This window comes from Colwellia sp. MB3u-4, from assembly GCF_014077065.1.
Taxonomy (GTDB): Bacteria; Pseudomonadota; Gammaproteobacteria; order Enterobacterales; family Alteromonadaceae; genus Cognaticolwellia.
In genome coordinates this window covers 230,687-288,357 of record NZ_JACGVE010000075.1, presented here as the reverse complement: position 1 = coordinate 288,357, position 57,671 = coordinate 230,687, and the positions used below count along the sequence as shown (strand labels likewise).

The 57,671-nt window shown below is 39.7% G+C and carries 42 protein-coding genes and 3 riboswitches (2 of these 45 running past the window's edge); of the genes, 23 read left to right on the top strand and 19 right to left on the bottom strand.

The window, feature by feature from the left end; translation table 11 throughout:
- Together H4J61_RS07445 and H4J61_RS07440 are read left to right on the top strand one after the other, a co-directional pair.
- Positions 1-1,263, top strand: the 3' portion of a protein-coding gene (locus tag H4J61_RS07445; protein ID WP_182184558.1) for a cryptochrome/photolyase family protein. 288 nt of this gene lie to the left of the window's left edge; the window shows 1,263 of its 1,551 coding nt (coding positions 289-1,551); the start codon falls outside the window, past its left edge; its stop codon occupies positions 1,261-1,263.
- Between the two features lie 854 nt (positions 1,264-2,117).
- Entirely contained in the window at positions 2,118-2,369 is a 252-nt protein-coding gene (locus tag H4J61_RS07440) for a TIGR03643 family protein (RefSeq protein ID WP_146879395.1), read from the top strand.
- Between the two features lie 206 nt (positions 2,370-2,575).
- Here H4J61_RS07440 and H4J61_RS07435 read toward each other — a convergent pair whose 3' ends face one another.
- Complete coding sequence (locus H4J61_RS07435) at positions 2,576-3,412, bottom strand: GGDEF domain-containing protein (RefSeq protein WP_182184557.1); 837 nt, start codon at positions 3,410-3,412, stop codon at positions 2,576-2,578.
- Positions 3,413-4,332: 920 nt separating this feature from the next.
- Here H4J61_RS07435 and H4J61_RS07430 point away from each other — a divergent pair.
- Together H4J61_RS07430 and H4J61_RS07425 are read left to right on the top strand one after the other, a co-directional pair.
- Positions 4,333-4,617 (top strand): hypothetical protein, encoded by a 285-nt coding sequence (locus tag H4J61_RS07430; RefSeq protein ID WP_182184556.1) that lies wholly within the window; start codon positions 4,333-4,335, stop codon positions 4,615-4,617.
- Between the two features lie 572 nt (positions 4,618-5,189).
- Entirely contained in the window at positions 5,190-6,881 is a 1,692-nt protein-coding gene (locus tag H4J61_RS07425) for an RluA family pseudouridine synthase (RefSeq protein WP_182184555.1), read from the top strand.
- A gap of 316 nt (positions 6,882-7,197) precedes the next feature.
- Here H4J61_RS07425 and H4J61_RS07420 read toward each other — a convergent pair whose 3' ends face one another.
- From H4J61_RS07420 to H4J61_RS07410, 3 genes are all read right to left on the bottom strand, one after another.
- Positions 7,198-7,665 (bottom strand): 2TM domain-containing protein, encoded by a 468-nt coding sequence (locus H4J61_RS07420; RefSeq protein WP_182184554.1) that lies wholly within the window; start codon positions 7,663-7,665, stop codon positions 7,198-7,200.
- 143 nt (positions 7,666-7,808) lie between these two features.
- Positions 7,809-13,466, bottom strand: a complete 5,658-nt coding sequence (locus tag H4J61_RS07415; protein ID WP_182184553.1) for an ABC transporter substrate-binding protein — start codon at positions 13,464-13,466, stop codon at positions 7,809-7,811.
- Position 13,467: 1 nt separating this feature from the next.
- Complete coding sequence (locus H4J61_RS07410) at positions 13,468-14,277, bottom strand: cobalamin-binding protein (RefSeq protein ID WP_182184552.1); 810 nt, start codon at positions 14,275-14,277, stop codon at positions 13,468-13,470.
- Positions 14,278-14,769: 492 nt separating this feature from the next.
- A riboswitch (cobalamin riboswitch) is annotated at positions 14,770-14,965 on the top strand.
- Between H4J61_RS07410 and H4J61_RS07405 the strand changes: the two genes are divergently transcribed.
- The 3 genes from H4J61_RS07405 to H4J61_RS07395 all read left to right on the top strand — a co-directional run bounded on the left by H4J61_RS07405 (position 14,952) and on the right by H4J61_RS07395 (position 17,652).
- On the top strand, positions 14,952-15,134 hold the full coding sequence (locus H4J61_RS07405; RefSeq protein ID WP_182184551.1) for a hypothetical protein: 183 nt from the start codon (positions 14,952-14,954) through the stop codon (positions 15,132-15,134). Its footprint overlaps the riboswitch before it by 14 nt.
- Positions 15,127-15,546 carry a hypothetical protein gene (locus tag H4J61_RS07400; RefSeq protein ID WP_182184550.1) on the top strand — a complete coding sequence of 140 codons (420 nt, stop codon included), beginning with the start codon at positions 15,127-15,129 and terminating at the stop codon, positions 15,544-15,546. The genes H4J61_RS07405 and H4J61_RS07400 overlap by 8 nt, the downstream gene beginning before the upstream one ends.
- A 22-nt stretch (positions 15,547-15,568) precedes the next feature.
- Positions 15,569-15,743, top strand: a riboswitch (cobalamin riboswitch).
- 55 nt (positions 15,744-15,798) lie between these two features.
- Complete coding sequence (locus H4J61_RS07395; protein ID WP_182184549.1) at positions 15,799-17,652, top strand: TonB-dependent receptor domain-containing protein; 1,854 nt, start codon at positions 15,799-15,801, stop codon at positions 17,650-17,652.
- Positions 17,653-17,787: 135 nt separating this feature from the next.
- Here H4J61_RS07395 and H4J61_RS07390 read toward each other — a convergent pair whose 3' ends face one another.
- Positions 17,788-18,912, bottom strand: a complete 1,125-nt coding sequence (locus tag H4J61_RS07390) for a phosphotransferase enzyme family protein (RefSeq protein ID WP_182184548.1) — start codon at positions 18,910-18,912, stop codon at positions 17,788-17,790.
- A gap of 295 nt (positions 18,913-19,207) precedes the next feature.
- Complete coding sequence (locus tag H4J61_RS07385; protein WP_182184547.1) at positions 19,208-20,038, bottom strand: LysR family transcriptional regulator; 831 nt, start codon at positions 20,036-20,038, stop codon at positions 19,208-19,210.
- A gap of 233 nt (positions 20,039-20,271) precedes the next feature.
- Here H4J61_RS07385 and H4J61_RS07380 point away from each other — a divergent pair, with 233 nt between their 5' ends.
- The 3 genes from H4J61_RS07380 (at position 20,272) to argR (ending at position 24,168) form a co-directional block, all read left to right on the top strand.
- Complete coding sequence (locus tag H4J61_RS07380) at positions 20,272-22,476, top strand: alpha-ketoacid dehydrogenase subunit alpha/beta (RefSeq protein WP_182184546.1); 2,205 nt, start codon at positions 20,272-20,274, stop codon at positions 22,474-22,476.
- The gene (locus H4J61_RS07375; protein ID WP_182184545.1) at positions 22,473-23,564 is read left to right on the top strand and encodes an ACP S-malonyltransferase; all 1,092 of its coding nucleotides are present in this window, start codon (positions 22,473-22,475) and stop codon (positions 23,562-23,564) included. The genes H4J61_RS07380 and H4J61_RS07375 overlap by 4 nt, the downstream gene beginning before the upstream one ends.
- Positions 23,565-23,688: 124 nt before the next feature.
- Positions 23,689-24,168 (top strand): transcriptional regulator ArgR, encoded by a 480-nt coding sequence (gene argR, locus H4J61_RS07370; RefSeq protein WP_220460973.1) that lies wholly within the window; start codon positions 23,689-23,691, stop codon positions 24,166-24,168.
- Positions 24,169-24,709: 541 nt separating this feature from the next.
- On the opposite strand, the gene H4J61_RS07365 is transcribed toward argR, so the two are convergent.
- Complete coding sequence (locus tag H4J61_RS07365; RefSeq protein WP_182184544.1) at positions 24,710-25,798, bottom strand: aldose epimerase family protein; 1,089 nt, start codon at positions 25,796-25,798, stop codon at positions 24,710-24,712.
- A gap of 139 nt (positions 25,799-25,937) precedes the next feature.
- Positions 25,938-26,909: an octaprenyl diphosphate synthase gene (gene ispB / locus H4J61_RS07360; RefSeq protein ID WP_182184543.1), complete on the bottom strand. Its 972-nt coding sequence runs from the start codon at positions 26,907-26,909 to the stop codon at positions 25,938-25,940.
- 241 nt (positions 26,910-27,150) lie between these two features.
- On the opposite strand from ispB, the gene rplU reads away from it, so the two are divergent.
- From rplU to cgtA, 3 genes are all read left to right on the top strand, one after another.
- Positions 27,151-27,462: a 50S ribosomal protein L21 gene (gene rplU / locus H4J61_RS07355; protein ID WP_077285540.1), complete on the top strand. Its 312-nt coding sequence runs from the start codon at positions 27,151-27,153 to the stop codon at positions 27,460-27,462.
- A gap of 16 nt (positions 27,463-27,478) precedes the next feature.
- On the top strand, positions 27,479-27,736 hold the full coding sequence (gene rpmA, locus H4J61_RS07350; RefSeq protein ID WP_182130220.1) for a 50S ribosomal protein L27: 258 nt from the start codon (positions 27,479-27,481) through the stop codon (positions 27,734-27,736).
- A 168-nt stretch (positions 27,737-27,904) separates the two neighbouring features.
- Complete coding sequence (cgtA, locus tag H4J61_RS07345; protein WP_182184542.1) at positions 27,905-29,065, top strand: Obg family GTPase CgtA; 1,161 nt, start codon at positions 27,905-27,907, stop codon at positions 29,063-29,065.
- Between the two features lie 174 nt (positions 29,066-29,239).
- On the opposite strand, the gene H4J61_RS07340 is transcribed toward cgtA, so the two are convergent.
- The 7 genes from H4J61_RS07340 to moaA all read right to left on the bottom strand — a co-directional run bounded on the left by H4J61_RS07340 (position 29,240) and on the right by moaA (position 34,924).
- On the bottom strand, positions 29,240-29,986 hold the full coding sequence (locus H4J61_RS07340) for a HesA/MoeB/ThiF family protein (protein WP_182184541.1): 747 nt from the start codon (positions 29,984-29,986) through the stop codon (positions 29,240-29,242).
- Positions 29,979-31,193 carry a molybdenum ABC transporter ATP-binding protein gene (gene modC, locus H4J61_RS07335; protein ID WP_182184540.1) on the bottom strand — a complete coding sequence of 405 codons (1,215 nt, stop codon included), beginning with the start codon at positions 31,191-31,193 and terminating at the stop codon, positions 29,979-29,981. Before modC ends, H4J61_RS07340 begins: the two co-directional genes overlap by 8 nt.
- Positions 31,190-31,888, bottom strand: a complete 699-nt coding sequence (gene modB / locus H4J61_RS07330) for a molybdate ABC transporter permease subunit (protein ID WP_182138232.1) — start codon at positions 31,886-31,888, stop codon at positions 31,190-31,192. Before modB ends, modC begins: the two co-directional genes overlap by 4 nt.
- Positions 31,881-32,708, bottom strand: coding sequence for a molybdate ABC transporter substrate-binding protein (gene modA, locus H4J61_RS07325; RefSeq protein ID WP_182184539.1), 828 nt, complete (start codon positions 32,706-32,708; stop codon positions 31,881-31,883). Before modA ends, modB begins: the two co-directional genes overlap by 8 nt.
- Positions 32,709-32,743: 35 nt before the next feature.
- Positions 32,744-33,274 carry a molybdenum cofactor biosynthesis protein B gene (moaB, locus tag H4J61_RS07320; protein ID WP_182184538.1) on the bottom strand — a complete coding sequence of 177 codons (531 nt, stop codon included), beginning with the start codon at positions 33,272-33,274 and terminating at the stop codon, positions 32,744-32,746.
- Positions 33,267-33,953, bottom strand: coding sequence for a molybdenum cofactor guanylyltransferase (locus H4J61_RS07315; RefSeq protein WP_182184537.1), 687 nt, complete (start codon positions 33,951-33,953; stop codon positions 33,267-33,269). Before H4J61_RS07315 ends, moaB begins: the two co-directional genes overlap by 8 nt.
- The gene (gene moaA / locus H4J61_RS07310) at positions 33,953-34,924 is read right to left on the bottom strand and encodes a GTP 3',8-cyclase MoaA (protein ID WP_182138236.1); all 972 of its coding nucleotides are present in this window, start codon (positions 34,922-34,924) and stop codon (positions 33,953-33,955) included. Before moaA ends, H4J61_RS07315 begins: the two co-directional genes overlap by 1 nt.
- A riboswitch (molybdenum cofactor riboswitch) is annotated at positions 34,911-35,072 on the bottom strand. (Overlaps the previous gene by 14 nt.)
- A 253-nt stretch (positions 35,073-35,325) precedes the next feature.
- Between moaA and moeA the strand changes: the two genes are divergently transcribed.
- The 8 genes from moeA to thrC all read left to right on the top strand — a co-directional run bounded on the left by moeA (position 35,326) and on the right by thrC (position 45,956).
- Positions 35,326-36,564 (top strand): molybdopterin molybdotransferase MoeA, encoded by a 1,239-nt coding sequence (moeA, locus tag H4J61_RS07305; RefSeq protein ID WP_182184536.1) that lies wholly within the window; start codon positions 35,326-35,328, stop codon positions 36,562-36,564.
- Positions 36,565-36,606: 42 nt separating this feature from the next.
- Positions 36,607-37,332, top strand: a complete 726-nt coding sequence (locus H4J61_RS07300; protein WP_182184535.1) for an alpha/beta fold hydrolase — start codon at positions 36,607-36,609, stop codon at positions 37,330-37,332.
- A 113-nt stretch (positions 37,333-37,445) separates the two neighbouring features.
- On the top strand, positions 37,446-38,831 hold the full coding sequence (gene dbpA / locus H4J61_RS07295; protein ID WP_182184534.1) for an ATP-dependent RNA helicase DbpA: 1,386 nt from the start codon (positions 37,446-37,448) through the stop codon (positions 38,829-38,831).
- A gap of 413 nt (positions 38,832-39,244) precedes the next feature.
- Positions 39,245-39,649: a YebG family protein gene (locus H4J61_RS07290; protein WP_182184533.1), complete on the top strand. Its 405-nt coding sequence runs from the start codon at positions 39,245-39,247 to the stop codon at positions 39,647-39,649.
- A 194-nt stretch (positions 39,650-39,843) separates the two neighbouring features.
- A complete protein-coding gene (locus H4J61_RS07285; RefSeq protein WP_182184532.1) occupies positions 39,844-40,572 on the top strand; it encodes a M48 family metallopeptidase in 729 nt (242 codons plus the stop codon).
- A 608-nt stretch (positions 40,573-41,180) separates the two neighbouring features.
- Positions 41,181-43,637: a bifunctional aspartate kinase/homoserine dehydrogenase I gene (gene thrA, locus H4J61_RS07280; RefSeq protein WP_182184531.1), complete on the top strand. Its 2,457-nt coding sequence runs from the start codon at positions 41,181-41,183 to the stop codon at positions 43,635-43,637.
- The gene (gene thrB, locus H4J61_RS07275; protein WP_182184530.1) at positions 43,637-44,611 is read left to right on the top strand and encodes a homoserine kinase; all 975 of its coding nucleotides are present in this window, start codon (positions 43,637-43,639) and stop codon (positions 44,609-44,611) included. The genes thrA and thrB overlap by 1 nt, the downstream gene beginning before the upstream one ends.
- 58 nt (positions 44,612-44,669) lie before the next feature.
- Positions 44,670-45,956, top strand: a complete 1,287-nt coding sequence (gene thrC / locus H4J61_RS07270) for a threonine synthase (protein ID WP_182184529.1) — start codon at positions 44,670-44,672, stop codon at positions 45,954-45,956.
- A 272-nt stretch (positions 45,957-46,228) separates the two neighbouring features.
- Here the strand turns inward: thrC and serA are convergent, their stop codons facing one another.
- From serA to H4J61_RS07250, 4 genes are all read right to left on the bottom strand, one after another.
- Positions 46,229-47,458, bottom strand: coding sequence for a phosphoglycerate dehydrogenase (gene serA / locus H4J61_RS07265; RefSeq protein ID WP_182138245.1), 1,230 nt, complete (start codon positions 47,456-47,458; stop codon positions 46,229-46,231).
- A 109-nt stretch (positions 47,459-47,567) separates the two neighbouring features.
- Positions 47,568-48,224 carry a ribose-5-phosphate isomerase RpiA gene (gene rpiA / locus H4J61_RS07260; protein ID WP_182184528.1) on the bottom strand — a complete coding sequence of 219 codons (657 nt, stop codon included), beginning with the start codon at positions 48,222-48,224 and terminating at the stop codon, positions 47,568-47,570.
- 382 nt (positions 48,225-48,606) lie between these two features.
- On the bottom strand, positions 48,607-49,245 hold the full coding sequence (locus H4J61_RS07255) for a 5-formyltetrahydrofolate cyclo-ligase (protein ID WP_310650042.1): 639 nt from the start codon (positions 49,243-49,245) through the stop codon (positions 48,607-48,609).
- Positions 49,246-50,202: 957 nt separating this feature from the next.
- Positions 50,203-51,735, bottom strand: coding sequence for a peptide MFS transporter (locus tag H4J61_RS07250; protein WP_182138247.1), 1,533 nt, complete (start codon positions 51,733-51,735; stop codon positions 50,203-50,205).
- Positions 51,736-53,264: 1,529 nt separating this feature from the next.
- Here H4J61_RS07250 and H4J61_RS07245 point away from each other — a divergent pair.
- Both H4J61_RS07245 and tviB read left to right on the top strand, forming a co-directional pair.
- Positions 53,265-55,985: an SLBB domain-containing protein gene (locus H4J61_RS07245; RefSeq protein ID WP_182184527.1), complete on the top strand. Its 2,721-nt coding sequence runs from the start codon at positions 53,265-53,267 to the stop codon at positions 55,983-55,985.
- An 842-nt stretch (positions 55,986-56,827) separates the two neighbouring features.
- On the top strand, positions 56,828-57,671 hold the 5' portion of the coding sequence (tviB, locus tag H4J61_RS07240) for a Vi polysaccharide biosynthesis UDP-N-acetylglucosamine C-6 dehydrogenase TviB (RefSeq protein WP_220461205.1). 437 nt of this gene lie beyond the right edge of the window; 844 of the gene's 1,281 nt are visible here — the first part of the coding sequence; the start codon lies at positions 56,828-56,830; its stop codon lies off the right edge, out of view.

The following is a 57,671-nucleotide window of genomic DNA, read 5'->3' as shown; positions in this document are numbered from 1 at the left end:
TGTCAAAGCTTTAGCTTTCAACGGCCTGACGAATACCGTTTACGGGCGCAATTAGCTGGCATGTCAGCGCAGTTAGCTTTACCTGTGGTTGAAGTTGACAGTGAACATTTTTTACTGCCCTTTGATGAGTTACCTAGTCATTTTAAAGCGGCAACGCACGTAAGAATGGAGAACTTTTATCGCCTGATGCGTAAGCGTTTTTCTATTTTGATGGCGGGCTTAAAGCCAGCAGGTGGTGCATGGAATTTTGACGCTAATAATCGTCAATCATTTAAGCAAGCTGATCTCAAACTTATCCCCAAGCCTTTGGTATTTGACAACTCAGCAGAGGAATACCTACAGCGTATAAAACAGCATAATATTAATACCATAGGGCATGAGTCGGCCAATGTGGCTTACCCCATTAATCGGCAACAGTCCTTAGTGTTACTGGATTATTTTTGTCAACATCAGCTGGCTAATTTTGGCAATTTTCAGGATGCAATGACGGTAGCTTCGCCCTACGCTTGGAGTTTATATCACTCGCGGCTAAGCTTTTCACTTAACTGTAAAATGCTCAGCCCCATGGAGGTAATTAACACCGCGCTTATCGCTTATCAAGACTCTGAGGGTAAGATCACGCTGGCGCAAATTGAAGGTTTTGTTCGGCAAATTCTAGGCTGGCGCGAATATGTCAGAGGCATGTATTGGGTTAATATGCCGAACTACGCAGAGCAGAATTTTTTAGGTGCTAAGCGCAACTTACCTGCTTTTTTCTGGAATGCGGACACTAAAATGCAGTGTTTAAAAAGCGCGATATCACAATCACTGGAGCATGCTTATGCCCACCATATTCAACGCTTAATGATCACAGGGAATTTTGCTTTGTTAGCCGGCATATCACCTAGCCAAGTTGATGACTGGTATTTAGGCATCTACATAGACGCGATTGAATGGGTAGAGCTACCCAATACTCGCAGTATGGCGCTTTTTGCTGACGGTGGTTGGATAGCAACAAAACCTTATGCGGCAAGCGGTAATTATGTCAATAAAATGAGTGACTATTGTAAAAACTGTCATTATAAAGTGAAAGAAAAAGTCAGCTCAAATGCTTGCCCATTAAATAGTTTATATTGGAACTTTATCGACCAAAACTATGACAAGTTTGCCGCAAACCATCGCATGAGCTTCCCTATTCGTAACTGGGATAAAGTTGATCCAGCGCAAAAAATTGCCATCAGAGAAAAAGCGGCCGAGTTACTAAATGATTTAGACAAGTTATAGATATACTTAGTAGCGGTGTTTTTCAAGGCAGTTGTAGCGTAAATTAAACGCTTTTTTCCACAACACCGTTTGACGATCTTTGTAGGTCGGACTTTAGTCCGTCAACCGTTAAACGGGCAATTAACGTGATGGAACACAATTTTTTTGTAGGTCGGACTTTAGTCCGTCAACCGTTAAGCGGGCAATTAACGCAATGGAACATAATTTCTTTGTAGGTCGGACTTTAGTCCGTCAACCGTTAAGCGGGCAATTAACGCAATGGAGCACAATTTTTTTGTAGGTCGGACTTTAGTCCGTCAACCGTTAAGCGGGCAATTAACGCAATGGAACACCATTTTTTGTAGGTCGGACTTTAGTCCGTCAACCGTTAAACGGACAATTAATGTCATGGGTTAACCAAATTTTGCAGCGAATATTATTCTGTTAAATAATTTCAATACCAAAAAAAGTTAAATTTCATTTAACCTGATGGACTAAAGTCCAACCTACATTTAAGCCCCATAGAAGCTGCGGGTAATCATATAGCGTTGGGCGATTTTTTTGTAGGTCGGACTTCAGTCCGCCAACCGTTAAGCGAGCGATTAACCTTTATTTTCACTCTGTACTTTTATTGTTTTTCACCTATCACATTGATTTATTTTAATATTGAAAGCAATGGGTAACACTAAAGTGATAAATTATCTTAAGTTCATCTGAGTGAATTTATATGAGTGAATGCAAAAACAGTCGCAACCAGTATCGCTTAGGCTTTATGCCAACGTAGAACAGGCAAAATAACTAACGGGGAATTGGTCTTTTCTTATCTGTTATCCGTATAGCTAGAAAACTTATTGACCAATGTTAGGATAGCTTTTATGGCATTTTTGATGGACGAAGAATCAAGAATTATAGAAATGGCCTGGGAAGACCGAACTCCCTTTGAAGCGATAGAGCATCAGTTCAACTTACGAGAGCCCGAAGTAATCAAATTTATGCGTAGTCACTTAAAGCCAAAAAGCTTTAGGTTATGGCGTAAAAGGGTGGGTGGTCGTGCGACAAAACACCTGCAACTTCGAAGTGACGATGTAACAAGAGGTTACTGCCCAACACAATACAAGCAGCGTTGATGCAGAAAAATCTAAGGCTTAATGATGCTAGTATAGCTTAAAGACGGTTTTACTTTGGGTAGCTAAGTAAATACTTAGGTTACAATGATAGGTTATCTAGCGACCTAAAAAGTTATTCATTAAGCCCTAAAATATTACAGCATTAAAAAATTAATTAAGCACCAAACACTCAATACTAAGGATCAGTAACGACTATGGAACAGTGGTTAAATAGTTTTTAAACAGTGTTGGTTTCTGCCATTTTCTTTTGCTTCATATAAATATTCGTCAGCTATTTTAACCAGTTTATCACTAGAAATTTTAGTGTTGCCCGATTTTAGAATGGCGCCGATAGAGACAGACACTTTAATTGCCTTGTCATTATGATTTAAATTAAGACTTGCCACATCTGTGACTATTTCTAAACAGGTCTCTTCAAGTTTTGCTCTATTTACCCCATAAAGAATCACTGCAAATTCATCGCCGCCTATGCGAAAGCCAATGTCTTCAGTACGACGACATTTGTTCTTTATGACGCGAGCTAGCTTTTTTAAAACCTCATCACCCATGCTATGTCCGCAAGAGTCGTTAACTATTTTAAAATAATCTGCATCAATAAAAATTAAACCTAGGGCCGCATTGTCACGCACGGCAATTGCATTTAATCTTACTATTTGTTCTTGAAATGATCTTCTGTTGTTGAGTTTTGTTAATCCGTCTGTGATCGACTCGTTGTAAAGGCGATTGATTAATAAATAATTTTTATAGAGCGTTTTTTGGCCAGTTAGATTAACCATAAGACAAATACATGCAACAACAATAAAAATTATCAGCATGAATATTAAGTCGGTTAATGGGTGGCTTAAGTGAATATTTACCGCTGTAAATACGCCGAGAATAATCACAGTGGCTATGGCTGCAGGTTTGATCGGCAGCACCATAAGTAAACAGCCAAACATTATAATGAGCACTAAACCAAGCTGAGGAAATGAAAAACCATTTATGTCAGAAAGATAATAGATCAAGCTGTGATTTAAGCCCACTACCAAGTAGATAAACAACATTAATAATATGTTTGAACGTATCGTTATCGGGGGCTTGAACCAATAAATGAAATTTAAATACAATAAGGGCAGTATCACTAAAACTAGTCTAGATGTTAGTGTTAACAGGTATATTTCACTGGGAAATTTAACTACATCCATAATCGAAAATGCTAGGTATAAGAGCAATCCGGCGATTAAAGCCCCACGCCTAACGTTTAAGCATTGCGACATCAAAAAATGGGAGAACTTCTCTCTATTATCAGTCTGCTTGTTATTATTCGGAACTGCTGTATTCATATAATATTAACTTTAATCAATATCCATATTGCATAGTTTTTTTTATTGCGAAAAAATCAACCATGTAATAACTTCGAAGATTTAAAAAAAGAATAATATTATAATTATACTTTTTTAAATACATTACAATTTGTAACACTTTTATTGCGAGGGTGCAATTTAATGGCATTATAAAACTATGTTTCTAAAGTAGCCAAGTATTATCTACATAGTGTTAAGTTTTTCTAAGCCTTAATGAATGCTAATACAGAGTCAGGCTAGTAGTTAACTTATTATTAACAGCTCAGCCATTTTAGAAATCACTTATTTAACTATTCAGTAGAGCTGCGTAGTGTTATTTAACTTGCCTTGCTGTCGTTTTTTCGCGGCTAAATCCGTTTGAAATAGTAACTTAACAATGCACTGGAATAAGGCAGATATAAAACTATTGGCGTGAATTTAAATTTGTGGCCAAAACTAGTCGGCGATAAACATCAATTAACTATATTACAAACATCATTAGTCAATGGCTGAAAAGTAATGCAAACTAGCAAACAACTCAAGCGAACTAGTTAATTGCTAGCTTATTTTCATTTCGTAGCATATTTTAGTCAACATAATCAGTCCATTAATTGGGCATATACTTCCTCTGGATAGATATTATGAATTTAGATAAATCAACAAAACGTATAGCAAAAAAAGTTAAGGCAGGTTTTCAGGGCTACCCTCAAATTACCTTGGCATATTTTGGCGAAGCTGAAGATTGTGCAACACAAGTAGTGGTTAGTTTTATGTTAGAAGCCGGTGCTGATGCTCAGGAAGAACGTTTTTCTAGCAAAAGTGACATCAGAAAAGACGAAACTATTCAAACGACTATAGTAAAAGTTATTGAACGGGCAGAGGCAAAAACGGTTATAGAAGTGGCGGGTGTGGCAAAAATTAAATAACAGCAGTTAATTATGCCAACTGTTCGCTAGGGTGATATTGCTAAAAGTACTACTCGTACTTAGTGCTCAGTAATCGGTTAGAGCTCATTTATAGCTAAATTATTGCTAAGTTAAAGCTAAGTTATAACAGCACAAGTTAGCCTATATCAGCGCTGCAGGCAGCTTATAGACAAAACAATAAAACCCAGCACAAACACAACAACTATCTCACTATCATCAAAACAGTTTGTTGTGTGTAATGGCAAGAGTTTTAGCCTTTTAGGTTAAACCTATTGGTTGCAAGTTAATGGCTGCGATAGCCGTTAAAGTAGTCGTTTTTAGTGTTTAGGCTTTTACTTAAAAAATTCTTTGCCACAGGTCAATTTTTTATGGCGGCGTCGGTAGTGATTTAGCCAGCATTTATCGCTATAAATGCTGGCTAGGCTTTAGTATATCGAGCTTGAGCATCCGCTGCATGGTCTTTAACATCAATTTATCAAGATTACGCCAGATCAGGTTATTTAGTGAGATAATGATGATTATGTTATTATCTTGACTAATTGCCTTATTGAACATTTAATCATTATATTGCCATGACAAATCTTGCCCCTTGCTTTACGTTATTCTCCCAAGCTGTTGACTCTATAACGCTGCCAGAAAAGTTTACTTTCCCCTTTTATTACCAACCACAACCGTTAGCAGTCAAAGCCGTTGAGCAGTTACAGCAACAGCTTGAAATGCTGCCACAATGGCTGGAGAAAACAGTATTAAATGCGTCAGTTGAATCACATAAAACCAATGCTGGAAAAATGTTTGGTGTGTTGGTTGTGCAAAACAACCAGCAAGAGTTAGGCTTTTTAAGTGCTTATTCTGGGCAACTTGAGGACAACACGGCGGATATTAACTTTGTGCCCGCGGTGTCTAATATGCAATGGCAAGACGCTGCCTTTTTGGCAGAAAATCGTATTATCAATAATATTAATGCCGAAATTGAGCAGTTAGCGCATAGCGAGCCGCTGAGTGTTATTAATAACCAACTGAGCGCGGCAACAGCAAGTTATCAGCAAGAGTTAATAGCGCAGCAAAGTTTAATGGTAGCGAGTCGTCTGCAAAGAAAACAACAACGCAGCGAAGCTATTGATCGACTCGCGGAGCACGACTTTGAACAGTTAAAAGCAAATTTAGCTGGGCAAAGCATTCAAGAAAAAAAGCAACTGCAAGCGCTAAAGCAATCTTGGCAAGACCAACTCGACTTATTGCAGCAAGCATTAGCGAGTATTACCAGTGAAATTAACAAGTTAAAAAAACTGAGAAAATCACGCTCGAAAAATTTACAGAAAAAACTTTTTGCTCAGTACCAATTTCTCAATGCTAAGGGCGAGGCTAAAGACTTAAATGCCATTTTTGCTGAGCTACCTGATCATACTCCACCGGCTGGCGCGGGTGATTGCGCTGGGCCTAAACTATTACAATATGCTTATCAACATAACTTAAAACCACTCGCTATGGCTGAGTTTTGGTGGGGCGCTGCGCCAAAATCGGCTATTAGACAACACAAAAATTATTATCCGTCTTGTTACAGTAAATGTCAGCCCATTCTGACCCATATGCTGCAAGGTTTACAAGTTGATGATAATCCGCTGCTGATCAACCCTGCACTGGGTAAAGATCTAGCCATTGTTTATCAAGACGCAGATATGTTAGTGGTTAATAAGCCGGCCGAATTTTTGTCAGTGCCAGGGAGAAACATTGAAGACTCGGTTTATTCACGTATTAAAAGTCAATTCCCACAGGCCTCTGGGCCAATTATTGTCCATCGTTTAGATATGTCGACCTCAGGTTTGTTAATTATTGCTCTTAATAAAGTAGCCCATAAAGCGCTGCAAAAACAGTTTATTGAACGCACCATAGAAAAACGCTATGTCGCTTTGGTTGATGGAAATATTGTTGCAGAAAGTGGCAGTATTGACTTACCACTGACCTTAGATTTTGATGATAAACCACGGCAAATGGTTTGTTATCAACACGGCAAACACGCGCTAACCACATGGCGAGTACTTGAACGAAAAAATAACACCACACGACTGCACTTGTTCCCTAAAACTGGGCGAACGCATCAACTTAGAGTGCATTGTGCTCATAAAATGGGCTTGAATATGCCAATCGTTGGCGATGACCATTATGGTTTAAAAGCAAATCGCTTACATTTACATGCCGAGTATTTGTCATTTTGTCATCCCATTAATGAGACCAAGCTAGTGTTTGAAGTCGCGGCTGATTTTTAGTGATAAATTTGGTATAAACTCCGAGTTTGATCACTGACTAATAAAAGCTAATTAGTCTATAAATCAATAACAGTTAAGTCATAGGATTTGGCTCTATTGGCTTAAATCGTATGGCTGTTAAGCAATTAAGCTGAATTGGCCTAAGCTACAATTCAGCTTAATCGCTTGCTCATGATAGCGATTAAATAACAGATATCAGATCATATTTTGTATACTTAAGATAAAACACAAGACCTACGGAAAATTTTTATAAGCCAAATTTCTGCGCACAACAAGTTCACAAACGAAACGGTTATTACTTGATTTTTAGGGGGGGTTAGAGTTTTTTACCTAGCCTTTTTTCAATTTGTTTCTTTTCCCAATTAGCACCAAAAAAGCTATATAGCTCAAAGACACTAATGCCGTGAGATATTAGCCCTACACCCCAGCCAAACGCCGCCCACCAAGCCCAATAATACCCAGGGCTAGTTAAAAAATTAACTAAAAATAAAGCGAGAATTATCACCGTATAATTAATCAGGTGACTGTAAAATCCTTTAATGTCTCTAACATGATCGATAATACGACTTTCTTCTGCGCTATAGTTGTCTGAGCTATTCATATTTTCTTTCTCCAGCAATTCATCAAGTTCAATTTCAAAAACAGCAGCAAGAGATTTTAGTGATTCCAAGCCTGCTTTTTGGCCTCGTTCAATGCGTTGGATAGTGCTTATATTTAAGCCACTGAACTGGGCTAGTTGCTCTTGAGACCATGCTCGTTTAAGTCTTAACTTTCGAACCATCATTTACTTCTCCTTGTAACTGTTCGGATTGAATTATTCATTACTAGATAAATTTTTACTACGACTTTTACCCGACAACTTACTGACAGTACTTAAAATTCAATGAGTTATGTCTGCTGTGTCTTTTATGTTGTTGGTTGATTAGTTTATGAATAAATATTAATGTCCTTCAGTAGTTCGGCCGCATCGTCAAATTCATAAACTTCAATTTTTGCCCTAATGTCTTTTAGTGCTTGGTGATAGCTTTGCTGTTGGCTCATTGCTAGCAAGGTATGAATGCTATCAATAGCGGCAACATCACAATGTTCTACATCAATAATCAATTGCGCCATAAGTGCTTTGCAGGCTGACACATTGAACTTTATATCAGCAGGCTCTTGATGCTCTAGCTGTGCTAGCGCAAGTTCAATACGACTAAGTTCATCTTGGCACTGTGTTAACAGTAGTGGTTTTATATCACGCTGGATAGCGTTGTTTTCTAGCTGCTGGCAAAGCGCGTAAAGTGCTGTTGCGCCAATATTGCCAGCGACACCTTTTAAGGTATGTGCCAGTAATTCTATTTGAGCAAAGTCATGGTTGTTTAATGCCACGGAAATGGGTGCCATAGCATTTGCATAGTTAGTTTTAAATTTAAGCAATAAGCGTAGATACAAGTCGTGATTATTTTGCGCTATCGCTAAACCTGCTTTTATGTCGATGCCGTCGAGTTCAGGAATAGCCATTTGCTGATTTTTATCAGCTAATGGCTGAGCTCTATCGTCTGTTGTCCTCGCTATTTTATCTAACGTATTGGCATTATTTGTATTATTTGTACTCTTGGGTCTCACCCACTTTGTCAATTTGACAAATAGTTCATCGGTATTGATGGGTTTGCCAATATGTTCATTCATGCCTGAGTCTAAGGCTTTTTGACGATCGCCCGCCATGACATTAGCGGTCATCGCTATGATAGGTAAATCGATAAATCGTGGGTCTTGACGTAATTCTCGTGTGGTGGTGTAGCCGTCTTTAATGGGCATTTGGCAGTCCATCAACACACAGTCAAAGTGTTGATGGTTAAGGCGGTCTATGGCTTCTTGGCCGTTATTGGAGACCACCACTTCAATACCATGATGCGTTAATAACTCAGTCGCTAATTCTTGATTTATTTCATTATCTTCTACCAGTAATATTCTTGCACCCTGAAGTGTATTTATGGCCAAGGGGACTTCACGCAGGGAAGCATTATATGGCTCACTACGCAGGTTTTCCTGAGCCAAAGCTAGCAATAAACTGTCGAGTAAATTAGACGAGGTTATGGGTTTACAAAGTGTGGAGTATTGCTCATTACCTTTAAGTGCAAGCTCCGACATTTTTTGCTTGTTAGGGAGAATATGTAATATCGGCAAACCTATGCTAGCAGCGAGTATTAAGCCCAAGTCGTTACAGTGTTGATTGTCACTGCAATTGATCAGGTCGAATATTATGACATCAAAAACCTTGTTCTTGTTTTTTAGCTCTGGCAGCGCTTCGGCGACAGAGTTAAAATTTTCGACGATAAAGCCCGAAGACGTTAACATCCGCTGTAAAATAGTTTTATAGATTTTATTGTCGGTGATTAAAGCGATGGTTAAACCTTCAACTGAGGTTAAATTAGTTTTTTTAGCTTTTATCTCTTCCGATGACTGGCTTTGGTAGCTAAGGGTAAAATGAAATTGACTGCCCTTATCTTCTTCGCTTTCTAACCATATTTCACCACCCAATAATTCAACAAGGCGCTTGCAAATCGCTAATCCTAAACCGGTTCCGCCATATTTTCGTGTTGTTGAGGCGTCTGCCTGACTGAAGGATTGAAACAATTTTTTTTGTTGCTGCGCACTCATCCCTATGCCGGTGTCACAAATAGAGAATTTTAAGGTGACGTTATCGTCACGCTTATTGAGGCATGAAACGTGAATTTTTATTTGCCCTTGTTCGGTGAACTTAGCGGCATTACTGCCAAGGTTAGTTAATATTTGGCTCAGGCGCAGTGGGTCACCAATAAGGTTAATGGGGACGGTATTTTCAACATCAAAAATCAACTCAGTTTGTGTCTCGTTCAGCTTATCGACTAACATCATACTGAGGTTATCAAGTATATCATCTAAGCAAAACGGGATAGATTCAATGTCGAGTTTATTGGCTTCAATTTTTGAAAAGTCTAAAATATCATTAACGATACCTAGCAAAGATTCTGCTGCGAGATTGACCTTGGCAATATGATTTTTTTGTTCGGGTGTTAAATCGGTTTTCAATGCTAACGCCGACATACCAATAATAGCGTTCATTGGTGTGCGTATTTCATGCGACATATTGGCTAAGAAATTTGATTTAGCTTTAACCGCTTCTTCTGCTAATGCTTTGGCATGAGCCAATGTTTGCTCGGCCATTTTTTGTTCACTGATATCAACAAAGGTACCTAATAACCCGCCAGCGCAACCATCAGCTTTGGCAAAGCTTTTTACCCAATACATGGTGGTATGTTCTAAGCCATCAGCGTAAACCAGCGGTATTTCTTTTCGCACCATGCCCATTGAGTCAATAACTGCCTTGTCTTCTGTTTGGTAGGCTTTTCGGTCTGCTAATGGCAAATAGGCGAGGTCTAGTACGGTTTTACCAATAATATCCGCTCTTTTAACATTAAAGGTTTGTTCATAGGCTTTGTTAACGTTAGTAAATTTCAAGTCAGGGTCTTTAACAAAAATCGGGTATGGAATGGTATCAGCCAGTGCTTGTTGGAAAAGCAGATGCTCAGCCAATGCCGCGTCACGGTTTTTGCGTTTGGTGATGTCTCGAATAATGGCAACAATAAAGCGATCATTATGAATATCAACGGCGCTGACGGTGACTTCTGCAGAGAATTCACTACCGTTTTTACGTCTACCGTTAAGCTCGATGAGCTTTTTCTCTAGGGTAGGTTCGTGCAGTAAGTGGTGAAAAATATGTAAGCTTGTTTCTTCTGGTAATAATCGCTCAATTTTTTCGCCAATAAGCTCAGCTTTTTCGTAGCCAAACATGCTTAATACTTGCGAGTTAACAATGCTGTGCTCTCGATGTTTATCTAACATCAATATGGCATCAGGTGCTGACTCCATTAAGGCGGCAAATTGTGCTTTGGCGGCATTTTTTTGCGTCACATCGATTAAGGTTAACCGCACTTCGGTTAATTTATTATCGTCATCATAAACCGGCAGGGCAGACATCATAGTGTCGATAGTTTTCTTGTCATTTATTTTTACTGGCACTTCACACTCTAAAAGCCGAGATTTAGTCTGAAATATTTGGTGCACGTAATGAGCTGGCACAACAAAGCTTTGCCAATTTAAGGAGGAAAACGTGCCTCTTGGGCGTTTAAACATTTGTGCGAAGACAAAATTGTGTTTAATAAACTCGCCTTGAGCGTTTAAGGTCGCATAAGCCACTGGCGCATGTTCATATAACTGCCACATTGCACGTTCGCGTTGATGTAATTCAGCGGTACGTTGTGCAACAAGTTGCTCTAATTCTGCTTTCGAGTGGCGCATATATTTTGTTGAACGTTGGCCAACCGTGAGTGTAAATACGTTAGACGTTAAGGTTAATAGTAAGGTAATAACAGCAATTAACATCAATTCATTACGCAGTGAACTTACGCCCCCCATGGCTTCATCTGCATTAATTTCGGTTGCAATACCAAAGCCGTACTGATTGTTCCATAACCAAGCACCATAAACGGTGACACCGCGATAGTCGTTATACCCCAAGACATTACTGGCAATTTTATGATCTGTGATCAAGCTAATGTTGTCTGAACGGGCATTATTGATCAATTGGTTTGCCATAAAAGTAAAGGGTAATTGCTGGCTGTTAATCACGGCATCAGGGTTTTTCATGACATTAATCTGTGGGTCTTTAAGTGTGATCACTTGCTTGTTTTTGTTGTGTTCTTGAAAATAGTTTAGTGATGATAATTCAGCATCAAAGCGACTTTTTGAGAGCATTTGGCCTAATCGACTGACTAAGTAGCTTTCGCCTGAGGCGCCAATGCGACCTTGCTGTATAATAGTAGAGATTTGGCCACTGACTTGAATGCTAATGGATAATGCCGCAATAACCTGATCTTTTTCATCGAGGATCGGCGTGATCATATACATATTGTATTGATCTATCGTGTTGGCCGAATGGCTAAGTGAGTGCTTAACACCAGAGTTTATTGAAGGCACAAAACGACTTTTTCCAGCAAAAACAGCAGTGATAATCTCGGGGTGTTGTTGGGCTATTAGGTTAGTTTTACCTAGGCGGTCATTGTCATCAGCGCTAATGTTGATGAAGTCTTGATTAATAACTGAAAAACCTTGGTTTTCAAGACTCGTTTGGCGCAAGTATTGGCGAATATTTTGCTGTGATTTTGTTTTGATGAGTGTGTCGTTTAACTGGGATTGCAACAGTAAGCTTTTAGTGAGATTAACTAATGTGTCATCTTTAGCTATTTGTTTTAATAGGTTTTCTTGCTCACTTAGCCAATCATTGAGTCTATTTTTTGTTGCTTCAACGACAAATTCAAGATTTTTTTTGATATTGGCTTGGCTGATTTTTTCATTGTCTTGCAAGGATAAGTAAATAACACTAAAAATAATGGCGATATTTAATATCGATACGGTATGGACGATAAAGGGGAATTTTTTTGATGCCATAAAGGAGGCTAGGTGTTGTTGACTAACTAATCTTGGTAGCAGCAGTGTTGAAAAAATTAATAACAGTGAAATTATTACCATCACAATAATTAATGACGTACTGCTATTAATGGCAAGTTGTTTAGGAGCAAAGCTGCTTAAGGCGTCTTCTAGTAATAGATTGGTGGGGATGAAAGGCTTATCTATCATGCCCAGTTGATAATAAATCTCAGCTATTTTTTCCATGCGGGTGCGGGCGATTGAGCCAAGAGGAATAAATTTAGCTAAAATTATTTTACTAATTTCGTCAGCTTCAAAAGCTAAGTGGCGATAAGACTTGTTTTGGCTATTATATTTTTCTGCAATTAATTTAATGATTTCTGCTTTATGATTGAGCGCATATTGCCAACCTTTTATGGTTGCTTGACGCATTGCTTGTACACGTTGAGGGTTGTTTTTTACCTCTGACTCACTGGTGAAAAGATTGTCGCCATAAAAATCAATACCGTAGTCTCTTGGGCTAATGGTTAATATATCAATATTTGCTTGGTCAAATTCAAAGGGCTCATTAGTGTCATAAATTAAAATAGCATCGGTTTTACCGGTAATTAACGCTGAAAATCTGTCACTTTGTTCTTGCCAAGTAAAGGCTGACATATCTTGTTCTGCTTGCATAAGCATGGCAGTAATAGGGGCAAAATTTTTCAATCTTGTATCTATCATGATGCGCTTACCAATCAGATCAAATGGACGGGCAATGCGAGAAGATCTTAATGTGGCGATAGTGGCCGGTGAATGTTGAAATATTTGTGCGACAATAACAACAGGTTTGCCATTATTTTTGGCGACAATTAAACTTGAGTCATTGATGCCATAATCGGCCCTGCCGTCGATGACATAATCTTCAATGGGGCTTGAACCTTTGAATTCTCTTAACTCTACCTCTAAGCCCAATGCTCGATAAAAACCTTGTTCTTTTGCTGCGTAATAGCCGGCATATTGAAATTGATGCAGCCAGTTGAGCTGAATAGAAACTTTATCAAGTTCTTGCCCTAAACCTTGGCCACTAAAAATTAAAGATAAAGTACAGACTATGGTGATTAAGCTGTTTTTAATGCTGAAAAAATTTAACATATTACGCGCGTTCGGCCCATTGTTTGATAATGTTGGCTAGTTGTTCAACCCCGTCAGTTAACGAGGCGGGTCCTGGTTGTAAAATATCGGTAGAGTTTATCTCATAGATGTCACCATTTTTTATCGCAGGTATTGCTTGCCAACCTACTCTAGAGGTAACTTTTTCTTGATCAAATTTACGACCACACCAAGAGGCAATGTAGATATCAGGCTGTTTGGCAATAACATCACTGGGGTTTGCCACAATGCGGTTTTTGGCTAAGGACTGGCCGGAAAACTCTTGATAACAGTCTATACCACCGGCAATTTCTATTAGCTCACTTACCCAGCCAATGCCGGTGATAATAGGGTCAAACCATTCTTCAAAATAAACTTTTGGGCGCACAGGCAGCTTGGCAGCTTGTTGTTTAATTTTGCTTAAATTATGTTGTAAGTCGCTGACTAACTTATCGCCTTTTTCTGGTTGACCGATTAAGCCTGATAAGGTGCGTATCATCTGCAAAATTTCACTGACACTGCGATGATTAAAGCAATGCACTTGTATACCTTCTTTGATTAAATCGGCAACAATATCGGCTTGCATATCAGAAAAGGCCAACACTAAATCTGGTTTTAGTGCGACTATTTTTTCTGTTCTTGCGGTGATGTAAGCACTTACTTTTGTTTTTTCTTTTCGCGCGCGTTCAGGGCGCATGGTATAAGCTGAAATGCCAATAATTCGATGATCTTCTTCCATCAGATAAAGTGCTTCGGTGGTTTCTTCTGTTAAGCAGATAATTCGTTCTGGCCATTTAGGTTCAGCAACTGGCATTATGTATTTTCCTTGTTGACTCGCTGTGGTCTTACTATCAGTCTTGTTACTAGTATTCGCCTTGCTATGAACTATGTATCGCCATGAGCTAGCTGTTATTAGGCTGAGTACTTTTTACTTTATCAAAAACAGAGACACAATGATTAATTTTTTAATTATCCTAGGGGCTATTATTGGCCGACTCGATGTTAACGCATCATAACTAAGTACTTAATGCGCTAAACTTGTTTGCTATATTTTTCGGCATTATCGGGTGAAAATTGGCTTGAATTGACGCTTTAACGATAAGTTGTTAGTTGTTGAGTTTAACGGCCATGGAGACAAAATAAAGCTAATCAGTTAACTTTTATGCTTAGGAACCCGGTTATATTGCGGTGATATTATTTTGAAAAAGTGAGGATATTTATATTCTTAACAGCCCAGTGAATAAAAAATAAACCTTGCTATTTCGCTCTAGCTGTCGATAATCGCGCCATTAATTAAATAATGTCATATTCAATTTTACTTTTTTATGTTTTGAAAGCGTAATAAAATAAAGCTGGGAATGTGGTGAAAGTCCACAACTGTACCCGCAACTGTAAACAGAGCGATATATTAACCACTAAATCTTTTGGCTAAAAGTGATTTGGGAAGGGATATATCTAGATGCTGTAAGTCAGGATACCAGGTGAATTATGATCATTAGTTACCACGTCGAGCGGGTTACTCGGGCATTGGATATTTTATCTATTTTCATTTATACCGCCTCAGTGGTGAAGATGAATTTGCTCGCTATATCGCTAAACCTTATCGACGTTAATCACTATATCGACCAACTGATGTTGGGTTCGATACTCGTTAGGCGTTGCAATGTTTGATATGAAAGCTGTTAGTCACCCACACTCAGAAAAAATTCAAACGCTTATCTATGGTAAAGTTAAACCATTAAATATCAGCACTTTGGGTAAACTCAAACACTTAACTAAGCATTTAACTAAGCACATGGCTAAAGTTCAGCTGACGGTTAAGGTTTGTTATGTGCCTAATCATCTTCATCAGAAGTTACACCTCAACTCTGCCCATTTTACAGCTGTTGCTATTGCGGCCAGTAAAGTCACCAAACAAATGAATAACCAAGTGCACCAAGCCATGGTTGATATTAATCAACATCGAGAAATACAACTTGAGCGATTAGTTGATGTCTGTCAGCAGCATTTAGCTAGGGATAAAATTTACGACATGATTAATCAAGGTGTCGATACGCCGAGTAATAAGCTGCCAACTCACTAAGACGAAAAAATTTAAACAAGCGACAGTAACTGAACACTTTAGTGACTGTTTTACATAGTAAGTTCGAGGGAAGAAAATGAAATTTTTTCACTGCCCCCGCAACGGTAATCATAGTGTTAAGCGTTTTATTTATATAAAGATATATTGATAGAAAGCTTGGCCATGTTAGTCCGAGCACTTTAACTTGCATAATTAAACTGCGCTTAAGCGCGGTAATAAAAATGGTGCGGAGGGCATCGTTAATGAGGTCATATGAACATTAAACAAAACAATTTTTTCAAAAAATCACTATTATCACTTGCCGTTATCAGTGCTATGTCGACAGCTTTTGTCGCTTCAGCAAGCACCGAAAGTAAGGCAAAAGATATTGAAGTATTAACCGTAACGGCAACCCGTACACACCTAAATATTGACGATGCGCTGACTAGTCAAGTGGTTATTACACGTGCAGATATCGAGCTAGCTAACCCAATTTCATTTTTAGATTTATTATCTACAGTACCCAGTATTGATATTGCCACTAATGGCGGTAGAGGGCAAAATGCCTCAATTTTTATGCGTGGCACCAACTCAGATCATACCTTAATACTGATTGATGGCGTGCGAGTGAGTTCCGCCACATCGGGCGGCACAAATTTAAATACCATTTCGCCAGAGATGATCGAGCGTATCGAAATCGTGCAAGGCCCACGTGCAGCATTGTGGGGCTCAGACGCTATTGGCGGTGTTATTCAAATATTTACTCGTCAGTTATCAGCGGGAGAGTTGTTTGCCGGTGCTAGTTTTGGTACTGACAACTATCAAAAGTATAAAGCTGGCGCAGGTATTAGCCATGGTGACGGCCAAACGACTATCACCGTCAGTAAAGAAGAAAGTGATGGTTATGATGTTCAAGAAGGCGCTGAAACTGATGATGACGGTTACGACTTTACCTCGGTAGCGATTAGAGGTCAGCAAAAAATCACGGAAGATTTTTCAGTAGAGTGGTTGTTATCAAGTGATAGCGGCGACAATGAATATGATGGTTATTATAATGGCTCTGACTTTAACAATCATACGTGGTTAGTGCGTGCTAATTATGCGACCAGTATTAAAGGTGTAAATAACAAGACCGTTTTTTCTGTTGGGCAAAGTCGTGACAGTATCGACAGCTTAAGTAATGGCCTTTCACAAGGGATTTTTGAAACACGTCGCAATCAATACTCGATTGTTAATAACAGCCAACTTTCTGATGATCTGCAAGTTAATATTGGTGTCGATTATTATCAAGACGATGTTTCTAAAAGTAGCATTGTTTTTGACAAAGAAGAAAGAGACACCACAGGTGTTTTCGCCCATACCTTGTATACTGAAAATGCATGGACATTTGAAGCGACATTAAGACACGACAGTGTTGAAGATGTTAACTCAGAAAATACGTATAATTTCGGCGTCGGTCATAAAGTTGATGAAGATACTCGCGTGGTACTTAATTATGGTACTGGCTTTAAAGTGCCGACTTATAATGATTTATTCTACCCAGGTTTTGGCACGCCAACACTTGATTCAGAGCTTTCTGAAACGGTAGAGTTATTTTTCGAAACAAAAATTTCTGAAGTTAACACCAGTGTTAGCTTATACCGTTCAAAAATTGATGACCTAATTGGTCAAAAAGATGGTGTGGCAGCAAATTTCGCAAAAGTTGAAATTAATGGTCTTGAACTCTCAGCTAACTATGCCGGCTTTGGTGGTATGCATGACGTTAATCTTTCTTATACGGATGCCGAAGATCAATCGACAACAGATAATACTGGGCGCTTAAGCTATGAGCAGCTTATTCGTCGCGCAAAAGAAAAATTCAACTATAAATTCGTCACCACAGTGAGTGCAGTAGACGTTTACGCAGAATATCAATTTGTTGGTGCAAGAGAAGATGCCGTATTTGGCATTGGTAAGGTTGATTTAGCGAGTTATCAATTAATTAATCTAGGGCTGAACTACGATGTATCTCAAAATTTTAGCGTTTCTTCTCGTATTACTAATTTATTAGATAAAGCGTATCAAACGGCGAGTGGCTTCAACAGCCAAGAACGCGCACTTTATCTTGGTATTACTTATCACAACTAAGTTGTATTGACCTGTCGGGAGTTATTATTGCCTAGCGCTTTTGAAAGAGTATTGAAAGCGCTTTTAAAGGAGTGATGAAATAGCCCTGTAAATAAAAAAAGGCACCCTCTATAATAGTAGGGTGCCTTTTTTATATTATGCGAGTGTGTTCGATGTGGGCGCTGATAACACTATGTTAGTTAATAATGCTTCTTGTTGGCAAAACAAGCGATAAAGCTGTAATTGATTTTTTGCTCTGACTAAATTGTGGCTGGCGTAAGTGGTTTTAAAGTACCGATCGCCATTTAAAAAGTCAGTTAAAAATCGAATACTGAGCATAAATGGCATCAATTTAATGCCAAAGATTAAACTTCTGCGTTCAATTTCGCTGAGCGAGCCATTAAAACCTTCAATGTAGGCGTTGGTTAACGCGGTTAATATCTCAAAATTAATGCTCATATTATCGAGTTCAGCGCTATCTTCGGCAATTGACGGACAACAGCTGCGTACCATATCGCCAAAATCATGCATCAGATAACCTGGCATACAGGTATCTAGATCAATCACGGCAACGGGCTGGTTGGTCGTTTTGCTAAAAAGTAGATTGTTAATTTTAGTGTCGTTATGGGTAACACGTAAGGGCAATTTTTTAGTGATGTCAGCGATACTGTCGATAAAAGTTTGCTGAGATTGAATAAAGGCAATACTTGTCTGAGCGGCTGCTAATCGTGTATCTTCAGCGCTTGCTAGTGCTTGTTGAAATTGTTTTATTCGTATGGATAAATCATGAAAATTTGCAATGATTTCAGCTAATTCTTTACTGTTAAAATCACTGAGTGCGGCCGTAAATTGTGCAAAGGCGCTGGCCACCACACTGGCTTGCTCGACGCTAGTTATTGACTCTAAGGTATAACACTGCGGAATATAATGCAGGCTACGCCAATATTGCCCTTGTACTTTAACATGGTTTTTATTATCTATGCTGCGCAGCTGATAAATCGGTGTTAAAGGGTAGCTTTTATTGTCAGACTTAATTTTTAAGTGTGCGCTAATCAGGTCGGCATTATCAGTTACTTGCCGCGGCGCATTAAAAACTTGTTGATTTAAATGTTGTAAAACGAAGCTGTTATCAAGCGCTTGCACTAAGTAAGTGTTATTGATCAGGCCATTGCCAAGCAAAGTAATTTTGCAATTTTCTATAGCATAACCAAATTGTGCTAATACCTGTGCGAGTAATTTATGAGGTAAGGCTAAAATCATAGGATGTTTTTTTATTGACAATAAGGCGCTATAAATACGCGAAATCTTATCACTATAAAGCGTTCCACATATTAAGCGTTCGACATATAAAACAGTCGAAATGTTAAGTTATCGACATATTAAGAGATAGTCGCCAAGATGAAAAGTCTTCATTTGCTATTAATGTTTAAGAAAAACGAGGCTAAGCTAGCGACAGATAATTTTTTGCATTGATAATATCTTTATATTTGCCATGCTTTACCTCCGGCAGTCCTCCTTCTTTTCTCCCTGTGAGATTTTTTATTTTTACAGCGAGAAAACAAGCAGATAACCAAGGCTAGTGTGCATGTTTGCGCGCTAAACGCTTTAAATTATCGATAGCTTGAGATGATTTTGTATAGGCGAGGACAATTTCTCTAGTCAGTTGTAAGCCAACTATCGGTCTAAACACCACGTCACTGCGCTTAATAATTTCACTATGTGCAGGTAAAAATGCACAACCTAAACCGGCATGTACCAAACCCAGGGCATAATCTATGGTGGTAATTTTTGCTCGCACATCAAGACTAATACCTGCCAGCGCTAAAGTGTCTTGTAAGTTATTCCAAGCACTGCAAGGTGTGCGTTGAATAAAAGGTAAGCCATCGAGCTGCTTTAAAGTGACGGTATCCTTGAGTGCTAATACGTGATCGTAAGGCAATACCAGTAAGTAGTCTTCTTGCCACATATTGATATATTGTTCACTCTCATGGAGTTCGTCTTTTAAAATAATACGCGCATCAACTTTATCAGTATGAGGGGCTAAAGTCAGCTCAACCAAAGGATTGGCTGAGGTAAAATCTTTTAATAGCAGGCTCATGCGCTCAACCCCTAAACCTCGGGTTACGCCTAAGTTAAACGGCAGTTTATCAGTCTTTTCTGAAAACACATTTTTGATTGCCCCCGCTTGTCCTAGCAGTTGCTTGGCTAAGGGAAAAAGCTTTTCCCCTTGCTCTGACGGCGTTACACCACGGGCATGACGAATAAAAAGTTGCACACTAAGTTGTTGCTCTAATTGTGCTATTGCTGCCGATATTGACGGTTGGGCAATAAAGCAGATTTTTGCCGCCGCACTAAAGCTTTTTAACTCATAGACGGCAATAAAATAATTCAGTGATTTTAAATCCATAATAATATTAGTTACTTTAGTGTCAGTATCGTTATCTGCAACGTTATCAGAAAAGGTATAGGAAAAAACTATAGCAGATAAAGGAAAAGAATATTTTAACTTTGGCTGGTTTTTGCTTATTATTTTTGAGCTTTGTTTTACATGCTTTGTTTTAGCGTTTGTTTGATAGCTTAAATCGTCTTACAAGACTAATTTTAAACCACAACAATAATAACTATCCCCGTGGAGATATGATGTCTGATCGCAATCAACTGGTGAACGAAAACTTTATCAATTTTGTTCGAGCACGAACTTTACCTGAATCAAGTTGTGCTTTAAGCCCTAATGATGTGGGACTAAGTTCAGCTGCAGTGATTGACCTATTTGAAACGCAAGTCATGAGTCGCCACCTTGATTTGCAGTCACGCGTGATGCAGAAAAAAGGTCAAAGTTTTTATACTATTGGTAGCTCTGGCCATGAAGGCAATGCCGCTTATGCCAAGGCATTTCGTCCGACAGATATGGCCTTTCTGCATTATCGCAGTGCCGCGTTTGTTATACAGCGTAGCAAGCAAGTGCCCGGACAAACCATTTTATACGACATGCTATTGTCATTTGCGGCCTCAAAAGATGATCCTATTTCTGGTGGTCGTCATAAGGTGCTAGGTAGTAAAGCACTGGCTATTCCGCCACAAACTAGCACCATAGCGTCACATTTACCCAAAGCCATGGGCGCTGCTTTTAGTATTCCGCTAGCCGAGCGTTTAGCCCATCAAGGCGAAATTCCCAACGATAGCGTAATTATTTGTAATTTTGGCGATGCTTCATCGAACCATTCCACCACACAAGGGGCAATTAACAGCACGGCTTGGGCGGCCTATCAGTCGATTCCTATGCCGATTGTTTTTGTCTGTGAAGATAACGGCATTGGTATTTCAACCGCAACTCCAGAAGGTTGGATTGCGGCTAATTATGAAAACAGAGCCGGTTTAACTTATCTCTATTGTGATGGCTTGAATATTTTAGATACTTACCAAACCGCCAAAAAAGCTGAACGTATTGCTCGAGAATTGCGTAAGCCGGTGTTTTTACATATTCGCACCGTGCGTATACTGGGCCATGCGGGGTCTGATGCTGAGTTTGTTTACCGTGATATGGCCGATATTACCGCCACTGAATTTCAAGACCCACTATTACACACAGCGCGCATTATTTTAGAAAATAATATGTTAAGCCCAGAAGAGCTGATTGACATTTACCAAGAGGTTGAAAGTCGCATTGCGGTGATTGCTGAAAATGCCGCTAGCAAAGACAAGCTGACCAGCGCTGAGGCGATCATGGCGAGCATTGTACCCCAAGTTCATAAAGCACCAAGTTCAATCGCGGTCAGCGAGGAAACCCGCAAAGAAATTTTTAAGCATGAGCAACATAATATGCCTAAAAAACAGCATTTGGCAAAATTGATTAATTGGACCTTGATGGACTTGATGGCTGAGTACCCCAATATTGTGATGTGCGGTGAAGATATTGGCAAAAAAGGCGGTGTTTATAATGTTACCGCTAAACTATGCGAGCGTTTTAGCAAGAACCGAGTGATCAATACCTTATTAGATGAGCAAACAATTTTAGGTACCGCGATTGGTTTAGCGCATAACGGTTTTTTACCTATCCCTGAAATTCAATTTTTGGCTTATGTGCATAACGCGGAAGATCAAATTCGTGGTGAAGCGGCCACCTTGCCATTTTTCTCCAATGGCCAGTTTACTAACCCTATGGTGATCCGCATTGCGGGTTTAGCTTACCAAAAAGGTTTTGGTGGTCATTTTCATAATGATAACTCTTTTGCTGTATTTCGCGATATTCCTGGGTTGATCATCGCCTGTCCGTCAAATGGCGCAGATGCGGTTGAAATGATGCGCGCCAGTGTGCGCTTAGCGCAAGAGCAGCAACGCATGGTGATATTTTTAGAGCCAATAGCCTTATACATGGCGAAAGACCTACATCAAGAAGGTGATGGCTTATGGACCTTTGAATACCAAACGCCAGCATTGGCAGACAAGCGCATTGATTTAGGCGTTAAGGTTGCCGGCTCAGGCAAGCAAGTGTGTATTTTAACTTATGGCAATGGCAATTATTTATCGCGTCAAGCACAAGCAAAACTAGCCAAGCAAGGCATTGAAGCGCGTGTAGTTGATTTACGTTGGTTAGCTCCGCTTGATGAACAAGGCATTTTGGCGCAAGTAAATGCTTGTGAGCATGTGCTGATTGTCGATGAATGTCGTCAAACGGGCTCAATTAGCGAAGCCTTAGTGACCTTAATTCATGAACAAGCCAGCAACGACACTAAAATTAAACGCGTTACCGCCAGTGACAGCTTTATTCCTCTTGGCGCGGCGGCTTATGAAGTGTTGCCGTCGGTGGAAAATATTGTCGATGCTGCCAAGGAGATTTGCCAATGAGTTCGTCAGTTAATAATAGCGCTGAAACAAGCGTCAAAAAAAAGCATAACAGCAAGCAAAGAGCGGTAGTTATTTGTCCTGGCCGTGGTACCTACAATAAAGAAGAATTGGGTTATTTGCAGCGTTTACATAGTGATAAAACTAAAATAATTTCATTGATTGATGATTTTCGTGAGCGCCAAGGGCAAATAAAAGTTGCTGAACTTGACGGTATGGAAAATTACAGCATGCGTACACATACGGCGGGTGAAAATGCCTCTGCACTTATTTATGCTTGTGCGCTAGCAGACTTTCAAGCGATTAATAAAGACCAGTTTGATATTGTCGCGGTGACAGGAAACTCGATGGGTTGGTACATCGCGTTAGCTGTTGCCGGCGCTTTAAAGCCAGATAAAGCTATCGAGTTAATTAATACCATGGGCTCTATGATGACAAAAGGTCTTATTGGCGGGCAAATGATTTACCCGATCATTAACGATGATTGGCAAGTTGATCCAGCGCAAGAGCAAAAAGTCATGCAATGCTTGGCACAAGCAAATCAACAAAGTGATTGTGAAGTTTATCTGTCAATTAAGCTCGGTGGCTACCTTGTTTTTGGCGGCAATAAAGCGGGGTTAAAAGCCTTAGAGCATTTACTACCTGTGATACAAGACCGCTACCCGATGTATTTGTTTAACCATGCGGCTTTTCATACGGCGCTGCTTGATGAGGTTTCAAAACGTGCAATGTCGTTAATGTCAGCTGAACTGTTTAATGCCCCCGAAATACCGTTAATCGATGGTTTAGGACAAGTATGGCAACCTTATAGTTGTGATGCTGAGCAGTTATATCACTACACGCTTGCTACCCAAGTGGTTGAGCCTTATAACTTTTCAAAAGCAATAGAAGTGGCCATTAAAGAGTTTGCGCCAGATAAGCTGATTATTTTAGGCCCAGGTGCGACCTTAGGCGGTGCTGTAGCGCAAAGCTTGATCAGTCATCATTGGCTTAACTTAGAAAGTAAGGCTGACTTTATCGCTCAGCAAAAACAAGATCCCTTTATACTTGCTATGGGTTTAGCAGAACAACGTAAAAAGGTTGTAAAATAAGCCTTATGTCGACAGGTATTATTTCAAGCTAAGTAGCGTTTACAATTTTGGTGTAAAATAAAATAGCCGAAAAAATATTTATTTTATACAATAGACAAAAGCAATTTCCGTTTCGAGTTAATTAATGATCACAAGCCGTAAAAAAAATGAAGCAGAGTTAGTACTCGCGTTTAAAGCATTACTAAAAGAACAGTGCTATGGCTCACAAAGTCAACTTGCTGAGGCATTAGCCGAGCAAGGCTTTAAGAATATGTCGCAGGCGAAAATTTCACGCTTGTTATCTAAACTTGGCGCAGTGAAAATGCGAAATGCGAATGATCAAGTGGTTTATATTCTGCCAGATGAGTTAGCCGTACCCAAATCAAAGCAAGCTATTCAATCTGTGGTGATCAGTGTCAAACATAATAATATGCAGATTATTTTAAAAACAGGGATTGGTGGCGCACCATTAATTTCAAGAATGCTAGATAGTTTAGGTGAATCAACCGGTATTTTAGGTACGTTAGCAGGTGACGACACTATATTTATTGCACCAACAGATATTAATCGTATTGATGAAATAACTAAAGACATCAGCTTGTTGTTAGGTGTTTCAACCCAATAGTTTTAAGCTATCAGTTAGCCGTTCTTTGTAGGTTGGACTTTAGTCCATCATCTTGATTTAGCGATATATTCAGCATGATAATCCATCATGCTAACCGCCTATTCGACGACATAAATACGAGCTAAAAATAGTTTTAAGCTGTCAGTCAGCAGAAAATAGCGATAAACCTAGTTAGCAGTTTTTTGCAGGTTCGTTGTAGGTTCTTTGTAGGTTGGACTTTAGTCTAAAATCTTGATTTAGCGATATATTCAGCATGATAATCCATCATGCTAACCGCCTATTCGACGACATAAATACGAGCAGAAGATAGTTTTAAGCTGTCAGTTCTGAGCTGTCAGTTCTGAGCTGTCAGTCAGCAGAAAATAGCGATAAGTGTAGTTGCCATTTTTTTGTAGGTTCGTTGCAGGTTCTTTGTAGGTTGGACTTTAGTCCAACATCTTGATTTAGCATTATATTCAGCATGATAATCCATCATACTAACCGCCTATTCGACGGCATAAATACGAACCCACAACAAGCACTGATGCATAGGTAATTCACGTCATACCGTTTCAAACACAAAGCGAGTTTGGCTATAAAAAGGCTGTTCTGGCCGCACTATGGTGTTGCTTATATTAGCGCCGTTAATACGGGTAGCTAAGTTTTGCGGTTCAAAACAAAAGGCTGAATGTTGTTGATAAACGCAGTGTTCTTTACCTGTCTGGCTGCCATCAATATAATTAGCTGTGTATAAAATCAAGCAAGGTTGAGCGCTATACATAGTTAATTGCCGGCCAGAGTTAGGTTCAAATGCTCTTGCTGAAAATATTTCACCACTGATAACATTATCATTGCTTAACCAATAATTATCGTATCCTTTAGCGATAATCACTTGTTCGTCGTTTGAATTAATGTTTTTACCTAAAGCGGATAACTGACTGAAGTCGTGCGCGCTATTTAGCACGGCTCTAATTTCACCTGTTGGGTAAATATCTTCATTCATCGGTAAAAAATAATCAGCGTTTATTTGAATCTGGTGCTGATAGATATCACCAGATTTATGCCCAGCGAGGTTGAAATAGCTATGCTGAGTTAGGTTAATTACGGTAGTTTTATCGGTATTGGCAAAGTATTCAACGGCTAGTTCGTTGCGACAATTAAGGCTATATTTTACTGTGAACTCTACATTGCCTGGAAAACCGTTATCACCATCAGGGCTGGTATGTTGCAGTATTAAACTGACTTTTTCAGCCGAACTTTCAGTGGTTGCCTGCCAGAGTTTTTTGTTTAGCGCCTTGTGACCACCATGAAGCTGATTGTCATTATTATTGATATCAAGCTGATAAGTTTTATCGTCAATAGACAAGAGTCCTTGATCTATCCTACCGGCATAACGGCCGATAATAGCACCTAAATAATAAGGGTCATTTTCATAAGCTTTAATGTCATCGTAACCCAAGACAATATCGCTTGAAACAGCATTTTTATCTAAGGTTTCCAAAGCAACAATAATGCCGCCGTAATTACTGATTTTTACTCGAACACCGTGAGTATTTGATAAGGTAAAAAGTGTTGCGCTTTCGCCATTACTTAAAGTGCCAAAGGCGCGTTGAGTAATGCTTAGGCGCTTAATTTTGGGTTGGCTTGACATGCTTTATACCACGATCAAAAATAATAAGAAGACTATAGCAAATATTTTTATGGCTTGACTAGCGCTACAAAATTATCTCAAGAAATAAGTATAAACAACAGTTAGTTATAAAATAAATGTTGTTTATTTGGCCAGAGATTTAATGGCTGCGATTAGCGGCTATATGGGCTAATGAAATTAAGGCTTGTTTGTATGCTGACTCAGGCAGTATGGCAATCGCATTAATGGCTTTATCTGCTTCTTGCTCGGCTTTATCTTGGGTATAGACTAAAGCGCCCGTTTCTTTCATGGCGGCGAGTATATCGTCTAAATGCTCCATACCATCGCCATGCTTAATCGCGCTGCGGATCATACTTTTTTGTTGTTCATTGCCATGTGCCATAGCGTATAAAAGTGGCAGGGTAGGCTTACCTTCAGCGAGATCATCGCCAACATTTTTGCCCATGGCTTGTGCATCAGCGGTATAATCCATAATGTCGTCAACCAACTGAAAGGCAGTGCCTAAATGTTTACCATAATTTAGCATGGCGGTTTCTGTTGCTTGATCTTGTTTGGCAATGACCGCAGCAAGTCGCGTGGCGGCTTCAAATAATTTAGCTGTTTTGCAGTAAATAACCTTCATGTAGCTATCTTCTGTGGTGTCGGGGTCATTACAATTCATTAATTGCAGTACTTCACCTTCAGCAATGATATTGGTTGCATCGGATAAAATATCCATGATATTTAAGTTACGTAACTCACTCATCATTTGAAATGAGCGAGAATATAAAAAATCACCTACCAAGACACTAGCACTGTTACCAAACATAGCATTGGCGGTTTCACGGCCTCGGCGCATATTTGACTCATCTACAACGTCGTCATGTAGTAAGGTTGATGTATGGATAAACTCAACTATTGCTGCAAGTTGTAAATGCTCATTGCCTTGATAGCCAATAGCTCTTGCCGCTAATACCGTGAGTAGGGGACGCATACGCTTACCACCACCATTAATAATATAAACGCCTAATTGATTAATCAGCGCCACATCAGAATGAAGTTTTGAAAAGATAAGATCGTTGACAGCTGTCATGTCTTGTTGAGCCAAAGCTTGGATATTTTTGATATTCATAGAACGTAACAAGTTACCTTAGATGTACTTTAGTGTTAGAATACTAGTAATTTCACGGGGTAATTTTACACGAATTTCATGACGATAGAAGTTTTCCGAGTGATAAGTTTTTAGTTTAGTAAAAATAATAATAAATCATTACTTTTATGCTTGCTCTGACTGATTTCTTCGCGTAGAATTCGCGCCCTATAATTTTAAATTTAAGCGTCGTCCCTAGATGATGACGCAGTACGGAGTAGCTATGTACGCGGTATTCCAAAGCGGTGGTAAACAGCATCGTGTAACTGAAGGCCAAACAGTTCGTTTAGAGAAGATTGAACTTGAAATTGGTGCTGCAGTAGAATTCGAAAACGTTTTAATGATCGCCGATGGCGAGAGCATCAATGTAGGCGCGCCTTACATTGCTGGTGGTAAAGTTGTTGCTGAGGTTGTAAACCAAGGTCGCGCTGACAAAGTTAAAATTGTTAAATTCAAACGTCGTAAGCATTCACGCAAAGAAGCGGGCCATCGTCAATGGTTCACTGAAGTGAAAATTACTGGCATTAACGGCTAACTAGGAGCGATTTACAATGGCACATAAGAAAGCTGCGGGTAGTACACGTAACGGTCGTGATTCAGAAGCAAAACGCCTAGGTGTTAAGCGTTTTGGCGGCGAAGCCGTTTTAGCGGGTAACATTATTGTTCGTCAACGTGGTACTCGTTTCCACGCTGGTAGCAACATGGGTATCGGTAAAGACCACACTCTATTTGCTTTATCTGATGGTAAAGTACAATTTGAAGTAAAAGGTCCTAAAAACCGCAAGTTTGTAAGTATTGTTGCTGAGTAGTAATACGCAAACTTATAAAGCCCTGCTTTTACGCAGGGTTTTTTTTTGCAGGTAATTTATAGTTATTCGTTACAAATTGTATAAAAAATGACATTTTTCAAAACTATTTGAAATAAATCATTTATAATATGTAGCAGAAAATAAAATTTTGGAGTGTTTTAAAACACCATGAAATTCGTAGATGAAGTAGAAATTCGCGTAGAGGCCGGAGACGGTGGCAATGGTTTAGCCAGTTTTCGTAAAGAAAAGTTTATTGAGTTCGGTGGACCAAACGGCGGCGACGGCGGTGATGGCGGCGATGTTTATTTAATTGCTGATGAAAGCTGGAATACACTAATCGATTACCGTTTTGAAAAATTTCATCGCGCGAAACGTGGTGAAAATGGCAGAAGCCGTGACTGCACCGGTAGAGGCTCAGAAGACTTGTACTTAAAAGTTCCTATAGGTACACGTGCTGCAGATATTGATACTGGTGAGCAATTAGGTGATTTAACTCATCATGAGCAAAAGCTATTGGTCGCCAAGGGCGGTTGGCATGGTTTGGGTAATACACGTTTTAAAAGTAGTACCAATCGTGCACCACGCCAGAAAACTGATGGTACCCCAGGCGAAATTCGCAACTTAAGACTTGAGTTGTTGTTGCTTGCTGATGTTGGTTTACTCGGTTTACCAAACGCAGGTAAGTCTACTTTAATTCGCAGTGTTTCGGCCGCGAAGCCAAAAGTAGCTGACTACCCGTTTACCACCCTAGTGCCAAATTTAGGCGTTGTGCGCTTAGACCCTCAACGTAGCTTCGTTATTGCCGATATTCCAGGCTTAATTGAAGGTGCCGCTGACGGCGCAGGTTTAGGTACACAGTTTCTAAAACACTTAGAACGCTGTCGTATTTTATTGCATGTGGTTGATGTCATGCCAGTTGACTGTTCAGACCCATTAGAGAATGCAAAAACTATTATTGGCGAATTAGAAACACATTCTTCAGAGCTTGCTGGCAAACCACGCTGGTTAGTCTTCAACAAGTTAGACTTGTTACTTGAAGAAGAAGCAAAAGAAATTACTGAGCGGGTTATTGAAGGCTTAGGCTGGACAGGTGAAGTTCGCAGTATTTCAGCGGTTAATCGCACCGGTACTGACGATTTGTGTCAAGGTGTCATGGGCTTTATTGAAGCCTTACCACCAGAAGAAGAAGCTGCACCTGTTGATGGTAAAACTGTTGAGTTTAAATGGGATAGCTATCATGAAGATACTATTGCAGAACTCGAAGATGATCTTGATGATGAAGATTGGGATGAAGACGATTACGACGTAGAAGTTGAATATCGTAAGTAATTCTTGATCTAAACTGAGTTGATCTAAACTTAGCTGATCTAAGCTGAGTTCAGTTTACGCCTTAACCATAGGCTTAAACGTCAAAGGAAAATCTTAAAAGGTGGCTTGTTTTAGCTGATAAGCCACCAGTCTTACCAAATAAATTCCATATACCCCATTATACCCCGTTAAAATTTATCCTGAGCAAATAGGGCAGTTAGCCTGCTTTTTTAGGGTGAATTGCTGCCATGAATTATGTAAACCATCAAAAATATTTAATTGATTTGTGGCGACTGCATGGCCAGTTAAAAACTTAATGGCTTGCAATGCTTGCATACCACCAATAATAGCCAGTACTGGGCCTAATATGCCGATGGTTTGGCAATTATTTTCTGGCGGCTTTTTATGGGCAGGAAATAAACATTGATAACATGCACTGTCAGCTATGTTCGGGTTAACAAACATATGTTGTCCGTCAAAGCCGGTTGCGGCGCCAATAATTAAAGGCTTTTTATGTTCGATACACTTTTGATTAATTAAATAACGGCTGTTGATGTTGTCAGTGCAGTCAAGCACTAAATCAACCAGTGGCAGATAGTAATCAGCCAGTTCTGCATCAAGCATTTCATCGAGCACTTCAATGTTGGTAGCGCTATTAAGCTGTTGCAACTTCTCTGCACTGGTATCGGCTTTATTTTGGCCAATATCTGTTTCGGTAAACAATATTTGCCGGGGTAGGTTGCTAAGTTCAATATTGTCGCCATCGGCTAAGTAAATATTACCGACACCGGCGGCATTTAAATAAAGACTAGCAGGGTTACCTAAACCACCGACACCGATAATTAATACACTGGCCTTTTTAAGGGCTTGTTGACCTTGTTCGCCAATGTTTTTTAACATGGTTTGACGACTAAAACGTAATTTTTCTTGGTTGCTAAGCATTGGCTGTTGGCTCCGTAAAATAATAACTATGTACGGCATTGGCTTTAAATTGAATATACACCTTTGACTCTGTGGTTAGCGCCATACGTTTTGCTGACCATAAACTTATTTGGGCGTAAAACTCTTGCTCGTTAGTTTTCAATGTCACTAACGCATTGGTTTTGTTGTATTGTATTACGCTAATGCTTGCCGGTAGGTGATTTACAATCGAGCTGTGCTCGGGTTTGGTTTTACTGATGCTGATATCGCGCGCATAAATAATGCAAGGTAATTGCTGACCAATTAAACGCTGACTATTGCTGTGTTCTAGTATGGGTAAGTAGATATTATGGTTTTTGCTTGTGCTCTTTTTTGCCGGTAGTGTCAGTCGAGTTAGGCCATAATCAGGTAAATGTTCAGCAATAGTTAATGACAAACTGGTTTTAGGGCTAGTTTCACCACGGCTGTTTAGCTGGTGAATCGCTTGGTGAATAGGGGCTACTTGGGTTATTTTTCCTGCTGAAACTACCACCAATTGATCGGCGATATATTGTAACTCACTTAAACTGTGACTGACATAAAGCATAGGCAACTGAAGCTGTTGTTGAATGGCTTTTAATATCGTCAACATTTGTGCTTTAGTGCTTTTATCTAAGGCACTAAAAGGCTCGTCCAATAACAATAATTTAGGCTCGGCTAATAGCGCCCTAGCAATAGATACTCTTTGTTTTTCACCACCAGACAGTAGCGTGACATTTTGATGCTGAAGTTGGTTTAATTTCGTTAATTCCAGTACCTTTTCAATGGTCAGTTGTCGGTTGGTTTGGCGTTTTGCGCCATAAGCTAAGTTTTGGTAAACACTTAAGTGTGGAAATAAACGACTGTCTTGAAAAACTAGCCCAATCTGTCTTTTCTCCGCTTTAATAAAAGCTTTGTTGTCGCTATCTTGTAGCATTGTGCCATTTAATGAAACTTGGCCTTTTGCTCGCGGTTCAAGGCCAGCAATAACGCGCAGTAGGCTTGATTTTCCTGAGCCAGAATCACCATAAATACCGGTAATCGCTGAAATGCTAATATTTTGTTTAATGTTTATTTCAAGATGGCTAAACGCCAATTTAAACGCCAAGGCTAATGTTGAGGGGGCAGCACGTTTTGGCTGTGCAACGGCTAGCTGTTCGTCGCTTACACTTATATTGCTTGAGTTATGTGAGTTGTCTATGAGGCTCATAGTTTCACAGTCCCTTGCTGCTTTTTATTGAAGTTATTACCCAATAAATAAACCAAAGACAAGAGTATTAATGAGGCAATTAATAACCCGGCCGAGAGCAGGTGGGCGTTAGCGTAATTAAAGGCTTCAACATGATCGAATAAAGCGATAGAGAGTACCCGGGTTTCACCAGGAATATTACCGCCAATCATCAGCACCACGCCAAATTCACCCACGGTATGGGCAAAACCTAATGCGGTTGCCGTAATAAAGCTGGCCTTAGTTAACGGTAGTACCACACTGAAGAAACGATCTATCGGACCAGCACCCAGCATAGCGGCGGCCTCAAGGTGGTGATCACCTAGCTGTTCAAAAGCTTTTTGTAAGGGTTGTACGACAAAGGGCAGTGAATAGAGTACTGAGCCTATAACAATAGCGCTAAAACTAAAGGCGAGCTGGCTGCCCGTAGCACTTTGCCATAACTGTCCTGGTAAGGAGGTGGGTGAAAAGGCTAACAGTAAGTAAAAGCCTAATACGGTGGGCGGTAATACTAAGGGTAAAGCGACCACGGCCTCAAAAAATACTTTGAATCGACTTTGCCACTTGGCTAAATACCACGCCATTGGCGTACCTATTATGAGCAAGATAACCGTAGTCACCGCCGCCATTTTCAAGGTGGTTATAAGCGCGAGTAAGTCGGCTGAAATATCAGTCATATTGTGCATTGACCTGGTTATTTTTTTCTATCAATGGTATTGATTTTATCGGTAAATAACCGAGTTTTACTAATTTCTCTTGGTTATCTTCCTGTAAAATAAAATCACTGATTTGCTGTGCTAATTTGACTTGTTGGCTAGATTTAATAATCACTAATTGTTGGGCAATGGGCTGATAATATTCAGGCGGAATAATGATCCCTTGATATTTATTCATGGCTAATTGGCTGTACGCCACAATGCCAAACGGCACAGCTTGACTGCGAACTTGTTGAAAGGTTTGGTTGATATTCATGCCGGTGATTAAATTGTTTTTAACCTGCGGCCAGAGCGATAACTTTGTTAACGCCTGTTGAGCAGCCTTCCCATAGGGGGCGGTATCTGGATTGGCAATAGCTAACTTACCGGAATAATGATTAAGCTCACTTAAGCCAGATAATGCTCGAGTAGCTGACCACAAAGCAATTTGCCCAAAGGCATAAGTTTTGCGACTGTCGGCTATTATTAGCTTTTCTTGTTCAAGTAATTCAGCTCGCGTTGAATCGGCAGATAAAAACAAATCAAAGGGTGCACCGTGTTTTATTTGCAGATATAAGGTACCGGTCGCTGCGCTGATCATTTGAACGTCAATAGCGTCTTTGTTGGGTAGGTTAGCCAGCAATATTTTAAGGACAGGCGCAAAGTTTGCGGCTACCGCGATACGTAAGGGCTTAGTTTGTTTTGGTTTGTCGAGTGCACAAGCATAGCTGGCTTGTAAGGCCAGCCAAATAATGCATAGCGGGAGTAACTTTTGTCTTAACTTTTGTATTAGTTTTGGCATTAGCTTCTGCATGAGTGCTATCGATATAGCTGATGCTATGTAAACTTTAGGTGCGGAACAAAGTTACAGGGGCGATGACTCGCATCCAGTTGCTCAACAATTAATTTGTCCCAAGCCGTTTTACAAGCATTGGTCGAGCCGGGTACAGATAGAATGACTGTGCTATTTGCCATGCCACCAAAGGCACGAGATTGAATGGTTGAAGTGCCAATCTCAGCCAAAGAAATCGTTCTAAATACTTCACCAAAACCTTCAATGTCTTTGTCAAATAAAGGTAGTAACGCTTCCGGTGTATTGTCTCTTGCAGTAAAACCTGTGCCGCCAGTGGTCAATATTACCTGTATAGCGTCGTCGGCGATCCATTGAGAAACTACAGCGCGTAGTTGGTAAACATCGTCTTTTGAAATTGCTTTAGCGGCTAAGGTATGGCCTGCTGCTTGTAATCGTTCAACGAGTGCCTGGCCCGAGGTGTCGTTGTGCTCTTCTCGGGTATCTGAAACAGTTAATACGGCGATATTTAATGGCACGAAGTCATCGCCACAATGAATAGAAGATTTGCTAGACATGAGATTTCCTTTGCAAAGATAATAAATGTTGCGCCTGTTGCCATTGCTCAGGCGTATTGGTGTTAAATAAACATTTGCTGTTTTTTGGTGTAACCACCTTATGCGGAATTTGTGCTAATAAACTGCGGACAGAAGGCCCGGTCAAATTTCGCTTACTGGCTGCTTTATCCGCACTGACGTGTTCATGACTAAAGCTTGTTTTTGACTTTAGTGGTGAATCAGGTCGTGACGAAGCTTGTGAATGCGGCTTGGTTAAAAGTTGTTGAAAAAACTGTTCAACAAAGGCATTAACCGGTAAATACAAGGGCAAGTAATTATCAGTAAAGTAGCATGCTTGGTGACTCAATTCGCCCACTTGCTTTAATCTTGCAAGTTCTACCGAGGTCATTAAAGGTAAATCTACCGGTAAAATTAATAGTGCTTGGGGTTTAAATTGTTTGATAATACTTTGAATGCCACCAAGGGGGCCGAGGTTGGCAACGAGATCGTCAATACCTTGTTCGCCACCACTCACCAGTACTTGTGAACTGCCGGCAGCTTTGAGTAAAGACATGCTGTAACTGAGCATGTCTTGTTTTTCCCGTTGCAAGCTGGCTTTATCTTGTCCCATACGGGAAGATTTACCGCCAGCTAAAACCACACCTAAGCAGGGTTGAAATAAGGTATTTGTCACCGCCATTAACCGCCCAACATAGCTAAGTTTTTCGTTGCGCCAGTCAGCTTCTCATGTAAAAAGTGCGTTTCCTTTTTATCAGTCAACATACTGGTGATAGCCGCTTTTAAAGGCTCAACATCATCAGTTTTCAAGTAGTCTTTCAACGACAAGCCTTGTTCAGTAAATAAACATAAATGTAACTTACCTATGGCACTTATTCGTAAGCGATTACAGGTATTACAAAAATCTTTAGAGTAAGGCATGATCAAGCCAATTTTACCGGCATAGTCAGGGTGATAAAACTCTTGTGCGGGTCCTGCCGCCTTGTCATTAATAACCGGTAACCAGCCATCTAAAATCAGATTTTGTTTTATGCGTGAGCCTTGAACGTGTTGAGCATCAAAAAATTCTTTATTATCACCCGTTTGCATTAATTCAATAAAGCGTAAGGTAATGGGGGTGTCTTTTAACCAGGCTAAATAACTGGCGATGTCGTAGCCATTATATTCACGCATTAATACGGTATTAACTTTAACATCTATATTACCTGCCGCCACCGCCATATCAATACCTTTGAGGATATGTTTAAGCTTGTCGTGGCCAGTAATAGCATGGAATTGTCTTGGGTCTAAAGTATCAATACTGATATTTATGGCATCAATGCCGGCATCTATCCAAGCCGGTAAATGTTCAGGAAGTTTGTAACCATTGCTGGTGATAGCAACCTTTTTAATGCCTGGTGTTTGCTTACATCGGGCAATAATTTCAGGTAAGTCTTTACGTAAAGAGGGCTCACCACCGGTAATACGAATTTTTTCCGTACCCATAGCAGAAAACGCCGAAGCTAAGCGGGTTATTTCAGGCAGTGTAAGAAATTTTCTATCATTGTCACATTGATAGCCATTGGGCAAACAATAGTCGCAGCTAAAATTGCATACGTCAGTGATTGATAGGCGCAAGTAGTAAAACTTGCGACCGAAGTTGTCTGTTAACATGTCACCTTTCCAATGTCGGGAGGTAAACAAGTTTCCTTGTTAACCCTGGCAAACTCAAATTAAAACTCAAATTTGGTTTACGGCTAAAACAGCATGTTAGTTGCACAGCAACAAATTTAGCTAAGATAGCTCGGCGAAAAAAAATAATATCTATATCATCTATCTAAATATTTTATATTGTCTACTTGTAAGCATAGTATGATTGCAATCACTATAACAGAGAAAGACCTTTGTTATAGTAAATGACATTCAATAATATAATTATTATTTAAGAAGTAGATAACTCATACCATTTGATTTATCAACTTGGTATAAAGTCAAATGTTGCTTAATCGCGCTGTTTTAATGCGTTTAGTTAAAGCTAGAGAAATAAAACACAATATAAGTTGGAAGAGTTTATTATGGTTGATTGTTATTCTGCACCCGGATTAATGCCCTTTGAACAAGCATTAGAAACAATGCTAGCGGCTATTACCCCGATTACCGACCTTGAAAATATTAGCTTAGCTGCAAGCTTAGGTAGAGTTTTATCAACAGATATAACTAGCCCAATTAATGTGCCACCGCATAATAATTCCGCTATGGACGGTTATGCTTTCGCCCATGCGAGTTTGGCCAAGCAAGCGAGCTTAAGTTTAGCTGGTCGCTCTATGGCTGGGCAGCCTTTTGCAGGGGTCTGTGGTGAAGGTGAATGTATTCGTATTATGACAGGCGCTAAAATGCCGGCTGGTTGTGATAGCGTAGAAATGCAAGAAAATTGCCAAGTAGTAGGCCAGAGCGTTAAACTTTTAGGGCAGCGTAAATTGGCTGACAATGTACGCTATGCCGGTGAAGATATTAAGCAAGACCAACTGGTTTTTACCCAAGGTCGGCGTTTGTCTGCTATTGATATTGGTGTATTAGCTTCTCTTGGTATTCATGAATTAACTGTATTTCGCCAGCTTAATGTCGCGTTAATTGCAACAGGTGATGAGCTAAAAGCATTAGGCGAGCCTTTAGGCAGTGGTGATATTTTTGAAAGTAACAGTTACGCGCTCGCGGCTATGTTAAAGAACTTAAACGTTAATGTTATTAATTTTGGCGTTATTGCTGATGATGAAGATGCGATAAGATCGGCGTTTATTCAAGCAGATGCCCAAGCTGACGCCGTGATTTCTTCTGGCGGTGTGTCGGTAGGTGAGGCAGATTATACTAAACTCGTGCTTGAACAAATTGGTGAAATTGCCTTTTGGAAAATAGCGATGAAACCCGGTAAACCCTTTGCCTTTGGTAAATTGCCGAACAGTGTGTTTTTTGGCTTACCGGGTAACCCCGTTTCTGCCATGGTAACCGCGGACCTGTTAGCCATACCAGCGCTGATTAAATTACAAAACTGTCACTCAACACCGGCGATAACCTTAAAAGCAAAAACTATTACTGAGTTAAAAAAGTCACCCGGGCGCATGGACTTTCAGCGCGGTGTTCTCTCTTATGACCACACAGGTGAGTTAATGGTCAATAGCACAGGCAGTCAAGGCTCCGGCATTTTAACCAGTATCTCGTCGGCCAATTGTTATATTGTTTTACCTGCTGAGCAAGGTCGAGTGCCGGCTGGAGACGTAGTCAATGTTCGCTTGTTTGAGCGCTACTTTGCATCATAATTTAGACAAAGTAGCACTCAAAAAAACCTACAAGGGATAAAAGTGTCACAAACTATTTACTTTATTCCCGGTACTATGTGCGATGAGCATTTGTGGTTGCCTGTATGGCAGCGGCTACAAGAGCAATGTCATGAAGATCACCAATTAATCTCTTTGGTGATCCCAAATACCGGTTGTATGGACGAAGTGGTGAGTGCTTTGGCAGAAAAAATCGTTGCACATAAGGCGATATTAGTGGGTTTTTCATTAGGCGGTTATATTGCGAGTGCCATAGCCTTAAAGCTCAAGAATAAACTTAAACACTTACTGATAGTCTCTAATTTTCCGAAAAATTTACCCATAGCCGAAATTAAGCAACGTAAACGTACTACTGATTTGATAAGCCAGCGCGGTTATTGTGGTATTCCAGATAAGCGTGTTGATGACTTATTACACCCAGAGATTAAGCAACTTAATCGACAAGGTTATCAAGATATAAAGCAAATCATCGTTGCTATGGACCGCACGTTGGGTGTTGATGTGTTATTGCATCAACTCAGAATTTCTATGCATAGGCCCAACTTATTGCCTGGTTTAGCTCGATTATCCTTACCTATTACCCTGCTAGTTGGCGATGCGGATAACTTAGTTGATCTTGCTTCATTAAAGCAAGCGCTGCACGGCGCGAGTCAAATTGTGTTAAAAGAAATCCCTCATACTGGCCACATGTTACCATTAGAATCACCTCAAGCTTTTGCCACTATGCTAATGCATTTGTTGACTAGCTAATGCTACTTTTTGTCAGCTGCCCAGTGGTTAATAATTTAATTGTCTAAAGCTGTGTTTGCCTGAGCGAAAGCGTGTAAAATAGCGACAATTATTTTTTACCTTAGGACTTTACGTTGAGCGACAGCAAATTTTCATCACTTAGCTTGCAACCGGCACTTTTAGAAAACCTTTCATCAATGGGTTACCATGAGATGACAGAAATACAAGCGAAAAGCCTACCAGCTATTTTAGCGGGACAAGATGTTATTGCCCAAGGTAAAACCGGCTCTGGCAAAACAGCCGCATTTGGTCTTGGCCTTTTGAATAAACTACAAGTTAAAAAGTTTAGAATTCAAACCTTAGTCCTTTGCCCGACACGCGAATTAGCCGATCAAGTAGCGAAAGAAATTAGAAAGCTAGCAAGAGCTGTGCATAACATTAAAGTGCTAACGTTATGTGGTGGTACACCGTTTGGCCCGCAAGTGGGTTCATTGGAACATGGCGCACATATTATTGTTGGCACGCCAGGGCGAATCGAAGATCATTTAGGTCGTGGCACCTTGTCATTAGAGCATGTTGACACCTTAGTGTTAGATGAAGCTGACCGTATGCTTGATATGGGTTTTCAAGCGGCTTTAGATAACATTGTGGCTAAAATGCCTCAGCAAAGACAAACCTTATTGTTCAGCGCTACCTTTGCACAACAGATTCAAAAAATAGCCAATAGCTATTTGCAAACTCCGGCTGTGATAAAAGTAGAATCAAGCCATGAAAGTAGCACTATTTCACAGCATTTTTATCAGGTAGACAGTGATGAAGACCGCCTCATGGCGATTCGTTTACTGCTGTTAACTCATCAGCCTGAGTCGAGCGTCATATTTTGTAATACCAAAGTAGAAACCCAGAGTGTAGCTAATAAATTAGCGGCCTATGGTTTTGGTGTTGTCGCCTTACATGGCGATTTAGAGCAAAGAGATCGAGATCAAACCTTAGTACGTTTTTCGAATAAAAGTGCCTCAATACTGGTGGCGACTGACGTTGCCGCTCGTGGCTTAGATATTGAAGCGCTTGATGCGGTATTTAATTATCATATTGCCCACGACAGTGAAGTTCATATTCACCGTATTGGCCGCACTGGTCGTGCAGGCAGCACGGGTTATGCTTTTTCTTTATTTAATAAAAAAGACAGCTATAAAATTGGCTTGTTAGAAGATTACTTAGAGCGCAGCATTGAAGGCGAAGAATTGCCTAGTAGTGAGGCCTTAGAGCGCAGTATATTTACGCCAAAAATGACGACAATACAAATCGACGGCGGTAAAAAGCAAAAAGTGCGACCAGGCGATATCGTCGGTGCATTGACCGGTGAAAACGGCATAACCTTTGAGCAAGTAGGTAAAATCCAACTAGGCGCAAATTGGGCCTATGTCGCTGTAGATAAAATGGTGATTAAAAAAGCGTTAAATAAATTAACCCATGGTAAGTTAAAAGGCCGTACTTTTAGGGTTAAAGAATTAAAATAAGACTGTTCCCCTAGCATATCCAGGTGACTAACTAGGTACTCAGTGGCAAATTTGAGTACCTGGTTAGTCAGCAAACTATCATTTCTAAAGCATAGCTCTTACTGTCATCACTTAAGTGTCATCACTTCAAATTCACCTTGATTTTTCAATATCGGGCTTTACTCCTGTTGAGCTTGTGATAAATATTAACGCATAGTAAGGTCATAATAGTAAGGTCATATATCGAACGATAGCCATGATGAAAATAGTGCGGGTTAATAATAGCCTTTGGTAATTTAAAGTAATCAGGGTATGATGCTGTTAATATATACAGTTGTTGCTACTGTGGTGCTGGTATATGCATGTTCTTACTGCAGCATAGCAATGAGTCGAGTTTGGTAAATAGTTAAATAATAGTTAATTAAGGGATAATAATGGCAGTTGAAAGTCGATATGTCGTCATAAGAAAAGCTGTAGAGGTAGAAACATTCATGGATAAAAGAGCCGCAGATGAATACGACAAAATGCTTGATATTGCAGATGGTTTATCTGAAATTTTTGAACAAGCACCGGTCGAGCTTTCAGAAAGTATCCGTGAAGAACTGAGTGTTTATTTAGCGCAAAACCGTGAAGAGGTACTGGTTGCGTTACAGGCAAAAAAAGCTAAAGTCGTCAGTAAAAAATCCACTGGCAGCAGTCAAAAAAAGACGAAAGACACAGCAGAGTTAGCTAATGATACTGTTGAAGCTGATAGCGTTAAAGCTACAACTGAGTCAGTAAAAAAACCTAAAGCAGCTGGCGTTAAAGCGAGTAGTAAAGCTAAATCTGACGCCGCTTAGCAACGGTTTCAATACCGGTAGGCGTGAAAGTAACTTATGAATAACTTTACTCTTCTGAGCTAAAGTTTACTGAGTTATCATATGGCCATCATATGACTGTAATATGACCATAATATGACAGTATTGTTTATCGCAAGTTGACTAATAAAGACACCCACTTAACTTGATATAAGTTGATGTCTTAGGGTAGCGTTTTGGAATATCAGCTGATACGTAGTTCGCGCCGAAAGACTATTGCGTTACAAGTCAGTAACGCAAAAGTTATTGTTAGAGCGCCAAGGTTTGTTAAAACAACTTATGTTGAGCAGCTTATACAAGCTAAATTGCCGTGGTTGCAGCAAAAGGTGGCCGAGCAAAAAGAAAGTATAGTGCTGAGCCCTCATTTTACGCTGCAATTTTCTGATGAAACGCTAGGTAAGCATCCAAGCCTATATATTGATGGTTTGCCTCATAGTGTACTGATTGATTTTGGTCAGAAAAATGTTATGCACAATAAGTTAGCACAAAGTTTAACCGTAGTGCTTAACCCTCGCTATAAATCCCACGCTCTAAACTCAGCTATTGTTAGCACAAAAATAAAATCGCAAATCGAATCTTGGTTTAAAGCCTGTGTTGAAGACTACATTGAGCATAATCTTGTGATTTTTTCACAACAAATGTCGCTGCATGCCTCGTCATTTAAAGTGAGAAAATACAAAGCACGTTGGGGAAGTTGTAATAGCCGCGGCGAATTGAGTTTTAATTATTTATTGAAAATGCTGCCTACTTGGGTAATTGACTACGTTATTATTCATGAATTGTCTCATTTAGAGCACATGAATCACTCGACAAAATTTTGGCAATTAGTGGCCGAGCATTATCCAGAATATCAAAGTGCCAAGCGTTGGGTGCAACAACACCAAGCCTATCTACAGTGGTCGTAGTCGTTTAAATACAGCACTGTAGTGACCATACTGCTTCTCGACTGAGACAATTTTCATTTTAAAGGCAAGCGGGACAATAGCATGATGTTAATTGTTTACTGTGGGAACCTGCTTTAGTTAGGGGGGCAAAAAATAAAATTATTGCTTAGGGTGTTTTTCTGTTTTTGCTGAGCAGGGGAAAATTCTTTCAGTGTAAATTATCGCGTGTTACCCCATTGTAAAGTCAGTTTTTGTGTCGCTAACAAAAGCATTATTGCAGACTTGATGAGGCGTCTAAGATAACCTTTATTAAGCACAAAAATGTCAGTCTAATTACAGCTACTTAATTAAAAACAGGGCTGTTAGATGAATATTTTATAAAAATATTCAATCCACCTCACTTTTATACATATATTAGTTTTTTTTATTCATAAAAATCAGTTGACAGAAAAACCCATATCAGGCATTTTATAGCCTATGAATATTCTACTTAGCCGAATTATTATTATTATCACTACCACCCTCACCGGAATGGTGGTCATCGGCTGACGTGTAGAATTTGTCAATTTTATAAAGCCCGTGACCTATAAGGTTACGGGCTTTTTTTGTTTTAGGATTTAGGAGTAAAAATGCGTGTATTAAAATTTGGTGGTTCCTCTTTGGCTTCAGCTCAGCGCTTTATTGAAGTGGCAAATATCATCAAAAATAAAAGTAAGTCTTCTAGTCTTGCTATTGTTGTCTCTGCGCCTCAGGGCGTTACTAATCATCTGGTAGCGATGGCAGAGAATATTTCCAATGAAGAAAAGTTGCAAAGTGACTTACTGCATTTTAAACACGCAATTGAAAATATTATTAACGACTTATCCGCCACATTGCCCGATTTTTGCCAGCAACATAGCGAGCAAGTACTAGCCACTTGGGAACACCAGTTAAGTCGATACTTGCATGGCGCCACATTACTGTCATTTTGTCCTGAACATATACGTGCGCGTATTATCAGTATTGGTGAGCGCTTAAGTGTAGCCTTGTTGCAATCGGTACTGTCAGTTGACGCCATTGAAGTCAGTATTATTGAACCCGAAAAGTTTTTACGCACTAATGATGTTGCTATGAATGCAGTGGCTGACTTGGTGTTATGTAAAGAAAAGTTTCAACATGTATATAACGAACTCAATACCATAGCGCTTATGCCTGGTTTTATTGGTGTTGATAGCCTAGGCAATATAACCACCTTAGGCCGCAATGGCTCAGACTATTCTGCAGCCGTATTAGCGGTTTGTAGTGACGCCGAGTATTGCGAAATTTGGACTGATGTTGACGGCGTTTATAATGCTGATCCTCGCTTAATCAAAGAAGCGCAATTATTAGATTATTTATCCTACCAAGAAGCGATGGAGCTGTCTTATTTTGGCGCCAGTGTTTTACACCCTAAAACGATTGGACCGATTGCCCAGTACCATATCCCTTGTTTAATTAAAAATACCGGTAATCCTGACGCGCCAGGCACCTTAATTGCTAATGAAAATGATCAGCAAAAGCGGGTTAAAGCGATTTCAAACCTAGATGACTTAACCATGGTGAATGTTTCCGGCCCTGGTATGAAAGGCATGGTAGGTATGGCAAGTCGAGTTTTTGCTACTATGAGTCGTGAAAATGTTTCTTTAATTTTAATCAGTCAATCTTCAAGCGAATATTGTATTAGTTTTTGTATTTACTCGTCTGATGCCGTTAAAGCAGAGCGCAGTCTACAAGAAGAATTTGAATTGGAATTGTTAAACGGTTTACTAGAGCCGTTATCATTAACCCCTGAAATGTCGATTGTGTCGTTAGTTGGCGATGGTATGAATCATCAGCAAGGTGTGGCGGCAAAATTTTTCGCTTCATTGGCACAAGCCAGAGTCAATGTGGTGGCGATTGCGCAAGACTCGTCAGAGCGTAGTATTTCTGTCGTTATCGAAAGTAGAAAGTGCACTGATGCTATGAAAGTGAGTCATCAAAACTTTTTCTCACACAAAAAATCTATCGATGTATTTTTAGTTGGCTGTGGTGTGGTAGGTAGTGAGTTACTTGCGCAAATAGCGCGCCAACAGGCAAAACTGACCACAGACAATATCTCACTAAGAGTCTATGGTTTGGCTAATAGTAAAGGCATGGTATTTAACAGTGAAGGTATTGATGCGGCAAATTGGCAGGAAAACTTAAGGCAACAACCTGTGGCGGTTAATGTTGAAAACATTAAAGACTTTGTGCGTCAAAATCATTTAATTAACCCGGTATTAGTTGATTGTACATCTAATGAAGCACTCGCGTTGCAATATGTGGATTACTTAGAAGCAGGTTTTAATGTGGTAACGCCCAATAAGAAAGCCAACACAGACTCTTGGCAGTATTATCAAGCACTACGAACAGCAGCACAAAAAACCAACCGTCGATTTTTATATGAAACGACCGTTGGCGCAGGTTTACCTGTGATTGATACCTTACAAAACTTACTGAAAGCCGGTGATGAACTGGTGCGCTTTGAAGGGATATTATCAGGCTCTTTATCCTATATATTTGGTAAACTTGATGAGGGCATGACCTTATCTCAAGCAACTAATTTAGCCAAAGAACAAGGCTTTACTGAACCTGATCCGCGCGATGACCTGAGCGGTATGGACGTAGCGCGTAAATTGCTTATTATGGCTAGAGAAGCCGGTATGGCGTTAGAACTAGATGACATTGAAATAGAGCCAGTGTTGGCTAACTCATTTGACGCTAGTGGCGACGTAGCCACCTTTATGAGTAATTTACCAAGCTTAGATCAGGCCTTTGCCGAGCGAATTAATCTCGCAAAAGCGGATGGCAAAGTGCTTAGGTACATGGGTAACATCGTTGAAGGAAAATGTCAGGTGACTATCGAAGCTGTCGGCAAAGAACATCCTTTATATAGTGTTAAAGATGGCGAAAACGCTTTAGCGATTCATAGCCGCTATTATCAACCATTACCTTTCGTTTTACGGGGTTATGGTGCTGGCGCTGCGGTAACTGCTGCCGGTGTTTTTGGTGATTTATTAAGAACATTAGCATGGGAGCAACAACACTAATGAGCGTTTCAGTATTTGCACCTGCTTCAATTGGCAACGTTAATGTCGGTTTTGATGTTTTAGGTTTAGCGGTTAAACCCGTTGATGGCACATTATTGGGTGATGTGGTGACGGTTAGCCCTAGTAATGACGGCGATCAATTAACGGTTACCGGTGATTTTGCACATAAGTTACCCAGTGATGTTAAGCTAAATATTGTTTGGCAGTGTTTACTCTTGTTTAATAAAGAATTATTTGCCAGTAAACAGGCGAGTGTTGAAGTAAAAATAAGCTTAGATAAACGTATGCCAGTGGGCAGCGGATTAGGCTCTAGCGCCTGTTCAGTGGTGGCAGCTATTGCCGGCTTAAATGCTTTTTATGAAAAATACCATCAGTTTAGTTTTTCAAAGCAAGCGCTGTTAAAAATGATGGGAAAGATGGAAGCACAAATTAGTGGTAGTCTTCACTACGACAATGTTGCACCATGTTTTTTAGGGGGTATGCAGCTAATGGTGCCCGACCACGATATCATTGCCCGTAATTTACCGCCATTTCAAGATTGTTATTTTGTCATGGCATACCCAGGCATTGAAATATCAACCAAAGCAGCAAGAGAGATATTACCAAACGCTTATTCTCGTGCTGACTTGATCAGTTTTGGGCAGAATTTCGCCACATTTGTTGATGCTTGTCATCGCGGTGATAAAGCGCAAGCCTTTGCCGTATTAACTGATGTGGTTGCTGAGCCTTATCGAAAATCAATTTTACCTGGCTACAGCGAAGCGGCAAGTTATTTAACACAACAGGGCTGCTTGGCGGTTGGCATTTCTGGCTCAGGCCCAACACTTTTTTGTGTCACAGACGATCTAGCAAAAGCAACAGAATTTGCTGCTTGGTTAAACGACAATTATTTACAAACATCAGCTAACGGCAGCAGTGAAGGATTTGTTCATGTTTGCCAAGCTGATACTCAAGGTGCAGTGAGTTTACCTTAAAGCGCAATGCTATCTGTTGCTTTAAACCTCGAGATTAAACCCTATATAGGAATTGAGTGTGAAATTTTATAATTTAAAAGAAAACGATGAAAGAGTCAGTTTTGCTGGCGCGGTAAAGCAAGGCTTAGGGCGTAATCAGGGCTTGTTTTTTCCAGAAGAAATTCCCCGCTTTGATGATATTGAAGCCTTACTTGCGCTGCCGATGGTTGAGCGTAGCGTTAAAGTACTTTACCCTTTTGTTAGTGAAGATTTAACCGAAGAGCAGTTAACTGAAATTGTTACTGACGCCTTTAATTTTCCAGCGCAAATACAGCCTATTAGTGAACGTAGAGCCATACTAGAATTATTTCATGGACCGACACTGGCGTTTAAAGATTTTGGTGCTCGCTTTATGGCCAAATGTTTACAAGCGTTTGGTGAAGGCAAAAAAGTCACTATTTTAACCGCAACCTCCGGTGATACTGGCGCTGCCGTGGCACATGCTTTTCACGGTATTGACAACATTGATGTCGTGATCTTATATCCGAAAGGAAAAATAAGTTTATTACAGGAAAAAATGTTTACTACCTTAGGCGGTAATATTCGCACTATTGCGGTAGAAGGCACGTTTGACGACTGTCAGACGCTTGTTAAACAGTCTTTTGATGATCAAGAGCTTAAAGAGGCTATTGGGTTAAATTCAGCTAACTCGATTAATATTAGTCGTTTGTTGGCACAAATTTGTTATTACTTTGAAGCGGTTGCACAACTTTATCGTCAAAAAGGCACTGATGCTCTTAGAGATATTGTTTTTGCTATTCCCAGTGGTAATTTTGGTAACCTTACCGCCGGACTTTTTGCTAAAGCCTTAGGTTTACCTATTAAGCGTTTTATTGCCGCCACAAATGCCAATGATACCGTGCCTCGCTATTTAAAAACCGGCGAATGGACACCTAATGAAACAGTTGCAACCATTTCTAATGCCATGGATGTTAGTAACCCCAATAATTGGCCACGTATAGAACATATGTTAAAAGCGGGATTAGTTGAGCAAGATTGTGTCAGTTCAGTATCAATTGATGAAGAGCAAACACAAATGGCGATGATCCAACTGGCTAAACTTGGTTACATCAGTGAACCTCATGCCGCGGTTGCTTATAGAGCGCTGCAATATAATGCCCTAGATACTGAATTTGGTGTATTTTTGGGTACCGCGCATCCAGCGAAATTTAAAGATATTGTTGAAAGTACCTTAGGACAACCGATAGGCTTGCCAAAAGAGCTTGCCGATTGTGCGAGTGAAACCATTTTATCAACCACAAGTTCAACCGACTTTGCTGAACTTAGAGCTTACTTACTCAATTAGTTACTGCGCTGGTTAGCGTAAGATCAGGCTAGTGTTAAAGGGCAGTTTTTACTGCCTTTTATCTGCAGAAAGTATAGCAAGGCTGGGGTCAAGTAGCTGTGAGGCAAGTCGCTGTGAGGTGAGTAAATTTTTACGGTGAGTCATGGTAAATCGGTATTTTTCTTGCCAAGTTAGGCACTTAACATAGTGTGATATAGCGTAAACTGTAGCAGAAATAAAAAAGCCAAAGAAAATATTCTTTGGCTTTTTAGTTTTTCAAATCAGCAGTGATATTAGTTTAATAATCTTACTCTGATTGTTGCATCAATCTGTTTTAATTCTTTTAAGGCTAACTTGCCATTTTCAGCTTCAATATCAATAACTACATAGCCAATTTGGTCAGCGGTTTGTAAATACTGAGCGGCAATATTGATATTAAGTTTGGCAAACATTTGGTTGATTTGCGTTAACACCCCAGGTCTATTGTGGTGAATGTGTAATAAACGACTGGTGCCAAGATGCCCAGGTAAGGATACTTCAGGAAAATTAACGGCAGATAATGTTGAACCATTGTCTGAATATTTAGCTAGTTTACTGGCTACTTCAAGGCCAATATTTTCTTGCGCTTCTTTAGTGCTGCCACCAATATGTGGCGTTAAAATCACGTTATCAAAGGCACGTAACGGGCTAAAAAACTCATCGTCATTACTTTTAGGTTCAACTGGGAATACGTCAATTGCTGCACCAGCCACTTTTTTACTGGTTAATGCCTCGGCTAAGGCATCAATATCAACGACAGTGCCGCGCGAAGCATTAATAAAGATAACACCCTGTTTCATGACCTCAAATTCTGCTGCACCCATCATATTTTTGGTTTGTGGCGTTTCAGGTACATGCAAACTAATAACATCCGCTTCTTTCAATAATGAAGTCATAGTCGGCGCTTGGCTGGCATTGCCTAAAGGCAGCTTAGTTTCAATATCGAAAAAGCGAACTTTCATCCCTAAAGTTTCGGCTAGTATGCCAAGTTGCATACCAATATGACCATAACCGATAATGCCTAAGGTTTTGCCTCTGGCTTCAACTGAACCCGTAGCTGATTTATTCCAAACACCACGATGTGCTTGGGCACTTTTTTCTGGAATACCACGTAATAATAATAATGTTTCGCCCAATACTAACTCAGCGACAGAGCGGGTATTTGAAAATGGCGCGTTAAATACTGGGATACCAAATGATTGTGCTGCGGCTTTGTCTACTTGATTGGTACCAATACAGAAGCAACCAATAGCAACCAGCTTTTTAGCGTGGCTTAAAACATTTTTATTTAAGTCAGTGCGAGAACGTATACCAACAAAATGCACGTCGGCAATTTTCTTAATTAGCTCTGCTTCTGAAAGTGAGGCTTTAATATATTCAATATTTGAATAGCCTTTATTTTTCAGCTCTTCAAGGGCGCTCTGGTGAACACCTTCTAGAAGTAGTATCTTAATCTTGTCTTTTGCTAGTGAATTGTTGCTCATGATAGTTTATCTTCTCTCGATCAAACATTGATGTACTTAAATATATTTCAAATAAGCTTTTAGATGGCTAGATACCTAAAATACCATATAGGGTATAAACTCTAAAGTGTTATTTTATTATTTTTGTACCCTCTGCACTGCCGATAATTAAGACATTTGCTGGACGATTAGCAAACAAGCCATTAGTCACAACACCAACAATAGCGTTAATGCTATTTTCTAATGCTTTAGGGTCCATTATTTTTAAGTTATGCACATCAAGAATAACATTGCCGTTGTCAGTAATAACCCCTTGGCGATAAACCGGATCACCACCTAATTTTACCAGCTCTCTGGCGACATAACTGCGCGCCATTGGAATGACTTCTACCGGCAATGGGAAACGACCTAACATAGGCACTTGCTTAGTGTCATCGGCGATACAGATAAAGGTTTTTGCCACTGCAGCCACAATTTTTTCGCGGGTAAGGGCAGCACCGCCACCTTTGATCATATGCAGGTGAGGGCTAATTTCATCAGCGCCATCAACATAAACATCAATACCGTCAACGTTATTAAGATCAAACACTTCAATACCATATGATTTTAAACGCTCAGTTGAGCCTTCAGAGCTGGACACTACGCCAATAATTTTATCTTTAATGGTAGCAAGGGCGTCGATAAAATAATTTACCGTTGAGCCAGTACCAACACCAACAATGGTATCTGCTTTGATATAGTCTAGGGCTTTTATTGCAGCCGCTTTTTTCATGTCATCTTGAGTCATAATAGGCCTGTTTAAATAAAAAAGTTATTAGCTATCAGTAAAAGATAGCTATCAGCTATCAGTTGTAAGCTTTCAGTAAAATATAGTAATCAGTGGTTAGCTTTCAGTTTTAAGCGGTCAGCTGTCAGTACAATATAGTGATCAGTTATTAGTTACTAGCTATTAGTTGTAAGCGGTCAGCTGTCAGTAAAATATAGTGATCAGTTAAAAGTAATAAGTGATTAGCATTCAGTAAGAGGTAGTTATAAATCAAAAGAAGTTTTCGAGCTATATTTTAACTATGTCTGTAGTAACTGACTGAAAGCTGAGAGCTTAAAACGAACAGCTATCTCTTAACTATCTATGGTCAGTATTATAACAATAGTATCGAATTAATCAGGTTTTATTTATGGATATCAAACTTATATTGTCTTGTTGGCGTAATAATTTCAGGTAGCGGAATATCCCACAGTTGTGCGGGAATAGCGTCTATTAATTGGATGTCATGCGCTAAGCCTATTGGATAAGGCTTTGTTAACTTGCTTGGTGTAACGTCAAGCGGTTGATGCTGATGGCGGTATTGCTGATACCATGATGATAAGGTTCTATCATAGAATCCGCCGCCCATGCCTAAACGATTACCTAATGGGTCAAACGCAACCAAGGGGGTAAAAATAATATCTATTTCGCCGATAGTTTTAATCAAACGCACGTCAAGTTTAGGTTCTAAAATGCCATAGTTATTTTTTTTCATGACACTGTTTTCATCATAATGGAGAAACAATAACTGCCCATGACTAAAAGGATGAATAACCGGTAAGTAGGTCTTTTTGTTGTTTTGCCAACACCATTTTATAAAGGGCATAGCATCAAGCTCACTGTCATTTGCTAAATAAAGCGCAATATTTTTTGCTGCTAGCACATCGCTACGAGCGCTGAGTTGAATGAGTAAATCATCGGAGAACTGTTGTTGCTCAACCTCACTAAGACTTTGACGTTTAGTCCTAAGTGATTTTCTTATTTCATTTCGTGTAGACATCATCAATAGCGTTTTCTCATTAGGTTTTAAAACACAGCTTTTAGTTTGAAGTTTTTAGCTATCAGATTTAAAAAATAGCTTTCAGTTTATTTGTCTGTTTGGCTTTATCACAGTACGTTTTGTATTCGCTGTACGGTTGACGGACTAAAGTCCGACCTACAAAACAATCGCTTAACATTTACATTATCACCTTTAGGCTCTATGTATGCCCGATGTAGGTTGGACTTTAGTCCAACAGGTTTAAAAAGCAGCTATCAGTTGAAAATTTGAAGCTGTCAGGTCTAAAGAAAAATAGTTTTCAGTTTATTTGTCTGCTTGGTTTTATGTCACTAGGTTTTGTATTCGCTGTACGGTTGACGGACTAAAGTCCGACCTACAAAATAATCGTTTAACATTTACATTATCACCCGCAGGCTCTATGTAGGTTGGACTTTAGTCCATCAGGTTTTAAAAGACAGCGCTCAGCTTTAAGTTTTGAGCTGTCAGATTTAAAGAATAATAGTTTTCAGTTTATTTTTCTGGTTGGTTTTATGCCACTAGGTTTTGTATTCGCTGTAAGGTTGACGGACTAAAGTCCGACCTACAAAACAATCGCTTAACATTTACATTATCACCTTTAGGCTCTATGTAGGCCCGATGTAGGTTGGATTTAGTCCAACAGGTTTAAAAAGCAGCTATCAGTTGAAAATTTGAAGCTGTCAGGTTTAAAGAAAAATAGTTTTCAGTTTATTTGTCTGCTTGGTTTTATGCCACTAGGTTTTGTATTCGCTGTACGGTTGACGGACTAAAGTCCGACCTACAAAACAATCGCTTAAATCTATATTATCACCCGTATGTTCTTATGTAGGTTGGACTTTAGTCCAACAGGTTTTAAGCTGTAGCTATCAGTAAAAAATTTTCATAGACAAAAAAATAGCCAACATCTAGTTGGCTATTTTTACTGTTAATTATTCAAAATAATTATGCAGTAGATGTTGTGCTTTTACCTTTAACTGGCGATGAAGTGTCATCTTCTTCTGTTTCTAGCGCTTCCCAGAATCTAGATTTCAAGCCAATGAGTAAAATAATAATACCAATACCAATACTAAATAGACTGATTTGAATATATAACGCTGGAATTTGTTCAACGTTGTTTGGATCGTAATTACCAGCAAGCAAACCAGAAATAATATTACCAATTGAATAGGTTAAAACAAATACACCCATCATTTGGCCAGCAAATCTTCTCGGTGATAATTTACTCACGGCACTTAAGGCGATAGGACTTAAGCATAATTCACCAACTGTGTGTAAAAAGTAAGTGGTAATTAGCCAACCGGGCGCAACTTGTAAGCCACTGGCTGCATATTGTGCGGCAAAAAACATCACGATAAAGCCACTTGCCATAATAATTAAGCCAACAGCACATTTAATGCCGTATGCCGGTGTAACCATTCTTTGACCTAATTTAATCCAAAATGCGGCGAAAAAAGGTGATAGCAAAACAATAAACATAGCATTAGAGAACTGAAACCATGCCGTTGGAATTTCAAACGAACCTATCATACGGTCAGTGTAATCACGAGCGAATAAGTTTAATGATGAGCCGGCTTGTTCAAAGCCAGACCAGAAAAAAGCTGAGGCAATACAAATTAATAATAATGCCCAAAGTTTTTTCTTTTCATTGCCGGTTAAGTCACTAAAAAAGTAAATAATGGCATAATAAATAACAAAAATTAAGGTAAATGCTATTGCGACATATTGTGCTGTGGCAATAGGGTCTATCACCACAATGCCTTCAAAGGTTAAAACAGTGACCACTGCAATGGCAACTAGCGAAGCCGCTATAATTATCCAGCTAGTGCGTTGACCTTTTGCTGACAAAGGTGCAACCGGTTTTGCGCCAACACCTTCTAATTTTGGTGTAGTAATTTTATATTGAATAAGGCCTGCTGCCATGCCTATTGCGGCGGCACCAAAAGCATAATGCCAACCAAAATCCGAAGCTAAATAACCACAAACTAAATAGCCAATAAAAGAACCTAAGTTAATGCCCATGTAATAAATAGCATAACCACTATCACGGCGTTTATCATTTTCACTATATAATTGGCCAACCATAGCGCCAATATTAGGCTTTAATAAACCTGTACCTAAAATAACTAAAATCAAACCAATAAAGAATGTTTTGTCATTTGGGATAGCTAAAACTATGTGGCCAAACATGATGATAATGCCGCCATACCAAACCGCTCTTTGCCCACCCAGTAATCTGTCTGCTATCCAACCGCCGGGTAAGCCCATAAAATAGACGGTACCCGTATATAAACCATAAATAGCGGTTGCCGATGCAATAGTTAATGCTAAGCCGCCTTCTTGTAAGGTTGCTGTCATAAAAAGAACAAGCAATGCGCGCATGCCGTAATAACTCATGCGTTCCCACATTTCTGTGACGAAAAGTGTTTTTAATCCGCCTGGATGGCCATAAAAAGCCTCTGAATTTGGGGTACTCATATAAAATCCTCGATAGGTAATACCAAACACGGTTTAAAATTATTATTGTTTCAACATGAATATATATCGGGTTGAACGTGCTCAGATAAATTAAAAGTTTTATTAATCAACCCGCTTTATACCTTTGGTAGCATCGAAAGGCAAGTAAGCGCGGTTAATCTTTATGTTAATGAATGTAAAGTTATATCAAACCAATTGATTTTGCTGCCGACACACTTTAATTAGGAGGTTAATTTCAAGGCACAATAGCATGTTTTTATAGGTCGGACTTTAGTCCGTCAACTGTACAGCGGGCTATTAACGAGATGGGGTAACAAGCATTTGCAGTTGTCATTTTTTGTCGTTCGCATTTATGCGAAAACAGTTAAATTTCATTTAACTTGATGGACTAAAGTCCACCCTTCATCGAGCTTACGGGTGATAATGTAGGTTTAGGCGATTGTTTTGTAGGTCGGACTTCAGTACGTCAACTGTATAGCGGGCTATTAACGAAATTGGGTAACAAACATTTGCAGTTGGCATTTTTTGTCGTTCGCATTTATGCGAAAACAGTTAAATTTCATTTAACCTGATGGACTAAAGTCCAACCTACATCGAGCCTACGGGTGATAATGTAGATTTAGGCAATTGTTTTGTAGGTCGGACTTTAGTCCGTCAACTGTATAGCCGGCTATTAACGAAATGGGGTAACAAGCATTTGCAGTTGGCATTTTTTGTCGTTCGCATTTATGCGAAAACAGTTAAATTTCATTTAACTTGATGGACTAAAGTCCAACCTACATCGAGCTTACGGGTGATAATCTAGATTTAAGTGATTGTTTTGTAGGTCGGACTTTAGTCCGTCAACTGTATAGCGGGCTATTAACGAAATGGGGTAACAAACATTTGCAGCTGGCATTTTTTGTCGTTCGCATTTATGCGAAAACAGTTAAATTTCATTTAACTTGATGGACTAAAGTCCAACCTACATCGAGCTTACGGGTGATAATGTAGGTTTAGGCGATTGTTTTGTAGGTCGGACTTTAGTCCATCAACTGTATAGGCAGCTATTAACGAAATGGGCCAACAAACATTTGCAGTTGGCATTTTTTGTCGTTCGCATTTATGCGAAAACAGTTAAATTTTATTTAACTTGATGGACTAAAGTCCAACCTACATCGAGCTTACGGGTGATAATGTAGATTTAGGCGATTGTTTTGTAGGTCGGACTTTAGTCCGTCAGCCGTTTAGTGACGCATAGCGTAATGATTAAGAACCAGACAAGTATAATGAAAGCTGTTTCACTTCAAACTGACAGCTAATAACTTAAGGGCTTGTTTACTCAAAGCTGTTTCTTTAACTGACAGCCATCTCTTTTATCTCTTATATCTTAATGAGTAACGCATAATATACTGTACTTAAAAAGTTACTTTAATCAAAGTAAACTTACTGATAGACTCGCCTGTGATTTACTTAAAATTAACTTTTTATTAACTTTTGGTTAAGGTTGATTTCTGTCCCCTCCGTATACACAGGAAAAACATGTACCAATGATTTACTTTATCCGTCAACTGACAAGCCTTTTGGTAGTTTTTACACTCTCCTTTAGTGCTATCGCAGCGCAAATTAGCCCACAGCAAATAGAGCAATTTAAAAATTTACCTAAATCTCAGCAGCAGTCATTAGCACAAAGCATGGGTGTTGATCTTAATGCCGTTATGGGACAAATATCGGGTAGCAACCAACAAGCACAATTATCATCTACACCCGTTGTGCCAAGATCTACAGTTGAAAATAAAATGGTAGGGCAAGCAGAGGTTATTGAGTTTGAAAGTGACACTGAATTATTTAAGCCACTAACAAGATTTGGTATGGAGGTTTTTGCCAATGCGCCAAGTACGTTTACCCCCACCATGGATATTGCCATTCCTGAACACTATATCCTAGGCGTTGGCGACCAATTATCGATACAAATGTATGGTAAAGAAAATGCTGAATACATACTGCCAATAACGCGAGAGGGCAATATACTTATCCCTAATATTGGACCAGTGAAAATTGTTGGTTTAGCGTTTGGCGAGATGAAAAAATTTCTAGCTGAAAGAATTCAACAACGTATTTTGGGCGTAAACGTGGTGGTTAGCTTAGCTGAATTACGTTCAATGCGTATTTTTGTTTTAGGTGACGCCTACAAACCAGGCCCTTACACGCTTAGTTCACTTTCAAGTGTTACACACGCTATTTTTGCTGCCGGTGGGGTTAGCGATATTGGCTCATTACGTAATATTGAAGTAAAACGCGCGGGCAAAATAGTACAAACTGTTGATTTATACGACCTGCTAATAAACGGCGACTCTTCAAGCGACATTTTGTTGCAATCTGGCGACGTGGTTTTCATTCCAACTCAAAGTAAAAATGTTTCAATACGGGGCGAAGTTAGGCGTCCGGCTATATACGAACTAAAGGCTGGCGATAACTTCAATCAAATTATTGAAATGGCCGGTGGTTTGTTACCGTCTGCCTATCCGCAATCAACCATGGTAGAACGCTATAATCAAGACAGCTTACTTAGCATCATTAATATTGACCTAACGGATAGTAAAGCGCGTAAACAATTACTGAAAAGTGGTGACTATATTCGGGTGTTAAAAAGCTCGGGTATGTATGAACAATCAATTACTGTTATCGGCGCCGTGACACGTCCTGGAAAATATCAATGGCAACAAGGTCTTAAAATAGCTGATTTGCTGCCCAGTTTAGACTCTCATATTTTGCCTTCTGCTGACTTAAGTTACGGCTTAATTGTGCGTCAAAAAGACCAAGCCAGAAATATTGAAATATTACAATTTAACTTAGCCAAGGCGCTTAATAAATCAACACCTAATCCGGTTGATAACCTTGCCTTATTACCTAACGACAAACTATTGATATTTGCTAATGTTACTAAGCAGTTGGATAAAAAAATATCATTAGACCAATTGGCTTTTACCCAAGAGCAACTTTTTGCCAAAGAGCGACAGCAGGCTAAAACGTCACATAAAGAAAAATTGTTTTGGGACAAATATGGCGGCAGTTCATCACAATATGCAACAGACACTGATGCAACTGAAGAAGCAGGGCGTTTAGCCAATCAATCTTTAGTGCAGATGACCAATAGTAGTGTAGACCAGGAAGTCGATATTCGTGCAATGGGTTTGTTTTCTCGCCCTCGTTTGTTAGCGCCAGTGCTAACAAAGTTACGTCAGCAAGGCGCATCTGGCCAACCCATTCAATTGATTGAAGTAGATGGCCAAGTCAAGTTTCCTGGTGTTTATCCGCTAGCGAAAAATGCAAAAGTGAGTGATTTATTAGCCGCTGCTGGTGGCGTAAATGAGTCGGCTTACTTAGCGCGAGCAGAGGTTACTCGTAATACACTTACCGCGGCAGGTGCGACAAAAATTTCTTTAGATGTCGACCTAGGCTTAGCCTTAAAAGGAGATGAAGTTTTCGATATTGCTTTGCAAAGTAAAGATCGACTAAACGTGCATAAAATTCCGGCCTGGAGTGAAAACCATGTGGTTGAATTACGCGGAGAGTTTGTCTTTCCTGGCAAATATACCATTCGTCGCGGTGAAACCATCGCTGACTTAGTTAGTAAAGCCGGCGGTTTAACCCAATATGCTCACCCTGACGCGTCAGTGTTTACTCGCATAAAGTTAAAAGAACTTGAAAAGCAAAACCTAGTTAAGCTTGCTGGTGACCTACGTATTGAAATGGCCTCTAAATCGTTAACCGAACAAGGTACTTCAGCTTCTTACGACGATGCCCAAAAACTACTGGCTGATATTACTAATCTAGATCCAGTCGGGCGTTTAGTGATTAATCTACCCAGTTTAATGGCTTCAAATAATAATGATGTGTTACTAGAGGGCGGTGACGTACTTTATGTGCCAACTAAGAACAACTCCATTAATGTTATTGGCCAAGTTCAGGTGGGCTCATCACATTTATATGACAATGCCATGACGACCGAAGACTATATCGAGCAAAGTGGTGGCATTAAAAAACGTGCTGACGCCGATCGTATTTATGTTATCTCGGCCAGTGGTAGTATTAAAATGGTTGAAGAAAGTAACTGGTTTTCTGGCGCAGCAGACGCCTTGTTAAAACCAGGCGATACCATCGTAGTGCCATTAGACTCTGAATATATGAATGAACTAACATTATGGTCAACAGCCACACAAATTATTTATAACTCTGCTGTAGCAGTAGCAGCAATAAACGGTATTTAACCTGATGGACTAAAGTCCAACCTACATAGAGCCCACAGGTGACAATGTAGCGTTGGGCAATTGTTTATGTAGGTCGGACTTTAGTCCGTCAACTGTTCAGCGGCCTATTAACGAGATGGAGTAACAAACATTTGCAGTTGGCATTATTATTTGTCGTTCGCATTTATGCGAAAACAGTTAAATTTCATTTAACCTGATGGACTAAAGTCCAACCTACATAGAGCCCACAGGTGACAATGTAGATTTAGGCGATTGTTTTGTAGGTCGGACTTCAGTCCGTCAACTGTTCATCGGCCTATTAACGAAATGGGCCAACAAACATTTGCAGCTGGCATTATTTTTTGTCGTTCGCATTTATGCGAAAACAGTTAAATTTCATTTAACTTGATGGACTAAAGTCCAACCTACATAGAGCCCACAGGTGACAATGTAGATTTAGGCAATTGTTTATGTAGGTCGGACTTTAGTCCGTCAACTGTTCATCGGCCTATTAACGAAATGGAGTAACAAACATTTGCAGTTGGCATTATTTTTTGTGGTTTGCATTTATGCGAAAACAGTTAAATTTCATTTAACTTGATGGACTAAAGTCCAACCTACATAGAGCCCACGGGTGATAATGTAGGTTTAGGCGATTGTTTTGTAGGTCGGACTTTAGTCCGTCAACTGTTCAGCGAATACAAAACGTAGTGGGATAAGGCCAAACAGACAGCTGTCTTTTAAAACCTGATGATAAAAATATCAACCGACAAGTAAACTTTAAACAGAAGGCTTTATTCTACTAACAGCTAATAACTTATAACTTTTTTAATAACCGCTATTAAAGGCAAAGGATTCCCAAAATGATACGTGATTTAAATGATGTGAAAATAGCCGTAATAGGCTTAGGCTATGTTGGTTTACCACTGGCAGTAGAGTTTGGAAAAAAATATCAAACCTTAGGTTTCGATATCAATCAAGCACGTATTACTGAATTAAATAATGGCACAGACAGTACCCTTGAGGTTAGCGATGAAGAATTAGCTGAAACAACCAACCTAAGTTATGCTTGCCAACCTGAAGACTTGAAAAACTCCAACGTTTATATCGTTACCGTACCAACACCTATCGACCAGCATAAACAGCCCGATTTAACACCATTACTTAAAGCCAGCGAAATGTTAGGTAAAGTGATCAGTAAAAACGACATTATTATTTATGAGTCGACGGTTTACCCAGGTGCAACTGAAGAAGCTTGTATTCCCGTAGTCGAAAAAGCCTCGGGTTTAGTGTACAACAAAGACTTTTACGCAGGTTATTCACCTGAACGTATCAACCCCGGTGACAAAGAGCACAGAGTGACTAATATTTTAAAAGTCACCTCTGGCTCAACACCTGAAGTAGCGACAATTGTAGACAACCTATATCGCTCTATTATCATTGCAGGCACCTATAAGGCGAGTTCAATTAAAGTTGCAGAAGCCGCAAAAGTTATTGAAAACACACAACGCGACGTTAACATTGCCTTAATTAACGAGCTGTCTATTATATTTAACAAACTCAATATCGACACCTTAGAAGTACTTGAAGCTGCTGGCACCAAATGGAACTTTCTGCCCTTTCGCCCAGGTTTAGTCGGTGGTCACTGTATTGGTGTTGATCCCTACTACTTAACGCATAAAGCGCAATCAGTAGGTTATCATCCTG

Excerpts from the sequence above, each read along its gene's own strand:
- H4J61_RS07440 (WP_146879395.1), top strand. The coding sequence starts at position 2,118 with ATGGCATTTTTGATGGACGAAGAATCAAGAATTATAGAAATGGCCTGG.
- H4J61_RS07435 (WP_182184557.1), bottom strand. The coding sequence starts at position 3,412 with ATGTTGTTTATCTACTTGGTAGTGGGCTTAAATCACAGCTTGATCTAT.
- H4J61_RS07430 (WP_182184556.1), top strand. The coding sequence starts at position 4,333 with ATGAATTTAGATAAATCAACAAAACGTATAGCAAAAAAAGTTAAGGCA.
- H4J61_RS07425 (WP_182184555.1), top strand. The coding sequence starts at position 5,190 with ATGACAAATCTTGCCCCTTGCTTTACGTTATTCTCCCAAGCTGTTGAC.
- H4J61_RS07420 (WP_182184554.1), bottom strand. The coding sequence starts at position 7,665 with ATGATGGTTCGAAAGTTAAGACTTAAACGAGCATGGTCTCAAGAGCAA.
- H4J61_RS07415 (WP_182184553.1), bottom strand. The coding sequence starts at position 13,466 with ATGTTAAATTTTTTCAGCATTAAAAACAGCTTAATCACCATAGTCTGT.
- H4J61_RS07410 (WP_182184552.1), bottom strand. The coding sequence starts at position 14,277 with ATGCCAGTTGCTGAACCTAAATGGCCAGAACGAATTATCTGCTTAACA.
- H4J61_RS07405 (WP_182184551.1), top strand. The coding sequence starts at position 14,952 with ATGATCATTAGTTACCACGTCGAGCGGGTTACTCGGGCATTGGATATT.
- H4J61_RS07400 (WP_182184550.1), top strand. The coding sequence starts at position 15,127 with ATGTTTGATATGAAAGCTGTTAGTCACCCACACTCAGAAAAAATTCAA.
- H4J61_RS07395 (WP_182184549.1), top strand. The coding sequence starts at position 15,799 with ATGAACATTAAACAAAACAATTTTTTCAAAAAATCACTATTATCACTT.
- H4J61_RS07385 (WP_182184547.1), bottom strand. The coding sequence starts at position 20,038 with ATGGATTTAAAATCACTGAATTATTTTATTGCCGTCTATGAGTTAAAA.
- H4J61_RS07380 (WP_182184546.1), top strand. The coding sequence starts at position 20,272 with ATGTCTGATCGCAATCAACTGGTGAACGAAAACTTTATCAATTTTGTT.
- H4J61_RS07375 (WP_182184545.1), top strand. The coding sequence starts at position 22,473 with ATGAGTTCGTCAGTTAATAATAGCGCTGAAACAAGCGTCAAAAAAAAG.
- argR (WP_220460973.1), top strand. The coding sequence starts at position 23,689 with ATGATCACAAGCCGTAAAAAAAATGAAGCAGAGTTAGTACTCGCGTTT.
- H4J61_RS07365 (WP_182184544.1), bottom strand. The coding sequence starts at position 25,798 with ATGTCAAGCCAACCCAAAATTAAGCGCCTAAGCATTACTCAACGCGCC.
- ispB (WP_182184543.1), bottom strand. The coding sequence starts at position 26,909 with ATGAATATCAAAAATATCCAAGCTTTGGCTCAACAAGACATGACAGCT.
- rplU (WP_077285540.1), top strand. The coding sequence starts at position 27,151 with ATGTACGCGGTATTCCAAAGCGGTGGTAAACAGCATCGTGTAACTGAA.
- rpmA (WP_182130220.1), top strand. The coding sequence starts at position 27,479 with ATGGCACATAAGAAAGCTGCGGGTAGTACACGTAACGGTCGTGATTCA.
- cgtA (WP_182184542.1), top strand. The coding sequence starts at position 27,905 with ATGAAATTCGTAGATGAAGTAGAAATTCGCGTAGAGGCCGGAGACGGT.
- H4J61_RS07340 (WP_182184541.1), bottom strand. The coding sequence starts at position 29,986 with ATGCTTAGCAACCAAGAAAAATTACGTTTTAGTCGTCAAACCATGTTA.
- modC (WP_182184540.1), bottom strand. The coding sequence starts at position 31,193 with ATGAGCCTCATAGACAACTCACATAACTCAAGCAATATAAGTGTAAGC.
- modB (WP_182138232.1), bottom strand. The coding sequence starts at position 31,888 with ATGACTGATATTTCAGCCGACTTACTCGCGCTTATAACCACCTTGAAA.
- modA (WP_182184539.1), bottom strand. The coding sequence starts at position 32,708 with ATGCCAAAACTAATACAAAAGTTAAGACAAAAGTTACTCCCGCTATGC.
- moaB (WP_182184538.1), bottom strand. The coding sequence starts at position 33,274 with ATGTCTAGCAAATCTTCTATTCATTGTGGCGATGACTTCGTGCCATTA.
- H4J61_RS07315 (WP_182184537.1), bottom strand. The coding sequence starts at position 33,953 with ATGGCGGTGACAAATACCTTATTTCAACCCTGCTTAGGTGTGGTTTTA.
- moaA (WP_182138236.1), bottom strand. The coding sequence starts at position 34,924 with ATGTTAACAGACAACTTCGGTCGCAAGTTTTACTACTTGCGCCTATCA.
- moeA (WP_182184536.1), top strand. The coding sequence starts at position 35,326 with ATGGTTGATTGTTATTCTGCACCCGGATTAATGCCCTTTGAACAAGCA.
- H4J61_RS07290 (WP_182184533.1), top strand. The coding sequence starts at position 39,245 with ATGGCAGTTGAAAGTCGATATGTCGTCATAAGAAAAGCTGTAGAGGTA.
- thrA (WP_182184531.1), top strand. The coding sequence starts at position 41,181 with ATGCGTGTATTAAAATTTGGTGGTTCCTCTTTGGCTTCAGCTCAGCGC.
- thrB (WP_182184530.1), top strand. The coding sequence starts at position 43,637 with ATGAGCGTTTCAGTATTTGCACCTGCTTCAATTGGCAACGTTAATGTC.
- serA (WP_182138245.1), bottom strand. The coding sequence starts at position 47,458 with ATGAGCAACAATTCACTAGCAAAAGACAAGATTAAGATACTACTTCTA.
- rpiA (WP_182184528.1), bottom strand. The coding sequence starts at position 48,224 with ATGACTCAAGATGACATGAAAAAAGCGGCTGCAATAAAAGCCCTAGAC.
- H4J61_RS07255 (WP_310650042.1), bottom strand. The coding sequence starts at position 49,245 with ATGATGTCTACACGAAATGAAATAAGAAAATCACTTAGGACTAAACGT.
- H4J61_RS07250 (WP_182138247.1), bottom strand. The coding sequence starts at position 51,735 with ATGAGTACCCCAAATTCAGAGGCTTTTTATGGCCATCCAGGCGGATTA.
- H4J61_RS07245 (WP_182184527.1), top strand. The coding sequence starts at position 53,265 with ATGATTTACTTTATCCGTCAACTGACAAGCCTTTTGGTAGTTTTTACA.